A 56,172-nucleotide genomic window follows, 5' to 3' on the forward strand; every position below is an offset into this window, starting at 1 on the left:
AACCTCCACACTGGCGGTTGGAGCCCAATGCTTCTTCGATACCACGGCCTGATCCCTTCAATCTGTGAAGCTCGGTCAGACCGTGACACACAAATTGAGGATGACCCCATTTAAGGGCTACGCGACACCCGGTTATTGCGGCCGCACTCTGCATCAAACCAAGAGGAAAGTTCACCTTGGAACAGGCGAGAAAAGTCGAAGTTCTCAAGGAAGGCTCGCCTGCCTTCACAACAATGCGGCGCCTCGCCTTGCGTTTCAATGGCATCTTGCGTGGTCGAAAAGCAGACCCGCTGCCCGCCTGGATCGACGATGCGATCGAAACGGACCTTGCGCCCATCGTGCGGTTCGCCCGAACCTTGAACAGAGACATTGATGCGGTCAGGAATGCGATCGAAATGGAGTGGAGCAATGGTCAAGCCGAAGGCCAGATCAACCGATTGAAGACCTTGAAGCGCGCGATGTATGGGCGAGCCGGACCGAACTCGCTCAGGGCCCGAATGCTTCCTCTAAACCACACAAATTGAGAATGACCCCGTTTAAGGGCTACGCGACAGCAGCGCAAAGAGCGCATTTCAGCTCTGTGCGAATAACTCAGTATGGAATGATCTCGTCCGAATCAACGTTAAGGTCATCTGGACTGAAGTCGTCCTCGACAGTATCGTCAGAGGACAACGGCGCCTTCACTGTTCCGGCAAGAACATACAGTCGGGCCTAGGTCTCGCTTTCATGAAAGCGGGTCTCTTGCCTCTGTTTCATGAAGAGGCGGAATAGCTCGATGTAGTCGGCTTCCGGCTGTTCCCGTGCAAGATATCCGTCAAGCAGTTCGACAAGCTGATGCCTGTCCTCGACGCTGAGGCTTTCCCGCTGTGGCAAGGCTTTGCGCCCATCCGGTTTTTGCATGAGCGCATAGAGGGCGGTGTCGCGCCAGTTCGGGCCGAAAAGGCTCTCCTCGCCCTGCTGTTCGTATTGTCGTATGTGCTCGGAAATGAGGTGCAGTTCTTTGAGGTCGTCAATGCTGATGGCCATCGTGCTTACCTCGTGAACTGTTTCGTGATGCCAAGCGGCTGATGGAAGGGGTTTGTGTCGAAGCGCCCAGCAAATTCGGGGTCGCTTAGGTAATCAAGGCGCAAAATCTCGGCTGGCATTTCGCCAGCCCGGGCAAGGATCATCCGGTTCGGATTTTGTCCAAGAAGACGGCCCTCCCAGCCGGTCAGTTGATGAATTGATGCCTCAGAGGACGCATTGGCCGCCCCAAACATCGATAGTGCGCCGGCATTGTCGAGTAGTTCCAGCGCTCGCTCGCCATGAATGGAGCGGATCTGGCCGATACTTTGCCAGAAGGTCCAGGTGCGAAGTCCATAACCGCGCAGCAGCGAGGATGCGACGAGCAATTCTTCCATTGGGCCTACCTGAGCCGCTTCATCGACCAGAAAGAGATCGTCGACCTCTGGCCGCCGTTCACGGCGCATTACGGCACCGATGAGTGTCTTGAGCCAGAGACGCAGCAAGACGCCGTGGCTTTTCGTGAGGTGCGGAGGGACCGTCATGTAGATTGTATAGGACCCGCCCTGCACGATCTCGGAGAGCGGCAAAGTGGATTGTGCAAGGGTGCTCACGGCACCAGGCGATGCTAGGAAGCCGAGCGCATTCTGGATGGTCGAGAGGATTGACCCGCGCGTCTTGTCTGGTGCGGAGAGAAACTCGTTCGCGCCATCCGAAATCAGCCCGCCAAAAAGTCCGCAGTGCAGCATCATGGCCAAGACATCATGCCGACGGTCATCACGCCCGCACCAGATGCGCCGCAGCATGTCCAGCCGCCGCATAGGTTGCGGCAAGTGGGTGGCTATGAAGAGAAGCGTAGAGGTCAGAATTAGCTGTGCACGGTCCTCCCAGAATGGATCGGTCAGGCGTTCGCGAGGCGTCATCTGCCGCGCAAGGCTCATCGCATCCTCGACGCGATATGGGTTTCCGGCGTTCAGGCTATCGAGCGGGTTGAGCCCGTCGGTCGCGCGGTTTGAAAAAGGGGCAAGGACCACGACCTTCTGGCCAAGTTCACGACGATAACGCGCTGTGACCGCAGCAAGCTCGCCCTTCGGGTCGGTTACGATCATTGACCCCGGCCAGCTCAAGAGGGCAGGAATGACCTGACCTCGGCCCTTGCCTGCACCGGTGCCTGCGATGGTTACAAGTCCTGCATCGGTTGCGTCTGCGATGAGATCGCCGAAGGTCGAGGTTGTTTGAGCCGTATGAAAACCGATCGGCGCCATGGCCGGAAGTGAGCGCCCGAGGGGCAGTCCGTGGCGACGATGTATGATGCGTTGAGGCGAGATGGAGAGGGTTGCCATGCTGACTTCCTTGGTTTGACAAGGAAGAAGCGCGGGCTTTCGCCTTATTGTGACTGTGCCTTGTCCGGAGTGTCGGGGGGCGCTGTCGTTTTTTTCATCGGAGCTTGCGAGTTTTCGCCATCATCCCGCTTGTTTTGTAGCTCAGCAGGCGCGGGCGGGGCAGCCTACGCCCCGAGTTCGGCATGCGCACGCATCAGAAAATCGTCACCCACGACAGCATAGGCGTTCGGAGCATTCCCCGGATTGCCGCTATTTGTCTTCTTGCGATCCAGCAGCTTCTTGTCGAACAGCTTCTTGGTCAGCTTTGCGACCGTAACCAGCGCAACATCTTCGCCAAGTCTCCTTCGGAGGTCTTCGTTGGTGAAGTCTTCATGACGCATCTCATTCGCAATGGTCTTGAGGATCCGGAGCTTTGCATCAGGCTTTGGACCACGCTTCGGCCTGTCGGGGTTCGACACGGCGCCGCGCCGCTGGAACTGCATCGTGACTGCATCATAGGACAGGAAAAGATTGCCTTTCGCTTCTGCCGCGCGCTGCTTTTCGGTGCGCAAGACCAAGGCGCGTTCGGCAGCCCTGCCGATCTTGCTAACCGACAGAACCGTATCCGGATCCCCGATAAGCCGCGAATGGCCGCGCATGCCGCCGCGCTTGGTGCTGTGATGGATGATCAGGATGGAAAGCGGCCGGGTTGCTTTGAACTTGTCAATCAAAAGCCGGCAGTTCTGCATGATCGCACCGGCCGACTTTGCGTCATTTTCATCGAAGGCGGGATGCGTCGCCGACAAAGTGTCGATGACAAGCAAAAGAGGCTCCTTCGACTGCTCCGATGGTTTTTTTGCAGGCAGAGGTTCGCTTCCGTCTGCCCCCGCAGTCTCTGATTTGATCGCAGCCTGAAGCTTGCCGAAGAACGCCATCGTCCTTGCCGCATCCATGAGCGTATTTGCGGTCGCGATTTGATCGAGAAGCTTGAAGGGCGCATTAGTCCTGTCACCCGAGGTCTTGAGCCAGCCTTTGATGCGGGTCCGAATGGAAACGCCACCCTCGCCGATCCAGTAGACGACATGGGCTTTTCGAAGGGGCTTCAGGTCAAAGGATCCGGACCAGCCTCGCAGGTCGCCCTGTGGAGTCTTTTCATAAGCCGCAAGAGACAGGGCCATCGACAAGCTGAGGAACGTTTTGCCGATGCCAGCTGGCCCGTAAAGGATTGCGAGGCCCTGGCTCTGCAAAAGGCCGCCGATCAGCCAGTCCACCTCTGCAGTGTGCTTCTCGATATCCTGCAGATTTTCAAGCCATTTCTCTGGGTTCATGCTGATGAAGATTGGCTCAAGATCGGTCTGCTTTGCTATACTGATACGATTATGTCGAATGAATGTGATACAGTATCATAAATATCACATCGGTCCGCGTCAAGTATCCACCATCCATAATTCTACAAATTCACAGTAAAACAGGGTGTGTCGATACCAAATGCTTTGGGTGTCTGTGATATTGTTGACGATCCGTCGACAGTCCCCCGACGTTGCTTTTTCGCATGAAATACAACGACTTGCGCTTCTACCCCCTCGATCTGCGATCCAAAAGATTTCGCTATATACAATATAAGTAAGAAGACGCCCGTCACAGAGTGACGCGCTTTCAGGGACAGGAAGCACGCTTTCTGTCTGGCCCTCTTTTGGAGAGGACCAGACAGAAACCGCGCTCCCCATTGAGGCGATCTGGGTCCGCTCCTTCTCAAAAACAGAAAGGACGCCCGATGGCTCATTCCGCCAATCGCACCCGCACATGCTACGCCGACCTGCACAAAACCGCGCTTTACGTCGCTCGACGCGCCCTTGCCTCCAGCGCATACCAATCCTTGGCCGAAGACTTCGCCCAAGACGCCATCGCCCTGTGTATCAAACGCGCGAAAACCTGCCCGGAAACTGGCGCGCTGCAGGTCATCACGGCCAAGGGCACGGTCTACCCAGCGCGGGAGTTTGTCTGCCTGCGGGTAAAGCGCGACATTCAGAGCTTCTTCAATCCAGCTCTGCGCGCCACACGCACGCCCGCGGAAGTCGATGTCGAACAGATCACCTGCAAGACCGACCCTGTCGAGGCGATCGCCATCAACGACGCCGTGCGCCAACTCTCCAAGGCCGATCAAAGCCTGATTGCCGCCAAATGCGCGGGATCGCTCGAGGGGGCAGACGCGAAGACGCGCAAGGCGCTTCAGCGCGCCCTTACCCGGCTCAAAAGCCAACTGGAACGCTGATCCCGAAAACCTGCTGGCCCGGCTGTCACAACCGATACCGGGCCAACGCTCTCCCACAAAATCCATCCATAAAAGGACTCGTTACAATGCAGTTCACTACTGAAACGATCGCCGCCGCCGTCCGCCAGAACCGTATTGCTCTGACCGACCTGGTTGGTCTCAGAATCGATATTGAAAGGGGTGATGATATCTGCGTCCTCGAGGTGGTCGCCATTCAGCCCGCAGGTATCACTCTGGTCGGCGCAAGCGGAAGACCGACAACATACAGCACGCCTTTTCACGAGGTCGTCGTCCTGCGGAACGCATCTTGGACGGTTCCAGATCCCCTGAACCAAGCCATCTGCGGCATCGCTCGGGCTGAGTGCGAAGCCTATGTGGTTGCGCTGAAAGAACAGGCCTCCCTTTCCGAACTTCGCAAGATGTCGGTCAACTTCTACCGCACCAAAAATTTGCCAGATTGGGTTCACTTCACGCGCCTTCTGGAAAGCAGCCCGGCCTATATGGCCGCCCATGAGCCAGGATCGCGTCGGTTCGTGCGCGAAGTCTTACGGGGCAATCGGCCGCTGGACAGTTCTGCAATCAATTGGCTGCGTGACCTGCTGCGGCGTTGCTATCGCCTTGTTTACGCCGACCCGTGCAGCCCACGCGGCTAAACTCACCAAAAAGACTCCGGGGTGGTGTCACAAGCCACCCCGGAACCTCGTTCCCTTCCAGATTTTGTCAAACCATCAATACAACCGCCGCACAGGTGCATGCCGGCGCCACGCAGCGTTGGGAAAACGTATCGCAACAAGGACCGCTGAAGATGAAACTTTTGGCCAAAAAACAGCATGAGCAGCTTCTCGAAAATGGACTGGCACAGGCAGCAGCACGCCCCCGCCATCTGGATTTGAAGCCAGTGGTAAGGTTTTTCGATCCCAATGGCCCCGCTGTGTGGCTGGCCACCGAGATTCTTCCAGAGTTTCCAGACCTGGCCTTCGGGCTTGCCGATCTGGGGCTCGGATGCCCAGAGGTTGGCAGCTTTTCCTTGGCTGAGCTCGCAGCCTATCGCGGCCCGTTTATGCTCGGGATTGAGCGGGACAGGCATTGGTCGGCAAAGTTGCCCCTGTCAGGCTATGCGGAATTGGCAAGCCGGGCCGGTCGAATAGTCGAGCCGTGATAGACGTATAGGCTCTTGCCCACCAACCGGTTGGAGAGTCAGGATATCGCTCACACCTTTGACCTCGCCCCCTGTTTGGGGGCCGTCTTTCATCAGGAGATTTGTGCGATGACAAAAGTAGAGCCGTCCGAAGGCAGCACATCAGGCGAGGACGAAACTATGGTTGCGCGATCAACGATGTCGGCAGAGGAGTTTCTGTGGCTGCTGGAACAGTCGGATGTCAGCATCAGCCCGTCTGGACCAGTGCGATCATCAGCTGATGACGAAAGCTCCGCGGGCTCGATTTGCCGACAAGATGGCAATGACAAAAGCTGTAACTGAGTAGTAGGGGCATGTCTTGGGGTCCCTATTGCCGCCGACTATGCGCCCGACGACCTGCACTCGGTCACGATCGGTCAATTGAGTTCTAGCAGGTCAAAGAGCCAAGGATGGGTGACAGTATCCTTGGGTCTATTTTACAGATTTGACCAAATTGTCGATTGGCATTGGAAAAGTTCAGACCCTCTGTCACAGATCATCAGTGCCACGCGCTTTCTCTCTGTAACCTCGCAGAAAGGACCCGCGATGACCGACCAAACCCCCGCCCCGCAGCTGACCGTTCAACTTGTCGAAGGCCGCAAGAGCTTGACACTCGCGTTGGTCTTGACCTTTTTCTTTGGGCCATTTGGCCTGCTCTATGTCTCAGCGCTCTGGGGGCTTTTGATGATCGTGCTGGGCGCGATCGTCGGCGTCATCTCCCTCGGACTGGGGCTGATCCTGATCTGGCCGCTGTCTATCATGCTCGCCGGTATCCTGGTGTTCGTTGGAAACGGCGCCCTGAAGCGCAAAATGGAGAAGGCGGGCCAGTAGGCCCGCTAGCTTCGCAGCATCAGCACAGGGAAATCGCATGTCAAAAAAGTCCGAAATCCAAGCAACCCTTTCCGCAATCCGTGCCCAGGTTGGAAACCAAAAGACTGGAGCCACGACACCACAGGCGCGCGCCATTGCGAACTGTGAAACGGCCCTCGCCAACATCGCGAAATACGAAGCGGAAGCTGAAAAGCGTGCCGCAAGCAGGCCGATCGAGATTACCTTCATTGATCGTGAACGGCTCAAGATTGCTGCAGAGAAAGCCCCGACACAGGAGGCGCGCGATGCAGCCCGCCGAATGCTGGATCGCAACCCCCCTCGTATGACCGAAAGCGAAAAGAAGAAGTTCAAGCTTTGATGCAAACCTGAACCATTACCGCCGGAAATCTTCTGCACCTGCGGTCATCAGACACCAAAACCAAGAGGCCCAAAATGCAAAGACGTTCTCTGCTCCTTTCCCTTCCTGCAATGTTTCTGAGCGCTGGTGCAGCCTTTGCGCAAACAGATGCTCTCGCCAACGCATTTGCAGCACTCTCTGCTCAAGGTCGACGCGCCGTCCAAGAGCAGCTTGCCTTTGGCGGGTTTTACGGCGGCAGCGTGGATGGTGCATACGGTCCGCGCACCCGCTCAGCGCTGATCAATGCCGCCGCCTTTATCCGCGAGAACAGCTACGGTCGGGCGCAGTTCAAGCTCTCAGATCAAGCTGATGCGCAGCGATACTTGACCGCGCTCACCCGCGGAGACCTTGCAAAATATCTCTGGGGAGAGGGAGACGAAAGCGAAGGGGGCTGACCCCCAATGCAGTCGCCTCCTAAGCTTTGAATGAGGTTATCATCCCTGCTTCCGCGGCCGACCACCTCTCGCACCATTGGCGCGCGCCGCAGCAGCCTTGGCGGGCGACGAGACTTGCCCCGCCCGCCGGGCCATATAGGCCTTCGTGCCGAACAGCCCCGCAAGAAGGCCCGGCACGGACAGGTCGACATCGAGGGCATCCCAGTGCAGGCCGTAGCCTGCGCCCAAGATTTCAACCGCAGCCAACTCGTCATCGGTCGCAGATTCTAGTCCCTGCGCCATGCGGGGAGGAAAGGCGAACGTGCAGCCATTCGTCAGATCGACGATGACGCGGCCGCTGTTCTGATCATAGCGAGCAGATGTTGCTCGCGGCTCAGAGAGACGCAAGGCCCGGCCACGCTCAAGGGCAGCATTGATTTCAGCATCAGTCAGGTCAGCCATGGATTTCCCTCCATTTGGCAAGGAACTCTTCCTGCTGGTCACGAACCATTTGCATAGCCCGCCGCAGATCGTTCGCCTTCATACCCTCAGCCCAGACAAGAGAAGGAGCTCCGCTAGGGCTAATCAGATCGATCTTGGCCTGGCCATCCCCGAACACATGCACGTGGGCCGGCTCATGGTCGTCCGTGAAGATAATGACGCGCAGCCCATTGGCTCTGTATATCGTGACCATACCCTTACATTAACCCAACATGATGGGTTATTCAAGGTGCGTTGAAAAACTGTAAGCTGGAAGAAGTGTCGGGACAAAAACGACCGATATGGGTGAAAAACTCGACCTACCATATGTTGGGTCGGCTACTTTGCAGCCGATTTAACCCGCTGAATAGGTTTATTTTTCAGTTTATTCGACGAGGGGGTTGCGAAAGCCGCCTCGGCCTCACGCTGGGGCCAGTTTTGCTAAACGTTTTAGGTTCTGCGCAGTGGCGGCGAGATGGAATTCGTTACTAGCGCCTCGCAGCCCCCTTAGACGCGCTTGCTCACCTCGACAAAGTCGTCGAATGTCACTGGCAGAGGCATCAAGGTCCTCCGTTCCTCTGCCCAGACATCGGCGATGGCCCGGGAAGCGTGCCATGGGCGGTCTCGCGCCACAGTTCGAAGCAGCGCTCTTCCAGCCAGGCGTTCATCGCGGCGAGATCAGGGAAGCTTGGCATGCCCTGCAACATCTGGTGACGGGTGTCGCGGACATTCTTCTCGACCTGTCCCTTCTCCCAGCCGGCCGCTGGATTGCAGAACTCCGGCTCGAAGACATAGTGGTTCGCCATGGCGAGGAAGCGGATATTGACCTGTCGTTCTTTGCCGCGGCCGACACGATCCACTGCCGTGCGCATGCTATCGTAGATCCCGCGCTCCGGCGCGCCACCGAAGACCCGGAACGCGTGCCAGTGCGCATCAAACAACATCTCATGGGTCTGCAAGGAATAGGCGCGCAAGAGAAAGGCCCGACTGTGCGACAGCTTGATGTGGGCGACCTGAAGCTTCGCGCGCTCACCGCCGACAACTGCGAAGTCTTCGCTCCAGTCGAATTGGAACGCTTCGCCAGCGCGGAAGGCCAGCGGAACGAACGTCCCACGACCCGTCGTTTGGTGGTCGCGCTGCCCATCTGCTCGCCATTCTCGCGTAAAGGCCGCCACACGGTTGTAGGAACCGGTATATCCAAGAACGACAAGATCGGCGTGCATCCTCGTTAGCGTCTGCCGCTCTTTGCGTGGCCTCCCGGCATTGGTCTTCAGCCAGACCGCAAGCTTCTCGGCGAAGGGATCAAGCTTGCTCGGTCGCTCCGGCGTCGCGAACTGTGGCTCAACCATATCGCCCTTCAGATACTTCTTGATGGTATTGCGCGACAGCCCGGTGCGGCGCGCAATCTCCCGGATCGGTAAGCCCTGTCGCAGGCGCAGCTTCCGGATGACGTTCAGCAGTCCCATGTCAATCACTCCGTTGACCCCCTCGCGCTTCGCTCGGGGGAGGGTCACATGGGTCAAATCTCAACGGAAATCTTGAGCCGAACCGGGTCAGCTCTCAGTGGAAATCAACAGATATAGAACAACAACAGTGGACTGAACATCGCCTATTCATCCCTGTCCTCAAGGACGGAGCTTTTATGCAGTTTTGGTAAATCAATTTGATTTTTCCTGAATTTGAAACCTTTTGCACACAATCTTGACATATGTGATTGTTGTAAATTACATCAAGACAATTGATGACAAGGAGACTTCCAATGGACATGATTACCTATAGCAAGATGAGTAGCATGGAAAATCATCTTCGTGCCATTGCGAGAAGTTCTCGTGAGATGGCTGCAGTGGATGCTAGCATTCTCAAGGTGGGTGCGAGTGTAGATAAGCTATCGGAAAATGTCCTAACCTTAAATGAAAATGTCGTCACGGGATTTGAGGGCGTTGCTCATGGTCTAAAAGGTGTTGCGAAACGCATAAACAGTGGCTTTCTTGCCATTGATTTAACACAGCAAGAGTGCTTGCAGGAACTCAAGAAGCTGAACCTCATTAGTGAGACGACTAACAACAATCTCATTGCAGGTTTCAATCAAGTCATCAAAAGGCTCGACAGCATCACGACGTCGATTGCCGATATAGATGATAAAATTTCCAATCCAGAGCGAACAAAAGCACTTGAAGCGGCAAAGATTGCAGCAGAGTATGCAAAATTGGGACGCGTGAAAGATGCCCTCGCAATTGTCGATAAGGCTATTTTAAATGAAGGCGGAATTCCACAACATCATGTCCCGCAACTGCGCATCATGAAAGGCACACTTCTTTTGGGTCTGTTCGACGGTCTGACAGATAAAGTCGCGGACCTTGACCGTGCCGTAGTAGAATTCAAAGAAGCCTATGATTTTGGATCAACAGTAAAGCCTTATGTCCGACGGCAAATAGCAGAATATGCAGGTATCGCGCACTTCGCAAAAGAAGAATATCATTTGGCATTAAACTGGTTCAAAGCACCCGATATCCGGGGGTTTCCAGAAGGTCAATTCCAGACTTTGCGCTGCCATATCAAACTTGGCGAAATTGAAACGGCTACAGACATTGCCTTCAACATTCTTGAGCGAGATTACCAAGCAATCGTTGCTATGAGTGCAGACCCTGTCTGCAATGAGAGGGCTGACATTGCTTTAGCTGCTACCAATAAAATACGCACCTCTCGCGTTGGAGCACTTTATGGGCTTTTGGATGCAGTTTATGCGAATGGTATTGGTATCGACGAAATATTAGAGAAAACTAAATCCCATGAAGGTGCAATAGACGGCTGGATTCAAGCCGTCTCAATGAAGAGGTCTTTCGTTAACAACTATTTCACGAAAGAGGACGAAGATTTTCTGAAAGATGGAGAAGTCCCGCAAGGATGGATGCCGATGCTCCCTTATCTCTATGAAGAGATGAAAAAAGAGTTCGCTGAAAACGATATGATCCAGAAGACGTCGCATTTCTATTATCCGGAATTCGAGGGGTCAAAAGAAACCCAAGCGAAAATGAAGAAAGCTTTCCCGCCGTCAAGTATTGATTCCAAGTATATAGAAGTGTTTCCTAAGAACGCAGCTGAGCTACTTACTATCTTCCTCGGTAATCTTATGGATAGTAAAACGCATGTCGCAAACAACATGCGCCATGACCCAGAGCAGCATCAAAATCCTGATGCAACGGTTAAGGCATTGATCCGCAGCTATTATGATCGCCGATTGGCTATCAATTTCGCCAAGGAATACCTGAATGCCATCTCCGAGATTTTCTATGGTGCAAAAATATCTATGCTTACGTATAACCCTTGCGACCTAAAACCAGCACTTAAAGTTTCGACATCCTTCGGTGCTGGAGATAGTGAAAAATTTAAGCTAATGGCAGAAAAGTTGGTGGAGGCTGGTCAGCCCACCACACTGCAACGCATGTTCAAAAAAGCTGAGCCATTTGGAATGAAGTCCACACAAGCTTGGTACATTGTCCAGCCTCATAGAGACAAGGCACAGGCGAAAATTGCAGCGATCCACAGGACCATGAGAGACACCGTGCAACAAATGATCGCCAATCTTTACTCTAAATGCGACGCAAAAGCCCTTAAGGATGCTTATTTGCAGATTCAAGAAAAAGAGCGGCAGCATAGCCAGCTTGGAAAAATGATCCAGAATGCCATAGATACAGCAAAGCCATTTCTAACAGACGATTACTCATATTTTAAGCCGTGAACTTAGGGTCCAGACTCATTGATCGTCAAAGCCAGAACATGACGGTAGCGGCGAGGGCGACTGCAGAGAGGAAGGTCTTTGCGCATCGGTCGTAACGGGTTGCGATGCGGCGCCAGTCTTCCAATCGGCCGAACATGATCTCGATCCGGTTGCGGCGCCGGTAACGTTGCTTGTCGTAGCGGACTGTCTTGCCGCACGACTTCCGACCGGGGATGCAGGGGCGTATCCCCTTGTCTTTTAACGCATCTCGGAACCAGGCGGCGTCATATCCCCGGTCCGCGACCATCCATTCGGCGGCGGGCAGACTGCCCAGCAGGGCTGCGGCGCCGGTGTAGTCGCTGACTTGGCCTGCGGTCATGAAGAACTTCAGCGGACGACCCTTGGCGTCCGTGACGGCGTGCAGCTTGGTGTTCAATTCACCCTTGTTCCGCCAGATCAGGCGTCCGCGCTGGTCGTCGGGCCCCCTTTTTCGCCCGCAGGCTCGAAGCCGTGCGGTGCGCCTTGAGATATGTCGCGTCGATCATGACAACCTTCTCCTCGCCGCCTTCGGAGGCCAGACCCTCCATCATCCGCACGAAGACCCCCATGTCGCCCCACCGCTTCCATCGGTTATAGAGCGTCTTCGGCGGGCCATACTCCCGAGGCGCATCGCACCACCTCAAGCCATTGCGATTGATGAAGATTATGCCGTTCAAAACCCGCCGATCATCGACGCGCGGTTTGCCGTGGCTCTTCGGGAAGAACGGTTTCAGCCGCTCCATCTGCTCGTCCGTCAGCCAGTATAGACTGCTCATCATCACCCCCCGTCAGTTCGGGGACTTGAATCATGCAGGCCGAGCGGCCTCAAGCAGATCAATGGGTCCTGACCCTAGTCGTGATCGTCCCTGTCAGCAAAGCTGAGCGCCTTCATAAGCCGCAACATGGCTGGTACAAAGCCTGGAATGGCGGGCTCGCCCTCACCATTCATGAAATGTGCTTCTACCATTTCCATTGCTTCAGGCCCAAGATCGGGGTGAATATCGAGGAAAATGCAGCCTGGCCCGCCTTCAATCCAAACGGTATTTTCGTCAAAGCCTGCACAAAGGCTCCAACCGATCTGCCTCGAATCCAGCCAGTCTGTGATCTCAGAAACATCGGTGTAGTTATCCCCGAAGCCACCGGCCTCGTCGACGAGCACAAGATAATACACGTCCCGACCGAGGCGCCGGGCAATGCCGTCGATGGTTTCAAGCGCTTCGGCCATCTGGCTCTCCCTCAATGTTGCGGTAAATGATGTTGGCGAGGGGGCGTTGCGACGGCTCGCACTTCTCATACATTCAGTAGGCATTGAACAGGTCTGGTCGGCTTTCGATCAGTTCTGCCATATGGTCAAAGCGGTGGGATCCACCCTCGAAGGCGACGATTGGCAGACGTCCCTTGATAAAATCAAGCGTTGCCTGCGCGTCCAGAATTTCATCACCCATATCGAGAACTATGGTGCCCCGTCCGTCCAAGCGAAAGCTGAGCGCGTCATAAGCCATGACGCAATCTTCCATCAGCTCATACGGGACTCCGACGTGGTTGACCCCACGACCAACGTAAGCTTGCAGAGTGGTGCTCGGTGTGATCGAGGGGTTAATCGCAATAAATGGACGGTCAAACTCAGCACCTAGCCAAGCGGCAAAGAAGCCGCCCAGGCTTGTTCCGACGACAAGCGCCTCAGGATGACGCTTCAACTGTGCTGCAAACCTCTCGAAGACCAGATGCGGATGCAGGGTGTAGTCGACTGTGATGCCGTCAACCGGGCGCATCTTGGAAAGGGCACGGATCTTGTTCTTGCTGGGGTCGAAGTGTGAACCCCAACCGTGGCAATACAAAATGCTGATACCTTCATTTTCACCTAAAGTCCTTGACTGACCGTTCATTCCTGCGCTCCTGTCTGCTGAACCTATCCTTTTAGAGACATGCGTCAAATTCGGACAGATCGCAGACCTCCAGCCTTCGCAATGGCTTGCGTGGAGCGCCATCCTCGGGGTATCGGCAGTGAACGCCTTTTTTGTGAGAATGATATGATGCAACCAGAATATCTCGAACTGCCAGAGGCCACGGATCCCACCTGTAGTTTCAGGGTCGCCGTGACGCTGCAAGGCGGCGCCATGATATGCAAGCGTGACATTTGCCTGCCAAGCTTTCTCAAGCTGATGAGCGGTCAGCAGTATGAGATGACGTTTGACGAGCATCCCTATGCAATCACGCGATTCGACGTTGATATAATCAAGCGCTTGGTCAAAATCTTTGCTAGGCCAATGCTTTAATTTTCCAGCCCCACATATCAGCAATCCATCGAGTTATCTTGCCGTTTATCGGTCTGCTTCCGCAGAGACCTTCATGTCGCTGACGCCCCTACATGGTGTGCGACTATTTCTAGACTGCCCACAGGTTAAATCTGATCCGCTACTTGGTATTGCCAGTTCCGAGGGGTCATTGCAGTCGGCGTATGGAAGACTTTGGTTCAGAGCTGCAAACCTCTGTCCATTTCTGACGTATGGCTGAGGCATCTCTGTCGAAACGATGGAGATGGACAATGACCCACGAACAACACCTCGCTCTTGATCTGATCGCCCGGCTGGCCGACCGTTTCGGTCCGGCAAGCCGCATCGCCAAGGAATTGCCCAGCTGGCTGGAATACCTGACCGAAGTGAACTGCCCCGAGCGGCCCCGTACCCGGCCAGGCATCCAGTGGTGGAACAAGGTCCGGGCCATCGCTCGCGACCTCGTGCCGAGCGCAGATGGCGGCGAGGGCGAGATCGTGCAGCGCAACGCAGCCCTCTTAGGGGATCACTTCCGGTTATCCCCGGTCGAGACATCCATGCTGACCTTTGTTGCCCTCTACAAGCTGTTCGATGGGTTCGAACATGTCATCGATGGGGCGCTGAAAACCGAGGAGGTCACCGTCCCGCTGCTTTTGTCGTGGTTCTGCGCGGCTCCTGAGTCTGAAATCCGGGCCGCGATGCGCGCCTCAGGCCGACTAACAGGATCGGGGCTGGTGCAGCGCAGCCGCGGCGGGCGCCACAACCGGATGCCGTTCGACCTGTCGGACCGCTTGATCCTCGCGCTGCTTGCCGACGTGCATAGCATCAGTGACCTGATCGCGCTGATGTTCCCGCCTGCGGCAGCGCCCCAGGCTGAATGGCAGGATTTCGAGGGACTGGGACGGGATGCAGACCTGATGCGTGACCTGCTGTCCCGCGCACTCGCCGAGCGCACACCGGGCGTGCACATTCTGCTCTACGGCCCTCCCGGCACAGGAAAGACCGAATTCGCCAAGGTTCTGGCGCGCGAGATTGGCGCGGACCTGCGCGCGGTGGGGGAAACCGATGATGACGGGGGGGAACCGTCACGTCGGGAACGGCTCGCTGAACTGTCCATGGCGTCCCGCATGCTGGGTCAACGATCGGACACCGTTCTGCTGTTCGACGAGATGGAAGACCTATTTGGGGCGGGGGGCTTCCCCTTCATTCGCGAGGCGCCGTCGAAGGTTCATTTCAACCGGGTCCTGGAGACGAACCCGATCCCGGTGATCTGGACCACGAATTCAGTCAATGCCTGTGATCCCGCCTTTCTTCGGCGGATAAGCTATTCGGCGCTAATGCGGCCTCCATCGGGTCGGGTCAGGGCGCGAATCTGGCAACGGCTTGAAGAACGCCATGGGACAGGCATTCCGGATGCGGCCCTGCCGGCGATGGCGGAAAGGCACGATCAGGCCCCGGCGCTGGTGTCTGACGCGATGCGGATGGCACTGCTTTGCAATGGAGGGGTGGCGGTAGTCTCGCAGGTGCTTGATGCGGCCGCCCGTCTGGCAAAGGGCGGGGCGGACATTGCGCCGCGTCACCATGCCGAGGTACCCTGGCAACCGAACCTAACGCGCGCCGATGCCGATCTGGGCCGGATCGAGGCGCGCCTGGGGGCCCCAAGCGCACCACGGCGGATCAGCTTCTGCCTCGAAGGTCCAGCAGGGACCGGCAAAAGCGCATGGGCACGGCATCTAGCTCGGGTCATTGGCATGCCCGTGATCGAAAAGCGCACGTCGGACCTGATCTCGAAGTGGCTTGGCGAGAGCGAGGAGAACATTGCGAGGGCCTTTTCCGAGGCGCGCGCCGAGGGTGCCATGCTCATCTTCGACGAGGCGGACAGCTTGCTGGCCGACCGCCGCGGCGCTGAGCGCAGCTGGGAAGTGAGCCAGGTCAACGAAATGCTGACCTGGATGGAAAGCCACCCGCTGCCCTTCGTCTGCACAACCAACTTCGTCGAAAAGCTGGACCCCGCGACACATCGCCGGTTCACCTTCCGCATCCGGTTCGACTTTCTTTCAGTCGATCAACTTCCACTGGCCTGGGCTGCACATTTTCCGTGTTCGCCTCCGGCCGAGTTGCGGGCGCTCGATCGACTCGCTCCCGGGGATTTCGCAAACGTCGCCCGCAGGATGCGAGCACTGGGCAATTCGGACCCACAGGCTATCCTGTGCGAGCTGACCCGTGAAGATGCGGCTAAGATGGGGGCGGCGCGGCCGATCGGCTTTGGCCGTTGACGCCATAGCCTCACACCGCAAAGGTGGCTCTGCTTTGCCAGGAGGACCCATGCGCTACGCCCGCCAAGAAGATCTGCAAAAGCTGGCACTTACCATGCAAGGTTCAGCTGAAGGGGTTTCCCTCAGCGATATCGAACGGGAATTCAGCGTATCGCGCCGCACGGCAGAACGTATGCGTGATGCCGTGCGCAACGCATACCCCCAGATAGAGGAGATATCAGGAGAGAGCGGACGAAAATACTGGCGTTTTCCGCCCGGCTCATTGGGCCGCATGGTCGAGCCGACGCTCGATGAGCTGACCGCGGGGCACCGCGCAGCCGCAATCGCACGGCGCGAGGGGGATGAGGTGACGGCAGACACGCTGGAGCGCCTGCTGACAAAGGTACAGGCCATGTTCCGCGAGGATCGCCGCCGGAAGATCGCCGCTGACCTTGAAGCGCAACTGACGGCCGATGGAGTTGCCTTTCGACCTGGACCGCGCGAAAGAATCCCCTCTGAGATTCTCTCTGCACTTCGGGAGGCAATTCTTGCAGGGGTCATGATCTCGGCCGACCACCGCGCTCGTGGCAGCGCAAAACTCTCACGAAATACCCGGCTCGGCCCGATTGCGGTGTTATTTGGTCAGGGGCGCCAATATCTATTGGCCTGGAGTGAATACCAGGACGATCTGCGTCTGTTTGCACTGGCTGGTTTCGAACAGATTTCTTTGGAGCCTGATGTCTATGAGCGCCCCAAAGAGTTCGATCTGCAGGAGTGGTTGTCAGAAAGCTTCGGCGTCTGGCGCGAAGAACCGCAGGACGTGGTCTGGCGCTTTCTGCCTGAGGTCGCCGATGAAGCTGCTGGATATGTGTTCCATCCGAAACAGAAGACCGAGCGTCTGGAAGACGGATCGCTGATGGTCCGTTTCCGCGCTGGAGGCCGTCAGGAAATGGAATGGTATTTGGTGAGGTGGGGCGATCAGGTTGAGGCGCAGTTCTTGGCAGCTTCTGGTGACCCAGTTTCTGATACGACCGAAACTGACGCACCCCAAGAGTAACTTCAGCTCGAATCGACAAAGAAAGTACAGCGCTTGCTTCGTGACAGCACATCCCACCCCCTTCGCATCGACAGCCTGCCTATTGGGAACGGTCATCTCGGTCTGACCCTTTGTCCTGGCAAGAAAGGCGACAGTGTCTTTGGCGAGGGATGGGACCGCAATCTGGATGTTGATCTGGACGTGATAAGGGCCTGGGGAGCGAAAGCGGTCCTGACCTTGATCGAGGACTCTGAGTTCGATCTGCTTTCTGTCACGGATCTTGGTGATGCGGTAAGGGCACGCGGGATGGATTGGCATCACATCCCGATCCCCGATCTGGGTGTGCCAACGCCACAGGCCATGGCGCGCTGGCGCGAGTTGTCGCCCCACCTTCATCGGATCCTGGAAAATGGCGGCCGGGTGCTGGTCCATTGCCGGGGTGGACTGGGGCGTGCGGGAACGATTGCCGCCCTTCTACTGGTTGAGCGCGGACATCCAGCGGGCAAGGCCATGACCCTCGTCCGCGCCGCACGGCCCGGGGCCATCGAGACGCAAGTTCAGGAACGCCTTGTGACCGATTACGCCCGACATGACGGGCTGCCGCTGATCCGACTCCATGCGAGTCTTCTGGGTGGGGCCATCGGGGACAGTCTGGGAGCCGAGATCGAGTTCCTGTCGCTCGCTGAAATCCGTCGTCGTTTCCCGGACGGAATTTCGGAACTGCCACCGCACATGGGGCTGCACGGCGCCATCACAGACGACACCCAGATGACGCTGTTCACGGTCGAGGGGATCCTGCGCGCGCGGGTTCGCGGCGCTCTGAAGGGTATCTGCCACCCGCCGTCCGTCATCCATCACGCGCTGTTGCGCTGGTACAGAACTCAAGGTGGCAATCCGAAGGTTCAGACCGACGATGTGGGGCTTATCAACGACCCCCGCCTTCGGATCCGCCGCGCGCCTGGCAATACCTGCCTATCTTCCCTCGCGGCGAGCGCCAATCTTGGGGACCTCGCCCGCAACAACAGCAAAGGTTGCGGGACCATCATGCGGGTGGCCCCCATCGGCTTGATGTTCCCGCGCGACCAGGTGCGCGCGATGGCCATCGAGACATCCGCCCTGACGCATGGCCACCGCACTGGCCAGCTTGCGGCGGCCGCTTGGGCAGAAATGCTTGCCGATGTCGCGGGGGGTGCTGATCTGGAGAAGACCGCAGCCCAGACGGCAGAGACCTATGCGCGACTGACGGGGGGCGAAGAGACCGCACAGGCAATTCAAGCTGCGCTTCGTGCGCCTCGGGACGGGGCTGGGGAAACAGTCGAATCCTTGGGTGGTGGCTGGATCGCCGAACAGGCCCTGTCGATCGCGCTCTATGCCTGCCTTGCGGGAAACTCCTTCGAAGAGGCCCTCCTGATTGCAGCCACCCACGGTGGGGACAGCGATTCAACGGCGGCGACTGCCGGCAATATGCTGGGTCTGCTTGATCCCGCTGCTGTGCTTCGACACCGTTGGGCGGAAATCGTCGAAGGTGCGGACATCATCTCGCAAGTGGTTCGGGATTACAGGCAGCTTTCATCCGATATCAGTGCCGCAGAGGAACTCTTCGAAGTCTATCCGGGAGGGTAATCATAAGGTCAAACATCCGGAAGCGAGCTTGTTGAACGCGCAGAAGAGAGCGGGAATAGTCGTATAAACCATTGAGTCAGAATGGCATCCCGTTACACTCGACATTTCATGCAGCGAGATCGAAACTCATGTTCTACCCTTTTCTCGTCGTCGATCCTCGCTCGGGCCTGCAGTACCGGCTGACCGATACCGGCCTTGCTGAGCTTTCCCTTGCTCCCAAAGCACCGGAATGGGCGCCGGGGCGGGCGATTCTGGAGAACCCCGATCCGGTCTGGCGGGATAGCCTTGCCAATGCGCCGGTCGAGACGATCTCGGCCGTCAGTGCGGCGCTGGAGGGTCTAGTGTTGGCCACGGCCGATCTGCGCGCCCCGGCGACCGGGCCGATGGAGGACAGTCGCGCTCGGCGGCATCTGGACGCACTTGTCGAACTCTGGCGAAAACTGGGTGACGCCTTACCCGAAGGGCTGGCCCCGGTGCGCCATGTGCTGGAGCTGCCGCATGGGCGGTTTCTTGACCCGCTGCCGGTGGTTCAGGGATCGCTCGATCCGCATGCGCCAGCCGCAATGAAGGCCCTTTACGCACGGCTTCAGCAGGAATTCGGGGCTGTAGAGGCCCCCGCCAAGGGGCGCGCGGCGCGTGAAGGGTCGAGGCTGCACGCCCTGCAGGGCGGGGTGGCCGAGGCAGCAATCGAGGCCGGGCCAAAGGATGACAGCCTCGCCTTCTATGGTCTGCGCGATTTGGCGGCCTGCGCTGATTTTGCCGCCGCCCGTGCGCGGGCCCTGATCGAAAGCGGTATTTCGGCGCGCGAGATTGCTGTGCTGGCCTCGGGTGACCCATGCCAGATTGCCCGCGCCTTCGCCGAGCAGGGCGTGCCGATTTCCGGGCTTCCCTCCAGCCTGCCCGAGCGCGACATCATTGGTGAGACAGCCCTTCAGCTGGCACTGGCCAAGCGAACACCCACACCTGCTATGGTCCTGGCCAGCCTCACCTTGTCACCATTGATGCCATGGTCCGCACAGACCGGGCGCGACCTCGCGGAAAACCTGATCGGCGGTGACTTTCGCGGCGATGTCCTGTCGCCCACCCCTGCGCACAAGGACCTCTGGACTGACATTCGCGCCTCGGCTGGCAGCCTTGCGCAACTGCGTTTCCTGATCGACCGTATCTGCGAGCGCATTGCGAACGGGAACGAGGTCCGCGCCCGTCTGTCGATCCCGCCCGGCGAGGGTAACCCGGACTGGGAAGCGATCCTGCGCGGTATCCAGATTGCTCCCCCGTTAGTTGCCGATCCAGAGCGCAACCTTGAAGGTGTCAGCCTGTGGTCTGCACTGGAAAGCCCGTGGCGGCCCTGCCGGCACCTGATCGTGACGGATTTCACCGATGGTCTGTATCCGACGCGTCCGCGCGCCAATCCCATGTTTCTGGACAGCGAAATCATCACGATCCGAGCCACAACAGGGCTGCACCTTCGCGGCCGGGCTGAGGGTTTGGCGCAAGGCCTGTCTCTTTTCGATCAACAGCTTCAGGCGGTTACCGACACCGTGACCTTTCTGATCCCGTGGCGCGATCTGGCCGGGGCACGGCAACAACCCTCGGCCGGGCTTTCCCTGGTCGCGCGGGCGATATCGGGTGTCGAGGATGCGCAGGATCTGATCCTGGACCTGTCGCGATTGCCGCCCGGCGATTGGCCTGTGGCGCACCACCGCCTTCCGCCCCTACCGGAACCGGACGATCTGCCCGAGGCCCTGTCTTTCCCCGGCATCGACCTGCTGGCCCTGCGGCGCAAGGATGATGGAACTACCAAACCTCAGTCGCCGTCTCGGCTGGAAACGCTTCTGGTCAGCCCACTGGCCTGGCTTCTGGAGGAGGTTGGCGCAGGCGGCATGTCCTGGTCCGCAGAGGAACTCGATGTCATGGCCAAGGGCAACATCGCCCATGACGTGTTCGAGCATGTGTTCCTCAAGGATCAGCCTGTGCCAGAAGCTGCGGCACTGACTGTCGCGGTTGCCGAAGCCTCCGATCGCGCGCTCACCCGCCACGCAGGGTTTCTGCGCAGCGCATCGTGGGAAATGGAGCGCAGCGGCCTCGAACGCGAGATTCTTCAGGCAGCGCTGCGCTGGCGCGAACATCTGCTGGCGCTTGGCGCAAAGATCATCGGCAACGAGATCTGGCTGGCCGGTGAGGCGCATGGCATCAATCTTCACGGCAAGGCCGATGCGATCCTTGAATTGCCAGACGGTGCGCTGCTTGTCGTCGATCACAAGAAAAGTGGCACATCGGGCCGCCGCAGGCGCATGGAGGCTGGGTGGGATCTGCAGGCAGGGCTTTATCGTGACATGCTCGCCCGTCCCATTCGGCGCGAGGGCGATGGGATGGACCCTCTGATCGGCCGCAAGGTGGGGATTGCCTATCACCTGATGAATGACGGCGGGCTCTTGACGTCCGGCCTTGTGCCTGCAGACGGATCGCCCGCCCGCGACATGGGCGATGCCGTCAATGATGCGGCTGTTGCCATGCTTGCTGAACGGCTGGCCCAGCTTGGCGCCGGACGGGTGGTGCTGAACACCTCGGCCGACGAGGGGTTTTTCAAGAAGGAGGCGGGGTTCACACCTTATGCGCTGACGGATGGCTCGACCCTGGTTACCGCGTTCATTCGCCAGATCGAGGAGGCATGACCATGAACGCAGCAGACTTGGACCGAGGACTGGTCATCGTGCCCGCCGGCGCGGGCGCAGGGAAAACCCATCGAATCAAGACCCAGCTTTCCGACTGGGTGAAGCGCAAGATCGTAAGGCCCGAACGGATTCTTGCCGTGACATTTACCGAAGCCGCCGCAGGCGAATTGCGCGAACGTATCCGGGCGGGTCTTCTGGCGGACGGGCTGGTGGCCGAGGCCATGGCCGTTGAGCGCGCCTATGTCTCCACCATCCATGGTTTGGGACTGCGGCTGTTGACGGAACATGCGCTGGCGGCGGGTGCCTCGCTGCAACCGCGTCATCTTGGCGATGCCGAGCGGGACCTGCTGATCCGGCAAGCGCTGGCGCATGCCAAGGCGCTTGACCCGATCAAGGCCGAACCTGAGCGGTTCGGGTATCAGCCGAACTGGCAAAAGGGCGAAACGGTCGAGGATTCCCTGCGCGGCCGCGTTCTGTCGATGATCGACCTGTTGCGGGGGCTGGGGGACAAAGGCCGTGATCCAGGCCTGATCGCACCCGCGTTGACGCGGCTCGATTCGATCTATGGCGAGGTGCTCGCGGATCCCGCCGCCGCCTGGGATGCCTTGGCAAAGGCAGTCTCCACCATGCTTGCCGCCTTTCCCGAAGGCGGCATGGCGGGCATCACCGCCAAGGGCCCCCGCGAGACGCTGGAAAAGAACCTTGCCCTCTTTCGTCGCGTTGATCGCGATCCAACCCTGCTGGACCGGGATTGGAGCCTCTGGCAGTCCCTGCGCAGCCTCTTCACCTCGAACCGGAGTTCAAAAACACCCGACGGCTATGATGACCTTGCACTTGAGATCATGCAGGCTGCGGAAGCGCTGCCTTCTCACCCCGGTCCCTTGGCCGATGCCAAGCTGCACTTTCGCTGCCTGATCGCCTGTGCCCAGGAAGTGATGGAGGCTTATGAGACGCGCAAGAAAGCACTCGGGCTGATTGACTATGCCGACATGATTGCGGGCGCAGAACGGCTACTGCGCACCGATCCAACGGTGCGCCAAGCTGTGCTGAATGAGATCGACTGCGTCATCATCGACGAATTTCAGGACACCAATCCGGTGCAGTTCGCGCTGCTGTGGCAGTTGGGTGCCCGCGCGCCTCGGGCGCTTCTCGTGGGCGATGTGAAGCAGTCGATCATGGGGTTTCAGGGCGCTGATCCCCGCCTGTCGCAAGCGCTGGCAGCGGCCAACCCCAAGGCGACGCAACCCCTGGATCGCAACTGGCGGTCAACGCCGGCGGTGATGGACTTCGTCAATGCCATGGGCGCCGGGCTGTTTGGCGCGGGCTACAATCCGCTGGCCCCGACCCGCGACCCGGTGCCTGGTCCGGCGCTGGAAGTGCTGAACATCGTCAAGGGGCGCGGGGTGAAGAACTTCTCGAAGCCTCAGGAACACATCGCCGAGCGCATCGCCCGCATCCTTGACGCAGGCGAACCAATCACCGACCGGCACACCAAGGCCACAAGGGCCGTCCGCCCCTCTGATATCGCGCTTCTGGTTTACCGGCACACGACAGCCGCCCGCTATGCCGAGGAATTGCGCGCGCGCGGCGTTCCTGTCCGCATCGCCGAAGATGGCTGGGCGACGAGTCCGGTTGTTCAAGCGGCGCGTGCGGCGCTCAGTTATGCCGCGAACCCTGCCGATACCAATTCCGCGTTGGTCCTGCGTACCCTCGGCCCGGATCCGATCAGCCTGCAAGCCGCGATGAGCGCGCAGATCCAGGGGAGTCTGGCGGATGACCCGGTCCTCATGCGGCTGGCGGCCCTGTCGGACTGCCTTGCGCGCGTGCCGATTTCCAAGGCAGTTGACCTTGTGATCAATGCCTCCGGACTGCGGCTTTGGGCTGACCGTCAGCCAGATGCGGCTCAGGCCCGCGCAGACCTTCTGCGGTTTGAAGCCGAAGCGATCGACTTCGAATCCGCGCATCGCGACCTCAAGGCCGCCGCGGGGTTCCATGGCGAAAGCGCCAAGGTTTTCCTGGGCTGGCTCGATGCCCGCGCGGCTGAGCGCGAGTTCGACCGCCGCCCCGACCCTGCTGCCAACAGTGCCGAAGCGGTAGAGATCGTTACCTGGCACGCCTGCAAGGGTCGTGAGTGGCCGATCACGGTGGTGGCAGAGTTTGATCACGGGATCGAAGAATGGCCCGGCAGCACCGCGACCCAGTTCACTGCACTGGACAAGATCGACAATATGGAAGCCGTTCTGGCCTCGGCCGCGCTGATCCATACCCCAGGATTTGCTGCGCCCGAACCCGAGCGGCGGTTCATCGAGGATCGGCGCGCAGATTTCGAGGCCAATGCGAAGAACCTGCTGTATGTCGCCCTGACACGGGCGCGCGACCGGCTGGTGCTGGAGTGGCCGGGTTTCCTCAAGGAGCGGGACGAGGAAGCCCCGGAAGCCAAGTGCCTGTTCCATGTTTTCGCAGATGCCTGCGCGCCGCAGATCGGTGGTAATACATTGCGCATCGGCGGGATCGAGTGCCCGGCCATCATCAGGCAGTTGCCCGAACACGCAGGCTTCACCGAGTATTCGGCGACTGAGATCACCGATCTCCCACGGCTCGGCGGCGCGACGCCCTTAGCGGCTGGGACCTTGACACCCTGGCGGTTGCAACCATCGCAATCGACAACCGCGCTGCCCGCCCCTAGCAGCCAGGGTATCGCCTTGGGCGCACCATGGCCCCACACGGTCAGCGACGCGGCGCGTGGCACAGCGATCCACCTTGCCTTGCGGACTTGCCTGACGCGACCTGATCTAACTGAATCCCTGCCCAAGGCTACCGGGTTGGACGATGCGACTCTGGAACTGATCGCGGAGCGAGCAGCTGCGTTGAAAGGCTGGCTTGTGGCCGATGGCTACACTGATCTGCTTTGTGAAATCCCCCTTTTGGGACGTACTAAAGAGGGTGCTGAAATTCCCGGCATGATCGACCTGCTGGCCGTTGGGCGGAAGGGATGCCTGTTGATCGACCACAAGACCGGCGGTCCGGGTGAGGGTTTCGGACTCTACTGGCCGCAGCTTTCAGCCTATGCCGCCTTGGTCCGAGACGTACTCCCGACGTACGAATTGAATGGTGTGGCAGTACTTTGGGTTGATCATGGACGGTTGGATTTCCTGGACCTGGCCTCTGTTCATGCCCGCGCACATCAGGAAAATATTTCTTGACGCCCTGGGGAATACTCGCGCCTGACACTATCCTTTCGCAGCGCAGGCAGCAGAACCTAGGCCTCGCCAGCGCCGTGCGGCACTACAACGATCGTTCAGTTCCAGGCTTGGGTGGCATGTGGTTTCCGATGCCGCTTCTCTGGTCGGTTTTGGCGGTGTCCATTGCCGAAGAGTTGGGTGTGTCGGCCTTGCCAGTCGGCAACGCCGTCGAGGCTTTGATGATGCGAAAAGCAATCGAACAGGGCCTTGCGGACCGTCGTGTGCGCGGTCTACGCAAGATGCAAGGGCTGAAGGACTGGAGTTTCAAGAACCTCAAGCGACGCAGCACCTATGTAATTCAACCCATGCGCATGGCCATGGTGCAACCGCTGGTCGCGCTAGGGTTCGTGCGGGGCAGTCGCTTTGGTGCTTTCACCATCCACACCGCAGGCGCGCAGATGCTGAACCTGCCGGTGATGGCAAACTACCGTCGTGTTCTGGCAGCATGGGCACATGGAGGATCCCCTCATGGTTTGAACAAGGTAATCGAAGACCTGTCACCGAATGCTGCCGTCCCACCCGCCGTGCGGAAGCTGATCTTGGCCCAGCTTGTCGGAGGTGACGATCCGTCCACGTTGCGTCGGCGTGCTCTTGTGGCACTCAAGACCGGGCCCAGTGCAGCTCAGCTCGATGCTGTCGAACCGCTCAGCGGGATAACTGCCGACCATTGGACGGACCTGCGCGCGGGGGCGGCTTTCATGGATTTACGCAGTGCCGCACTGGCGGTGTTATATCGCTTGGAAGAACGTCTGCTTCAGATTCGCGATGCCAATGAGGCTGCTTGGCTGCCCTTCGGAGAGGCCAACAAAACCGTGGGCGAGCCCCTCGCGGCGCTTCGCCAATGCGCCCGCCGCCTGGGTGCCAGAATTGACGCAGCAGATGAGCTAAGCAGCCGGAAACTCCTGTCAGAGGTCCGGGATTTTTCCGACCAACAGCTTCTTCAAAAGCTGGCCGAGCGCGATGGAACGGTGATCAGGTGGCGGGACGGTCGTATCGGTCTGGGACCAGCAGCCGGAGAGATGCCAAGCATCGATGCAAGCGAACCCGTCAAGGATGCCGAGTTCGCACCCCAATTATTCCGACTTTACAATCTTCATTGCCTTGTCACCGAACTGAACGGCGATGTGAACCCAGGATGTCGGGACACAGCAGCTGAAGAACGAGCATGACGAACACAACGCTTATCACCCTCTTCATGCCGCCCAAGGATTGTTTCGGGGATTTCGGTTTCCTCTGCGGATTTACGGCAACGCCCAAGGTGATGGGGCAGATCCGGCGCAGCTTCACGGGAGAAATGGCCCGCCCCGTACTGGCCACGTTCATTCACCCGACAATCAACGCAATTTCGGACATATCGGGTCTAGCCTGGATGTGGATGCGACTGCAGGATCGAGGTTACAACCTCTTGCACGCCAAGGTTGCTTTGCTGGGATTTCGTAAACGCGATGAAGACGGATATACCATCAGGCTCGCGGTCAGCACGGGAAACTGGACGCAAGACCCGTTGACGGACAGTATCGACCTGTTCTGGTCAATTGATCTTCAGACCGATGATCCGCAAGATCAGGATATCGCAGATATTCGTGCGGCCTGGAACATGTTCGAATGGCTGCGTGAACGCGGGGATTGCGCTCTGATCGAACGGGAATATGACGGTGCACTGCCCTATGCGCGGCTTGAGGGCGAGATCAAGCGCCTTCCGGCCTCTACCTTGCCGCCGCGTTTCATCGACAGCCGGTCTGAGGCTTTGCTCCCACAGGTTGTCGATCGACTTGGATTGGGAAAAAAGGCAGATCGCCTAATCCTTGGGTCCGGATATTTTGAAGCAGAAGGCGATGGTAGCGCGGGGCTGCTTGAGAGGTTTCGCGAGAGGCTGGTCGAAGAAAAGCTCTTGAAGAAATCGGCGACTTTGGACCTGTTCTTGAACCCATTGTCCTGTCAAGGTTTGGCCATGCGCGGCCCTGCCCTGACCGCGGCCGGTTGGAATCTCCGGCGCCCGATTTCCGCTATGCATGGCGAGGACGGGCGACTTCACGCTAAGTTTGTATTGCTCGGCGCAGGGCACGACGAGGCCGTTGGGCGCGTCTATCTAGGGTCGGGAAATCTCAGCCGGAACGGATTTGAAAAGGCCGCCAGTGCGGGTGGCAATCTTGAAGCGGGCGTTGTCGTCGATCTTCCCAAAGGCTTGAAATGGCGCAGCCAAAAGAACAGCAAGCATGGTTTTGCGACCCTGTTGCCAATCCAGTTCAACGAGACCGTCGAGCCTTCGAAGCTACAGTCTGGCAGCGGGTTTGTGCTCCCCGAAGAGCCTGAAACACTGCCGCCAGCGTCTTGGTTGAACTGGAAGGATGATACGCTTTGTGCGCCAGGCGGGATTGTTCTGGATGTCATAGGTCCGGACGGTGCATCGTGCCCCACGCCCTGCATCTGGCCTGCACCTGCTCCAGCCGTTATCACGCTGACACATGGTGGCTGGCGCGTTCCCGTGATCGCGGAGGGCGTGCTTGTTGTGCCACGGCCATCCGAGTTGACAGTGGAAGACGTCTTGGCCGGCCTGCAGGCGTTCCCAGAACCCTTGGACGCAGATCAGCCCGATGACGGACCCGAAGGCGGTGAGCCAATGGTGGAAGCCTCGGATACCCCGGATTTGCCACCCGCAACCTATGCTATTCGCCAGATGATGAGCCTTCTGGTGCGGCTTGGCGAGACCCAGGCAAGACTTGACCCGCGAGATTGGCAGCGTTGGTGCCGAGAACTGCGTCACACCTTGCGCGCGATCTCCAAGCAGGAGCAGCCGATGATTGGCTTTTTTCGCGATGCGAAGGCAAATCCCTTACCGGCACTAATGGACCCGCGGATGTGCCCAGACGACATCGACCTGACCCTGCTGGAACAATCGTTGAAGGCTGTAGCTCGGGAATGGAAGATCGATGACCTTCCGTCGCTTTGGGCTGACGAGGGCATCTGACATGGATTGGATGAAGGCCGCTGATTATCTTGAGCAGCTCGCGTCTCAACAGACGGATGAACCGCTCGATGCTGGACAGCGCGCATCTGTTGCGCAACTTGCTGCGCGGATCAGATCCGGTCAGCGGGCCGCTTTGCTGGCCGACGAAGTCGGGATGGGCAAAACCCGAATAGCGGTTGCACTCATTTCATCAGTTCGCAAGGCAGGCGGCAGAGCTGCGATTGTCCTTCCGGCTGGGTTGGGCGTACAGTGGCAGAAGGAACTGAGGCTATTTCACCCTGATGACCAGACCCTGCTGCCACTGCGCAGCTATGACGGGTTTATCGCAGGTTTCCTCACCGAGGAAGATGCCGAAGGAAATGAAAAACACAAACGCAAGCACAAGGACTGGCTAAGGAACCGTAGGCAACAACGCGAATTACCTCAAAAGGGGTGGGACGACGAAGAGGTCTTGATGATCTCTCATACTTTTGCAGCGATGCGCTTCCCGAATCCAAGCGACGGTCCGGCAGGTGGATGGCGGCGTGAGTTGCTTCCGAATGTTGCGCGATTGCTGGCCGGGCAACGGCGCAATTTCATGCGCAACAGCTTTCACCGTGGTGAGGTCAGCCAGGTCCATGCCACCCGCCGCGCCGCCCGCACGATTGCCAACACTATCATTGAACACGGCTTGTGTCGGAGCGTGCTCGATGATTTGGTCGGCGACCACCGATGGCTTGCGGCCGATGAATACAAGCGCAAGATCCTTCCACTCATAGGGTACGGGCTGGGTCGGTTCGACCTGATCGTCGTTGATGAAGCCCACAAGGCCCGTGGGGAGGATTCCAGCCTTTCGCGCATTCTCGGGCCAGTCAGTTGGGAGTCCGATGATCCATTCCGCCTCGGGATGACGGCCACGCCTGTTGAACTGGATTCTGCTCAATGGATTGACACACTGGGCCGGATCAGCGGTCAGGACGACGGCGAAGACATCACGCCGCTTGCCGAACTTGCCGCATGGATCAGCGGTTATGTCGATATCGTCAAACGCATCCAGGTCGAAGAACTTGACGAGCCATTGACTGACAGCTTCGAGAACGCTGCAACCAGATTTCAAAAGGCATTGCGTCCCTATGTTCTAAGAAGGGATAAGCGCCACGACCCGCAGATTCGCGCATTTCAGGAAGCGCATGGTGATTATCGTGTTGTTGAGGACCTGAAAGTGTCACCGACAACGGAGGGGTTCACGCGCGACTGGCTGCGTCGGTTCTGTGCAGCTGAAGCGCTTTCCATCTTGCCCCAAGATGATCATCGCGTGAAGCGTGCACGTCTTTCGGTGGCCCAAGCGTACGGTTTTGGCCTCGCACTCGAATCCGAAACCGCGGAACAGCTGCAGCAGATAGATGAGTTAGAAGGCCCGCAGTCATTCTGGTTCGATGCCTTCCGTGGCCAGCCTGCGGATATCTACACCCATCCTGCGATATTGGCCGCAGTTCGACTGATCGAGTCTTATGCCAAACTAAACGAAAAGGTCCTTGTTTTCGGGCGTTTCATAGCTCCGATGAATGCGTTGACCCGGCTACTGGATGCGCGCGAAATGCTCCGGCGGCTCAGAGACGGACGGCACTGGCCAGCCTCAAAAATTCGGGACGAGAGCGAACCCGCCGTTCTAGCCGCCATGAAAGACCCTGATCTCCGTATGACCACAGGCGGTATCACTGCAATCAACCAGATACTTACCGAGCGATATCGGAAATGGTCCAGTGCGCGCCGAACAGAGCTCGCAAGGCTGCATCGTGAAATCGAAGGCTTGGCACCGATGGATGATACCGCTGCGCTGTTGGTTGGCTATTTGCGCCAAGATGACGATGGCGAGGAACTGCAAGGTGAGATCGGGGCACTACTGGAGGCGCTTGGCGACAGGCGTAAGAGTGCTGACGCACCGTGGTCCGGCGACGAAATGCTGTCGCTGTTCAAATGGTTGCTGGATGAACTATCAACCGATGAAGAGCAAGAAAACGAAAGTTTATTGCAGTCTCGGCTGGCGTCGTATCTTCAGGACTTTTCTGGGCGAGAGGGCAATTTTGCCCGGATGATGTCTGGCGCGACCCAACCTCAAACTCGCCGCTTGCTGCAGTCTGCATTCAACCGCGCCTCTACCTGGCCAATGGTACTTCTCGCTCAATCCCGCGTTGGGCGAGAGGGGTTAAACCTGCATGAAGCCTGCCGCACAGTGGTTATACTGCATGCAGAATGGAACCCGGGAATTGTCGAACAACAGATCGGTCGCGTGGACCGCAAGGGCAGCCGCTGGCTGAAAGACCTAGAAGAATGGTATGGGCACGCCAACGGCGATCCACCACGTATTTGCATTCATCCTGTCGTTGTCAGCGGAACCTATGATGATCACAACTGGCAGGTCTTAAAGGCACGCTGGATGGAGCTGCGCGCACAACTGCACGGGGAAGTGTTGCCGCATCAGGGAACCCATGTGCCAGTTTCGGCAGAACTCAAAGCTTTTCGGAATCGTATAATTGCAGCTACGCCAACGTTTGCGCCATGGGAGTTTCTTGAAGGTCCATAACCCAGCCCTGCAATCACCGCGATCCACATCGTGCGCAGTTTTTCTGTGTTGCCTGACGGAGTCATTCGTTATGAGGATAGCCCCTCAATTCGCCACGCGCCACATCCGGTAACGGCCCTGTCCTGTTACCTCGCTGATCAGACCATAAGCCTCCATCCACGCAAGGTTGCGTTGGACGGCAGCGCGGCTGGCGCCGGTCTGGGCCTCGGCCATCGGCGCAGAGACGAGCGGCCATTCGGTCAGCACCGCGCGCAAGGCTGGGGGCGTTCTGCCCGAGAGCGGGGTCATCGCGGCCACTGCCCGCGCCGACCATGCCTCGATATCGTCAAGCTGCCGCATCGCGGTCAGGCACGCGGCCTCCATCCCCTCGAGCCAGCGTGCCAGACGTTCGAACGGTGAACCACCGGCGCGTAACCCCCCTGCCCCGCCCATGGCCAGAGGCGCGAAAACTGCTCCTCTCCCCTCGCTGGCAGCGATCCGCGCCGCCGCGACTGCCGCTTCCATCCGGTCACGGTGCTGCCCCAGACCCGCCAAGCTCCAGAGGTGAAAGCCCATAGCGGCGCGAGTGATCGGGTGCAGGTCTGTGGCCTGCCCCATCAGATCCAGCCAACCGCTCGCGCGATCCATGAACGGCTCGCTCTCATCACTGAGGTTCCCGGGGTCGCGACGGTCGAGGAAGGCGGCCAAGTCCTGCTCCGGTCCCGGCCCACCCGTCAGCCGTCGAACCGCCCATCCGACTCGCGCCAGCGCCGCCGTGTCGTCCTGGACACCGGACAGGCGCAGCGAGATCCAGAGAGCCAGCCGATCCTGGCTAATGCGGTCACCGGTGTGCCAGCTCAGATCTGCGGCCTCCATCAGTGCCAGCCTGTGCCGCCATCCTTCCGGTCCGCGCTTCAGGCGGTCGTCCAGCGCGCCGACGCGACCGGCCACACGGGCAAGACGGGCTGGCTGGCCTCCCTCTGCCTTTCGCCAATCGTCGAGGACCTCGGTTTCACGCGGTTCGGCCCGTGGTCCCGGCGGCAGGTAGTCCGGCTCGTCGTCCATCGGGCCGGGCAGGAACCACTGTCGCTTTTCCTTCACGATTTCACTGCATGGTTATGACGAGTTTTCACGATGGTAGCGCCGGAATCGGCGCAATTTTCTGCTTTGCGATTTCAATTTCAATTCGGACTTCAATAGGTTTCGAAGGGCACGGTGGCATGACAGCGCTCAGCAAAGATCGGCCATTGGAACGGGCAGCTTACCGCGCTTCTGACGAGGTCTGGTCAAAGGCCGTTCGGATCGCTCGCGAACTTGACCGGGTTCTCGACGGCGACTTGCCAATGCGGGAGTCTGTCAGCCGGGCAGCGACAGAACTGCGCCTTTCGGCCCGGCAGGTCTACAATCACCTCGCCCGGTATCGCGGGGAGCGTCGTGTCTCGTCGCTTCTGCCTCGGACGAACAGGGCGCGGCGTGCGAGGATATCGACCGGCGTTGAAGCCATCATTTCCGAGACGTTGCGGGAGATGTGGCTGCAGCCGGAGCAACCCGATCTCGCGCCAATCGTCGACGAGATCCGCGCGCGCTGTGCCGGCCAAGGCTTCAAGCCCCCGGCCTATGTCACCGTGGCCAAGCGGATTCCGCTCATCTTCACTCCCGAGGAGATCGCGCGGCGGCGGCTTTCCGGTGGCAAGCACCTGCACCGCCTGAAACCGCGTCCGGGTTACATCCGCGCCAACCACGCCCTTGAGGTGGTCCAGATCGATCACACGCCGGCCGATATCCAGTTCGTCGAAGTGATCGACGACCACGGCGTTTTCGTGGGACGGCCCTATCTGACCATCGCCGCCGATGTGGCGACCAGTGCGATCATCGGCTTTTGCCTGACCTTGGAACGACCATCCCGGCTCTCGGTCGCTCTGTGCCTTGTACACGCGATGTGCCGCAAGGATGACTGGCTGGCCGAACGCGGGATAGCGCATCCCTGGGAAATGTACGGCCGACCGAAGCAGATCGTTGTCGACTCAGCCAAGGAATTCCAGAGCAGTACCTTTACGAAAGGATGCGCCGACTTCGGGATAGCCGTCCGTACCCGGAACAAGGGCACGGTTCATCGGGGTGGCATTGTCGAACGGCTCCTGGGCAAGGTGAACACGGTGCTTCGCTCCCTTCCCGGCAAGACCGGGCGGTCGATCGCGGACCGCGGCGATTACTCGTCCGATGAAAGGGCAAGTCTGACCTTCGCGGCCCTTGAACGCTGCATCGCCCTGGCAATCATCGATCACAACCAGAGCCAGAACGCGCGCAAGCTGACCGTTCCGGCCATCGAATGGGTTCGGCGGCGTCCACCGACAGACCGGCCGATCGATGATCCTGACCATGTCCTGCTCAACTTCCTGCCTCGCAAGACGCGCCGCATCTCGCCGCAAGGCGTCAGCCTGTTCGCCATCGACTACTTCGAACACTGGCTCGGGCCTCTCGTGGCCCGGCGCGACAGGTTGGAACCCCTCGATCTGTGCTATGACCCCCGGGACATCAGCCGGATCTACATCGCCGATCCCGACACGCGTGTCTGGCGTCCGGTCGGACGACGGGACGGGATGACCATGTCGATCACCCTCTGGCAACATGAGGCGGACCGGGCGCGCCAGCGCCAGAGCCAGCAACGCCCCGTGCAGGACAAGACCATCCTGCGCCGGGAGATCGCTGCAACGGTCGCGGGGGCACAATCCAAGAAGGCGCACCTGCGGGAGATAACCCGGGCCCGACACGCGGCAGACGCGCCGAAAGCGTATCACAGTGCCGGGCACGCTTCAGAGGCGGCTCATCCTGGACCGGAGCCTGACCGGCCCCGCCGCGTCTTTCCCATCGAGACCTGGTGACATGGCCGACCATCTTCTGCCGACAAGCTCGGCGCTTCTGAAGGCGGATGCGGCCGCCCGCATCGCGCATATCCGGGCACCTCGCTGGATCGGCCATCCTGGTGCCGCAGCGGCGCACGATGCGATGCAACAGTTGCTCGAGCGACCCTCATCCCTGCGCCCGCGCGGATTGCTGCTCGCCGGCCCCTATCACAACGGCAAGACCATGATCGCCGAACGCTTCGCCGTCGAACATCTCCGCCGTGTTGACCGGCAAAGGGTCTGGGTCATCCAGACCAGGGAGGGGGCTGGCCTGTCGCATTTCTACGCCAGCATCCTGTCCGGGCTGCGCGCCCCGCAGGCTGCCGGCTGGCGCAGCCTGTCCCGCGCCAGCGAACAGGTCGATCATCTTCTCGACAGCCTGAAGCCGCGCCTGCTCATCTTCGACGAATTCCACAGTGCGCTGCGCGGACGCCGACAGGATGTGAAGGCAATCTTCTCGTTCCTGCGGCGGATCGCACGCGTGCATGACATCTCGCCAGTGCTTGTCGGCGAAATCGCCGTCTACGATGCACTGCACGACACCGAAGAAATGGGCTCGCGGTTCGATACGGTCCCGGTGCCGCGATGGGGTTTTGACGAAGACTTCGCCACGCTTCTCGACAGTCTGGAGGCCAGCATGCCGCTTGCCCACGCCTCAAACCTCTCACGACCTCCCCTTGCCAGAATGATCCATGATCTGTCGGAAGGGCTGATCGGAGAGGTGGTCGACATCGTCACCCGGGGGGCGGTGGCAGCTGTTGAGAACGGTGAGGAAAGGATCACGTCCAGCACCATCATGGCCCTCGGCTATGTGCCGCTGTCACGGCGGCGGAACTCTAACCTGCGCCATGCGATGACATGACCAGCACTGCGCCGAGGATCACGGTTTCACCCGCCCATCGCTATGGACTGGCGACGGGACGTCGCTGGCCGGTGGACGTCAAACCGGCACCCGGCGAGCTTTTGTCAAGCTGGCTGCACCGACTTGCGCATGCCAATGGCGCGCCGCCGCGTTACTTCGGAGCGGTGCTCGGCGCCGCCGGTGGGGCATGGTCGGCACAACTTGACCGGCATCTGCCGGATGCTGTTCGTCGCTTGCTGCTCGACCATACGTCGATCTGCCCCGAAGAGATCGACGGTCTTTGTCTGGCCAACAGTCCACTTTCGATCCTGCGCTTGCGGCTGCGGACCCGGCCGCAAGATGCAGGGACATCGACGGCGCAGTCCTCTTGGCAGCAGTTCTGTACCACCTGCCTGCGGGAAGACGCGGTGCCCTATTTCCGGCGCAGCTGGACCTTGGCAACCCGCGTGTCCTGCTTTCGCCATGGCTGCCGATTGCGTGACCGCTGCCCGTCTTGTGGTCAGGGCCTTGCGCCGTTCAAGCGGGATCGCCTTGTACCACAGCAGTACTGCGCCTTCTGCGACGCTCACCTCGCGAAACCAACAGGCCCGGCAAGCCTGGGCGCCCGGCGCCTCGAGCGCCTGATTGACGATCTGCTGCGCCTTGATTCCGCTGGGCGCGCGCGGGACGACCGGCAGTCTCTCGCCGCGCGGCTTATGAAACACCCAGTGCCCGTTGGCCCGGCGACATCAACGATCCCGTTTTTGTCGCATCGGGTTCGCTACGATTTCTTCCGGCGGCTGTCAGAGCGGCAGATCGAGGTAAGAGACCCCACAGAACGTGGCCCGCTAACCCTCTGGGTCGGGCTGACCCGCGCCGCCGAAAACCACATCGGGCTGGTCAGGATACTTACGGATCGGCTTAGCAAAACTGCCGGGCTGGGGCCGGCCTCCTCCTCCAGAGAGCCTGATCTGGCCGCCTTGCTGCGGGCCGCGACCCGGCTTCACGAAGACCGCGGCACTCCTGTCGCAACTCGCGCGGCCTCTTACACGTCAGGGGCTTCCAAAGATCCCGCCAAGCCGGCATCAGCAAGTTGCTCAGGATCGGGCAGGTCGCGCAAGGACTCCATCCCAAAGGCAGCCAAGAAAGCCTCGGTCGTGACGAAGGTATAAGGCGCGCCGCGGCGGGGTTCGCGGGGGCCGGTGCCGATGAGGTCGCGCTCGGCCAGCCGCCCGATGAGGTCGCGGCTGATCTCTTTGCCGAAGATGTCCTTCAACCCGTCGCGGCTGATCGGCTGGTGAAACGCAATCGCCGCCAGCACGGCGAGGTCGAACTCTGACAGGTTCAGCGCATGCCCGCCCACATCCGCCGCGGCGCGGATCGCGGGCGCATAGGCGGGCCTGGTGCGCAGCATCCACCCGGCACCCACCTGCGCCACCTCATAAGGGCGGCCCTCCAGATCGACCGCCAGATCCTCGATCAACAGATAGACCGAGACCCCCTGCCCCACGACACGCGCCAGATGATCCCGCGCCACCGGTGCGCTACTGGCAAACAAAACCGCTTCGATCCGGCGCAGCCATTCCCGCCAGCGAAGATCAGGCGGCAGGTCAGCCAGGTCCCGGTCAAGCCCTCCCTCTTCCCGCCGTGCCATGCTCAGACCCCGTAAAGGCGGAAGGTGTCGCGCCCGCTCAGTTCCCGCAGCGCACCCAGTTCCACCAGCCGCTCACAAAGCCGCCGCGCGGCACGGTCCGACAGGCTTTCCGGGATCGCCCGGGCGAGCGCCACGGGGGTCAAGACATCCTGCGACAGCATCATTTCCACCGCCCGCGCGGCCCCCTTGGCCCGCAGCTTCGGCACCGCTGCACGCAGACGTGCCGCCGCCCGCGCCAGAGTGCCCGCCAAGGGCAGAGCCTGGCCGACCCCCCTTACAGCGGAACGGTGGCAGGCAAGGCGCAGGTCGTCGCCTCGCAGGCGCAGGTCGCGCGCCGTCATCACCGGGCCCAGAAGCGGCAGCAGATGATCTCGCCCCAAGGCCAGCGACAGCACCGCATCCGCCAGGATCAGGGCAGCGATCTCGCCCCGTGGGTTGTCTTCCAGCACGGCTTCGATGACCTGCGCCGCTCGGTCCACCGGGGTTGGCCCGGTGGCGTCAAGGCTCAGGGCAATCCGCTCCGGCGCGACACCCTCCAGCGCGCGGCCCAGATTTAAGACCGAGATCGGCCGTGACACTGCTCGCGACCACTGCCGCAAGATGTTTCCCGCAGGGCCGGGATCATCGCCCGCCTTGGTGAGATGCAGCGCATCACGCATCGCACCGGCCCCTTCGCGGCGTCCCGCGATACCCGCTGAAACCTCTGCCGCCGCCAGCGCCAGCCGTTCACGCCAAAGCGCCTGAGGCACATGGTCGGCGGTCGTCGCCAGAGTGATGTGCGCCAATGCGGCCCCAGACCGGAACGCGGCCATCTCAAGCGTTTCCGGCGACGTCGCGGTGATCCAGCCCGGCAGCGGTGTCAGCATCGGCAAGGGTTCTGATGGCTTGATGCGGGATTTTCTCATGCGGTCACGCTATTTCACAACGGCGCTTTTGGCTAGAACATTGCGCCAAAAACGCCGCTGCTTTCTGATCTCAATTATGTCCAATAATCTTGCATTATCGGACACAAGGAGAGTATGCTTAATAACATGGAAGAAACACCCGAGAAATCAGCTTCAGACAGGATAAATGGCCCAGATGCCCAGGACAGGGACGAGCGCGCCGGACCAGTCGACACCACGATTTCCCTGCCCTCCCATGTTGCAGGCTCCGGCACGCTCGACCGGTTGGTGGAAACCGCGCGAGACTATGCGCGTCAGGCGGCGTCGGAGAACACGCTGAAGGCCTATGCCAATGACTGGGCCCACTTCGCCCGCTGGTGCCGGATGCGCGGCGCGGACCCTCTCCCCTCGTCGCCCCAGCTGATCGGGCTCTACATCGCCGATCTGGCAGCGCCGGGCGGCAAGGCCCCGTCGCAGTCGGCCTCCCGACCGCAGCCGGCGTCTCGACCCCTCTCGGTCTCCTCGATAGAGCGACGGCTGTCCGGCCTGACCTGGGGCTATGCGCAGCGCGGAGAACGGCTGGACCGCAAGGACCGCCACATTGCCAGCGTTCTGGCGGGTATCCGGCGCAGGCATTCCCGGCCCCCCGTGCAGAAGGAAGCGATCCTGCCCGAAGATCTGAGCGACATGCTGGCCACCCTGCCCCACGATCTGCGCGGCCTGCGCGACCGGGCGATCCTGCTGATCGGCTTTGCCGGCGGCCTGCGGCGGTCAGAGATCGTGTCTCTGGATCACGGCAAAGACGACACGCCCGATAGCGGCGGATGGGCCGAAATCCTGGACGACGGCGTCCTTCTCACCTTGCGCGGCAAGACCGGGTGGCGTGAGGTGGAGATTGCTCGCGGGTCGTCCGACCAGACCTGCCCGGTGCATGCTCTGAGCCAGTGGCTGCACTACGCCAGGATAGACTTTGGCCCGATCTTCGTTTCGGTCAGCCGCAATGGGCTGAAGGCCACGTCCGAACGCCTATCCGACAAGCATGTCGCCCGGCTGATCAAGGCTTGTGTCCACAACGCCGGCCTGAGACCAGAGCTGCCTGAGGTAGAGCGCATCCGGCTCTTCTCTGGACATTCCCTGCGCGCAGGCCTCGCGTCCAGCGCCGAGGTAGACGAGCGCTACGTCCAGAAGCAGCTCGGACATGCTTCGGCCGAGATGACTCGCCGCTACCAGCGGCGTCGCGACAGGTTCCGGGTGAATCTTACCAAAGCCGCGGGGCTCTGACGGCCTCATGAGTCTTCCATTCATCCGGATTATCCGTATAATCCGGACCACGAACAGGGAGTCTGCTGTGAAAACCATGTCCGCAACCGTTGCCAGCAAGGAATTTGGCCGCTTCATCGACGCAGCGCAACGAGGACCGGTCTTGCTGACAAAGAAGGATCGGCCGGTTGCTGTCACGGTTTCGGTGGCTGACTGGGAAGAGTTGGTTTTTCTGCGGATCGACCGCGGGATTGCGGCCGGACTGGCAAATCTTGAAGCCGGGCGTCTTAGGGAACTGACAGATGCCTCTGCTGAAGAGCGCCTTGCACGGTTCCAGGCACGCATCGCTGACGTATGAAAGTCTTCCTGACGGAAAGCGCCGAGGATTGCCTTTGGGCAATCTGGGATCATGACCGGCACTTGTCCGAAGCGCTCGCGAACAAGTTCCAGCGCGACATTGACCGCTTCATTCGAGAAACCATCAGCGCACAGCCTGAGATTGGCCATGTCTGGCATGCGCCGCGCGCAATACGAAGACTGATCTTTCGCCGCCGGCACAACATCTTCTACACCTTGCGCGATGACGTCGCCTACGTCCTGTTCATCTTTGACGGTAGGATGGACGTCAACCAGCAGATCGCTAAGTCGGGACTTGAGGTGGAGGCGCAGCTCGGGCGATCCGACACCTGAACATGTGACGATGCCGCGGGCATTCGGTCGTTTATTAGTGGTATGTGCAACTGCAAACGACCTGTTTTGATGCCCCTGATCGGCTATGCGCGCGTCTCAACCGAGGATCAGACCCCCCTGCCCCAGTCGCAGGCCCTGAAATCTGCGGGCTGCGCCGAGATCCATGAGGAGCAAGCATCAGGCGGGAACCGCGCGCGGCCAGTGCTGGCCCGCGTGCTCGAGCGGATCGCCAAGGGCGACACGCTGGTGGTGGTGCGCATCGACCGTCTGGCGCGGTCGCTTTCGCATTTGCTGGAAGTGATCGAGCGGCTGGAGGCGAAAGGCGCCTTCTTCCGCTCGATCATGGACCCGATCGACACGTCCTCGCCGCAGGGCAAGTTCACCCTCCAGGTCCTGGGCGCCGCCGCTGAGTTCGAGCGCGCCCTGATCCGCGAACGCACCAAGGCCGGCCTGGCCAGCGCACGGACCGAAGGCCGGGTTGGCGGCAATCCGGGCCTGCGCGCCCGGGATCCGGCGGCGCTGCGCAAGGTGCGGCTGGCGCGACAGGACGGCTACATGGAGCGCCTGAACGAGACGGCGCAGGACTGGGTTCCCCATGTCCGCCGCCTGCGCCCCGACATGGCCTGGGAAGACGTAGTGCGCATCGTCAACGGCCCCCTACCCCGCGAGCGCCAGTGGACGCAGAGCCGACTGCTACGTGCCGTGAACGCCTATGTGCGCGACGGCTTTCTGCTCGAGACTGTGCTCGCCCGCGCCGGCCGCCGCGAGACCGACGACCGCCTGCCCGCCATCGTCGCCGCCATAAAGGGCGCGGACCCCGACATCACGCTTCAGGCGATCTGCACTCGACTGGAAGCGATGCGCGAGCGTACGCCCCGCGGGCGGACCAACTGGCAGCCGTCATCGGTGAAAATGCTCTTGGGGCGGGCCGAGAAACTGGGGCTGCTTTCAACACTCCGGTGATCTGGGCGACCTTTCGAACTGCCAATGCGAGCCGGCTTAAGACGCCATGGACTCCAAGGTCGCCGTTCTGACGCGGCGACCGAAGGTGAAGAGCTTGAACGCTCACTTGCAGTTTCGACTATGGATCACAGGACACGCGCACTCGGTTGAAGCTCGCTAGGGATGTGCATAACTTTCTCCACCATATGTAGATTCTTCTTGATGGACTCACGCGTTCATGTCATTTCGGTTCTGACGACAAAACGCGTCAGATCGGCTTAATGCCGTCAAAATCAGAAAGAGCCCTGGTAGGGGCCTGAGGGCAGTGAATGACTGATCGAGGCATGAAACTCAATCGCGGGGTTGGCACTGCCGACATCGGTGCATTTGCGGACAGCTTGGCCGAGTCTTTGAACCGGCAAATGCGGGCTGCCTTTCAACCGGAGGAACGCAAGTCGCTGCGGCGCTTCAGTTCAACGGAGGTGGCTGAACTGCTTCGTGTCAGCCCGTCGAATCTACGCAACCGCCATAAGGATGGGAGCTTTCCGGAGGTCTTCACTGACGGACGTGGGCATCGCTACTACTCAGCTGAAGAGATCGACACCCTGCGCGACATCCTTGCCCGGACCGGAAAGAATGCTGACGCGTATTTGCCGGGCCGCCGGGACGGCGATCGACTTCAAATCGTCTCGGTCGTCAATTTCAAGGGCGGCAGTTCAAAGACCACAGCCACGATCCATCTTGCCCAGAGGTTCGCCCTTCGAGGATATCGGGTGCTGGCGCTGGACTTTGATCCGCAGGCCAGCCTGACCACCTTTTTCGGCATCCGGCCCGAGCTGGAGTTTGCAGAAAGCGGCACTGTCTACGACGCCCTGCGCTATGAAAACAAAGTGCCGCTCTCATCGGTCATTCAGAAGACCTACTTCCACAACCTAGACATGGTACCCGCTGGATTGCTCCTGTCGGAGTACGAAACCGAGACGGCGAATGCCCTGGCGCGTCGCGTGCAGCCTATCTTTGCCGAAAGGCTGTCGCTGGCGCTCGACGAAGTCGCCGCAGTTTATGATCTGGTGCTGATCGACTGCCCGCCGCAGCTTGGGTTCCTGACCCTGACTGCTCTTGCAGCATCGACAGGACTTTTGGTCACGGTGGTGCCGGGGATGCTCGATATCGCCTCGATGAGCCAGTTCCTAAAACTTGCTTCAGAGACCGTGCAGACCGTCGAAGAGGCGATCGGGCGAAAGGTGGCCTGGGATTTTGTGAAGTTCCTGATCACACGCTACGAACCATCAGATGGTCCGCAGACGCAGATGGCAGGGTATCTGCGTTCGATCCTGGCTGGCCAAGTCATGACGGAACCTATGCTGAAGTCCACGGCGATTTCGGACGCCGGAATGACGCAGCAGACGATATATGAAGTCGATCCGAGCCAGTTGATCCGCAAGACGATCGACCGGGCCATGAGCAGCGTGAACAACGTCGCGGACGAGCTTGAGCAGACGATTCAAATGGCATGGGGTCGACGCTGATGGGCCGAAATATCTTCAACCAACCTCCTGTGGACGTGGCCTCGTCCCCTGCCCCAGCAAAACCGACAAAGCTTGGCGGATCCGTTGGCGGCCTGCGAGAGTCACTTCGAGAGATCACGGCCAACTCCATCCGAGATATTGACCCTGATCAGATCGAGGTCGATGGCTTGCGGGACCGGCTGGCTTTCGAAGACGACGGTATCGACTTGCTAGCCGAAAGCATCCGCAAGCATGGCCAGCAGGTCCCGATTATGGTTCGGCCCTCTGACCAGCCGGATCGCTACCGCGTCGTTTACGGGCGCAGGCGACTTGCCGCGATTAGAAAAGTTGGCGGACCGGTCAAGGCAATCGTCCGGACTTTGGATGACGACGCTTCGCTGATCGCCCAAGGACAAGAGAACAACCTCCGCCTAGATCCGTCATTTATTGAGAAAGCCTTGTTCATCAAGGAGATGCAAGAAGCCGGATATAAGCCCGGCGTCATCCAGGACGCACTTGGATTGACGAGGCAAGGCATCTCTAATCACCGAGTGGTAATCGAACAACTTCCCGACGAGTTGATCAGACTCATCGGCCCGGCGCATGGTACCGGGCGGCGTCAGTGGGGTGATCTTGCAGCTCTCGCCCCAAAGGTCCCCCTTACCGAGGTTGCGCGAGCAGCCCTCGCTGCCCTGCCCCAAGACGCTACCGGCATCGACAGGTTCCAGACTGTGTACAGTGCCTGTCAGCGGGCTGCGAAGAGTTCAACAAGCCTCTCAGCGCAGGGACGCAGTTCCACGGTGAAGGATGAGGGTGGCAAGGTTGTTGCGACCCTCTCCGTCGACGCCAAGTCCATCGGGATTAAAGTCAACCGCAAGGACAATCCAGATTTCGGCCTCTGGCTGGAGGAACGCGCCGAAGCCACGCTTCGTGACCTCTTCCAGAAATGGCTGGAAGAGCGAAGGCAGGAAGACTGATCCCTGCCCCTAAACATGTAACGCGAGCAGAAGGAGAGTAGCGAAGGCCAAAAAAGAAAGAGCCCCCCAAGGTTTCCCTCGGAGAGCCCATCATCGATTTGCACCTATGATGTAGCAATCTCCCACATACCGGTCAAGAGTCGCCGATTCGGTGGACATGATTTTTGTTGCCTTCTGCACGAGAAATCGTGCGCGAGGCCGGGAAAGCTATGGGCCGACGTGGCCGTCGTTCAACAAACATGGCATTCACTCAGGTTTCCACAAGTACCGCCGGCGCCAGACAGCGCGACCGGCATGAGAATTGTACGCCTCCCGACATCTGGGCGGTCTTTCGAGCCTTGCGCGATGCAAGGTGTGTCTTCGGACTGAAGCCGGGGCATATCCAGACCCTGCAGGCCCTCATCAGCTTCCTGCGGCCAGGGCAAGGGGACACTGTGTTCGCATCGAACTTCGAGATCTGCCGAAGAGTCGGCGGTATCGACGAGCGGACCCTTCGTCGTCACATCGACCGTTTCATCGATCTTGGGATGATCGAGCGCCACGACAGCCCAAACCGAAAGCGCTATCGCGTCAGCTCGCGTGATGGTCGGGTCGTCAGCTTTGGCCTTTCGCTTTCACCGCTATTGAAACGCGCCGGTGATTTCCTTGATGCTGCCGCAGAACTCGAAGAGACCCGCCGCGATCAGGTCTTCCTGCGGAAACAAATTCTCGTCGGTCTGGCTCATATCGACACTATCGAACCCGGAAGCGCCGTTTCAGAAAACGCTCGCAGAATGATGCGACGCAAGTTGGCAGTGGACGAATATCGTTGCCTGCTGGATCAGGTCACGAACCATCTTGGTCAAATGTCCACCGTGGTGGACGTTAAAATTACAACAAAACTGCCCGCCAATGACGGTCAAACTGTCCGGCACCTTTCTAAGTCCGAAAAAGAAAAAAAAGAATCTGAAAGAGTCGAGAGCGATCTGCTTCCCTCCGTCCCAACGCTGACCGCGATTTGCCGAGAAGCTACGGCATTCGCTCCAGCGGGGCTCCGAACATGGGACGACATCGAAAGACATGCACAGAACCTCGCGCCGATGATGGGTATTCAACCGGGCACCTTCAACGAAGCCAGCAAGCGAGTGGGTTCTAGGCGCACAGCAACTGCTATCTTCATCCTCCTGCAACTTGGAACTCGGGTTAGAAACTACGCAGCCTATTTCCACAGCATCACGCTTGGAAAGAGGGCCGATAGCTTCAGACCATCAGCCATTCTGGCAACACTTTCGGTTTCGACGTCTGTGCCTGTGTGATGTCCACCGCGGTGGACATTGCTACGAAGACCAGCTGCATCCCTCATTTTGACTACCGCGGCTCCCCCAGTGGCGACTTAATGCGCTGGTCAAAGACAACCATGTCTCACCCAAGTTTGCGCGACACGCGTCAATACGAAGAAAAGTCAGAGAAGTGCAGGTGAAGGGTGACGGTGAATGAGATCGGGAGAGTGGCTTCCGGCGCCCGTCGTGGAGATGGTCTGATGGCAAAAGCTGCTCAGAATGTGACCCTGTCGCCCTCGCGCGATATCGCCTTCGACCGGCTGGTGTTGAGCCAGTCCAACGTCCGGCGCATCAAGTCCGGGATGTCGGTGGAGGAGCTGGCGGAAGATATCGCCCGCCGTGGGCTCCTGCAGAGCCTGAACGTCCGGCCCGTGCTGGATGAGGCAGGCGGTGAGACCGGCAAGTTCGAGATCCCGGCCGGTGGGCGCCGCTTCCAGGCGCTGTCCTTGCTGGTGAAGCAGAAGCGGTTGGCCAAGACCGCGCCGATCCCCTGCATCGTGCGGGACGCCGGGTCCGCGATCCTCGCCGAGGATGACTCGCTGGCCGAGAACATGCAGCGCGTCGCTTTGCACCCGCTCGACCAGTTCCGCGCCTTCGCTGCCTTGCGCGAAAAGGGCCTCGGCGATGAGGCGATCGCGGCTGCCTTCTTCGTGACGCCCCATGTCGTGCGCCAACGGCTGAAGCTGACCTCCGTCGCCCCTGCCCTCCTCGACGTCTATGCCGAAGACGGCATGACGCTGGAGCAGCTCATGGCCTTTACCGTGACGTCGGATACTGCGCGCCAGCTGCAAGTCTGGGAGGCGGTGAAGGGCTCGTGGAACAAGGAACCTTACGCCATCCGGCGCATGCTGACCGAGACCTCGGTCCGCGCGTCGGATCGCCGCGCGGTCTTCGTCGGCATCGAGGCCTATGAAGCGGCGGGCGGGACCGTGGCGCGGGATCTCTTCCAGGGCGACGATGGCGGCTGGCTGGAAGACGTCGCGCTTCTGGAGCGCCTCGTCGGCGAGAAGCTGCAGGCCGTGGCTCAGGCGCTCGTCGCCGAGGGCTGGAAATGGGTCGAGGTTGCGGCAGACTTGCCCTACGGCTTCGGCTATGGGCTGCGTCGTCTGTCCGGCGAAGCTGCGGCGATGTCGGAGGCCGAGGCAGCCGAGCATGCCAAGCTTCTCGCCGAATACCAGGCACTCGACGCCGAGTGGTCCGAAGCCGACGAAATCCCCGCGGACATTGACGCTCGTCTCAGCGAACTGGCCGATGCAATGGAAGCCTTGGAGACCCGGCCCGTGATCTTCGATCCGGTGGAGATCGGGCGGGCAGGGGTCTTCGTCACCTTCGACCGTGAGGGCAAGCTGGTCCTCCATCGTGGCTATGTGCGGCCCGAAGACGAGGCACCGATCGAGACCGGGGTCAACCCAGACGATGGCATCGACCATGGCGCGTCGGACGGGCAGGGCGCAGCAATCAGCGCCTATGGCACGGTGATTACCTCGGCAGGTCAGCCCCTCTCGGCCTTGCCCGACGAGGAAGACGACGGCGCGCTGAAGCCCTTGCCCGAGCGGCTGGTCATGGAACTCACAGCCCACCGCACCCTTGCGCTGCGCGAGGCCCTGGGGCGGTCGCCTGAGGTGGCCCTGACCCTTCTGCTTCTGAAGCTAGTGACCGACACCTTCCGCACGTCGTCGTCCTCGGGATCCTGCCTCGAGGCCTCGGTGCGCCCAGTCTACATGGCCGCGCAGGCGCCGGACCTGAAGGACAGCGCAGTGGCCCAGGCCATCGAGGAGCGTCATGCGGCATGGGAGACCGAGCTCCCTCTGGGCGATGATGCTGGGCTCTGGGACTATCTCACGGCGCTTGATGCCGCGAGCCGTCTCTCGCTCTTGGCCCATTGCCTCTCCCAAGGCGTCAACGCGCTCCATGAGCGGGTGAACCCCTATGGCGCGGGCATCTCGGCCTCCGGTCTCACCCGCCGCATGAAGCATGCCGACATGCTGGCAAAGGCCGTCGATCTCGACATGGTCGAAGCGGGCTGGGAACCCACGGCGGAAAATTATCTCTCCCGCGTGCCCAAGGTCCGGATTGTCGAGGCTGTGCGCGAGGCGAAGGGCGAAGGCGCGGCGCAATTGATCGACCATCTCAAGAAGACCGAGATGGCCACGGAGGCCGAGCGGCTCCTCAAGGGCAGCGGCTGGTTGCCGGAGGTCCTGCGCCGTGCCGATCTGGTTGCGCTGCAGGGTGAGGCAAGCACGGAGGGGCAGGGCGGTGACGTGGGGGATCGTGACGACTTGACCGCAGACCCTGTCGAAACCCTCGAGGACATCGACCTTCCGGCCTTCCTCGTCTCCGATCTGCCGCCCGAGACGGCGCAAATGATCGCCGCCGAGTGATCTGAAGCTTCGGGGGCGGGGAAACCCGCCCGCACTTCACATAAAACCAAACAATATCAATGCAATGAGTGCGTTTCTTCGCATTCAGAGTGAGGAATCATGTCTGCAAACTCCATCATCGACACCGCGCCATTGGGTGCTTTGGTCCGTTACTCCGACGGCAGCCCCAAACCGCCCGCGCGCTTCACCAAGAAGCTCGCTGCCTGGGAGCGGTCGAACGGCATCGGCCGCCTTGTGAAGAAGGAACCGCCGCGCCCCCATCAAACCTGGACCGCGCCCGCCTCCTTCACGCTGCACGAGGGCAACTTCTCTTCCGACGGCATTATCCTTGTCACCATCATGCGCAGCCATTCCGCCGACAGCACATTGGCCTTCGAAGTCGTCGAGGTGCCGCAACCCGGGCAGGTGAAGATCCTGCTCGACTTCGGCGGCACGAGCGAGCTGCTGCACCTCGCGGCCAATAGGGCCGCCGCCGAGCTTTGGATCGCCCGGGAGGGCTATCGCAACGCAAGGCTGGAAGTGGTCGGCGACAGTGACGACGGTGGGGCAGGGGAGGTCGACCTCGCCGCCTGAGCCTTTGCGAAAGAAACCATCAGCCCGCCCGAGGGCGGTGCTCTCCCAACATGACCCTGTCCCCGGCATCGGGGGCAGGGTACCATAGGGTCCATCCCCAAGGTCAATCGCTCTGACCTTCATCCTGGCTGCAAGGCTGGCGGGCTGAGCATCCACAGAATGCGGACAATCTTGGCGGCTCCTGTGGCCAGAGCACCATCCCCCGCTCGCCCGTCCCTTCCTTGGCCCGAGGCCGGTCTTCGAGATCAAGCCACAAGGGCTCGGACTACGGGGTGAACCCGTGCCGCCGGGCGGATTCGGGGCATGCCCGAACGCACCCGGTGATGTCAGACCGTCTCGGGCCTTCGGGGTCCTGTCGCGCGGGGGATGGTCCTCCGCCTCCCAGACAGGAGCCGAAAAGATGTCCCGCAAAGATGCACACGCCTACGCCGCCAGCCTCGCCGCCACGCTGATGGTTGCCATCGTGGTCTTCCAGGCTGGGGATGGCTCCTATGGCGCCGTCCCCGCCGATGAAATCGACGGTGACGAGGTTTTGGTGATTGGAGAGCACGACCCGTGGGGCTAATCCCCACGTCTCTCTCAAAGGCCCGGGCGGCGCGGCTGCGCATCCCGGGCCCTTCGCCTGCCCGTCGTACACGCCGACTGGCACAAGGCACCGACGCAAGGTCGGCATTCCCTTCAGCGCAAGCAAGGAGATCGCGCATGGCCGCGACCTGCTTTCCCTATGGTTTTCCAACCGGCTATTCTCGTCCCGTTGCCGCGCTCGGCGGTCTTTGGCCGCGCTGCGTGAACGCGGAGCCTGGCACCTTTGGCCATGAATGCGGGCGGCCTGCGGTTTTCGTCGGCACGAAACCGTCGACGGGTTTCGAGGCCTGCTTCTGTGCCGAATGCAAAGCACACGGACATGAGGCCCGGGCCTACCGTGATTGGAGGGGCATCGATCCGGCAGGGCAGGGGCCTGCATGACCCCCGCCAAGGCGGCAGCGCGTCGCCACGGCTTTCTCAGCCGAGCAGCTCTTCCGGGTCCCTGCCCGCATCGACATGGGCGGCGAACCAGCCCGGCTTGCGTCCCCGCCCGGACCAGGTGAGGGTCGGGTTCTCGGGGTGCCGGTAGATCTTCGTCGATGGTGCCCGCTTGCGCTTCGGCTCCTCCAGGGCCGTCAGTTCGGCCAAGGTGAAGCCGAGGTCCTTGGCGAGCATCTCGACCTTTTCGCGGGCCTCCGCCTTTTGCCGGGCTTCGAATGTGGAAATCGCCTTGGCCACGGACTTCTGCAATTCCCGCAGATCGGCGAGCGACAGGACCGCGAGGTTGAAATCAGGCATCGGGTGCTCCGGTTGATCCAATGCAGCAGCCGTAATCGTGCAAGGACCGCGCGGCAAGAGACGAGCGGGGCAGGGGGGGCTGGTTGGGCTTGGTGATCCCACTCTCCCTTTCCGGGATGGTTCCCCCTGGGCCTGATATTGCCGGATGAGATCGATCTGAACGTGTCTGCTTGGGTTTCTCCCCCTGTGATCCGGCTGAGGCACCTCCCCTTCGACGGACAATCCCCTAAGCCTGTTCGGTTTCCTGCCCGCAACCCCAACTCCTGCCCGGGCCGTGTTGCCCCGTGCCAGGGCTGCCCGCGCCACCCCGGGCCCTCGGGGGTTTCCGCCTGGTCCATGGCCCAGCCGTGCGGACGTCTCCCGACAGGCTTCTGACGGGTCTTGTCGAAGGGATGGCCCCTTCAGCGAAATCCAGGAGAACCACCATGCAGAACATCGTCATCCTCGCCGGCAACATCGGTCAGGCCCCGGAGGCCCGCACCACCCAGGGCGGCACGAAGATCACCCACTTCACCCTCGCCACCTCACGCCCGCGCCTCTCTGAAGGCCGCGCGGTCCGGGACGAGCACGGCTACCGCGTGATGGACACCGAATGGCACCGCATCACCTGCTTCAACGGCCTCGGCAAGTCGGTCGCCGAGAACTGCGAGAAGGGCATGAAGCTCTTGGTCCAAGGCCGCATCCACTACACGAAGTGGACCGATGCGGCGGGCGTCGACCGCTACGGCTGCGAGATCATCGCCGAAAAGATCGACTTCCTCAGCCGCCCCAAGGCGGCCGAGGGCGATGCGCCCGAACTGGTCGATCGCGACGACGAGGTCGGCTTCTGAGCCGACCCACTACCTGGCCCGGCGGGGATGCCCGCCGGGCCAGAATAGCTGCCGCTGATGCCAAGATGCGAGTTACGGCTGCCCCTCGTGCCAATCTCGTATGGATCGGCACAGATTGCTCATAGCCTGACCGGTGAGCAATCCGCTGGTCAGGAACGGGACGCTCTCGGAAAACCTCGGTTCCGCCTCACCATCTGCGGTGAAGTGAAAAATGCCGGTCTCCTCGGCTTCGTTCTTTGCAAAGGACCATGTTCCAAGAAATTCACCGTCGCGGGTCACGACGTCGCCGTTTTCGGCGCCGCCCTCTGCCCCCATCAGGTTGATCGGATATCTGAGTTCCACGGTTTGCAATGCCTCATTGCGGTCGGTTTCTTTGTCCGACACCAACCTGGCGGGCCGAACGATCGTGTAGGAGGAGGTTGGCAGTGATGCCCGAAGCTGCCGCTGGCTATTCGACCTCACCCGTGGTCGCAAGTCGCTCCTTCGTTGCCAGTTGATCTGCGATCTCGGGCAATTCAACTCGGCGCGTCTGCGGAATCACGGGACCGGCGCCCCGGATATGCGGCATACGAAACACCTTTTCAGGTCTCGCCATGTGTTTCATGTAATGGCCCGCTACCCAGTGCGCGCGCCTCTTACCTGAGGGGTCATCAGTATCCCGCTCTACATGCGTTGCCTTCAGCTGGATCTTGCCAGCGGACCCCAGCCGAACACGGGTAACAAGCGTGTCGGGAAGCGGCTTCCCTGCCTTTTCGGCGCGCCGCCGCTCAGGTCGACTGAACGCTTGAACCTCCTCGGTTTCGATCATGCCCTTATATTTCAGCATCGAACACATCGTGGCCACGACCGCCACGAAGTGGCTGCAGACTTCGCTTTCGCCTTTAAGGGCGGCCTCACCTTCTGGATGCTTCGGTCCCAACAGTGCCGCTTCATAGGTAGGGGTAAAGATCAATTCGCCTTTCAGGCCCGAGGATTTCAAAACCAGGAGACTTGGGACGATCCCGTTGGCGGTAACGATCATGCGTTGCGTGTACATACAGTTATCCACCACCGTCGTCAGGGCAACATAGGAGCCTTCACCGGTTGGGTCTGGGCACTCGACAAGGAGTGCCGGAAACGGGAATTGGGCCTCTCGGTAGATTTCCTCGCGGCCAGCAGGCTTCGTGCCATAGGCGAGGTCGGTCAGCATTTGGACCGTTTCCTGGTCGACCCGATAGTGGTGCGCATAGGACAAGACATGCAGCTGCCGATCGCGAAACTCCAGCATGCGATCCATCAGTTCCGGGGAAATCCCGCCCCTGAAGGGGCCGTTCGTATCCAGGAAGCTCTGCGGGTAGCTTTCGAAGAACTTGGTCAATGTGTCGATCATGAATTCGCCTTCGTGAAGCCGCCCGATTTCTTCGAACTGGGGATTTATGCGAGAGGGTGCAAGCCCCGGCCATACTTCAAGCGTCTGCCGGTTTTTCGCCCAGACGGAGACCGTCAGTCCCAATTTGCAGCAGGAATCGAGAGTCCGAGTTGGGCTGGTTTTCCGGTGACGGGTTGAGGGTCTGGGAGAGTGGCTTCCGGCACCTGTCGCGGAGTGTGACTTATGGGCGTTCAGGAAGTTCTTGAACCGGTGCAGACGCGCAAGACCGGTGGCTACAAGGTGGATGTGAGCCGGGGCGAGCGGAACGGGCGCGTCTCGTCGGAATGGTTCAACCGGCCAGATGACGAGAGGTATTTGTCGCTCGACGACCTCTGGGCCTCGGTGAAGGGGCGGTCGGAGCGGAGCCGGTCGCGCATCGTCGAGACGCCCGAGATCCGGGTCGAGGCGTCCCGCGACAATGCGGAGCGGATGCAACTTATCCTGCCTCGAGCGCAGGAACCGGTCGCGCCGACGCATTGGGCCTTCGGCCAGCTCGCCAGCATCGTGGGCGCACCGGCCTCCTACCTGCGGCAACTGCCCGCGCCTCTCGCAGCAATCAATTTGCAGTACGGCCTTTCCTCCCATCGCGCCGAGCAGGTGAAGACCTTCGAGACCGAGGATGGCCGCACAGAACTGCGCGCGGTGACCGGTCCGGATTACGGCCGTATCCATGACCACGAACTCGTTGAGGCGGTCCAGCGGATCGCGGGCAACGGCACCGGCGACACGCGGTGGAAAGTGCCGGGCACGCTCGACTGGTCGACCGGGGTCTACAACCCCGATGTCGAAATCAGCCGCGATACGACGACGCTCTATGCCTCGGATCGCGATGTCTTCCTGTTCCTGGTCGATGATCACAACCCGATCGAAGCGGGGCGTCTGGCCGATGGCTCGCCCGACCTTTACTTCCGGGGATTTTACTGCTGGAATTCGGAAGTTGGCGCGAAAACCCTTGGCATCGCAAGCTTTTACTTGCGCGCGGTTTGTCAGAACCGGAACCTCTGGGGCGTCGAAGACTTCCAGGAAATCACCATCCGCCATTCGAAATATGCCGCTTCGCGCTTTGCCCATGAGGCCGCCCCGGCGCTGACCCGCTTCGCCAATTCTTCGGCGCAGGGCTTTGTGAACGGCATCAAGGCGGCGCGGCAGCAGATCGTGGCGCGGACCGATGACGAGCGGGGTGAGTTCCTGAGAAAGCATGGCTTCTCCAAGGCCGAGACCAGCAAGATCATCGAAAAGGTGTTCCTTGAGGAACATCGGCCGCCCGAGAGCATCTTTGACTTTGTTCAGGGGATCACCCGGCTTGCGCGGGATAAGACCCAGCAGGACGCCCGCCTCGACATGGAAGGCCGGGCCAAGAAGCTCCTCGACCGCGTCGGCTGAGCCCGGCCTTCGTCGCGCCTCCACGATCCCGCGCCTTCGGCGGGGCAGGGGGCGCGCTGTTCCATCTGCCCTCTCCCTTCCCGGCAATCTCCTCGCCGCCTGCGCATCGCAGACCGGCGACGAACTGCCCTTCATTTTCCGGAATCGATCCCATGACCCCGCAAGAAGAAACCGTGATCCTCGAGGCTCGCGAAATCCTTGGCCGCTATCTGAACCACAACCCGGTCCTGACCTCCTGGGCTGCCGTCTGCGACTACTGTGCCGTCACGGTGAGGGGACCAGAGGAGCGGTTCCACGTCCTCTATCTAGACCGCAAGAACCGGCTGATTTCCGACGAGCGGATGTCAGTTGGCACGGTCGATCATGTCCCGGTCTATCCGCGCGAAGTGATCAAGCGCGCGCTGATCCTCGGCGCCAGTGCACTGATCCTAATCCACAATCATCCGTCCGGCGATCCGACCCCGTCCGAGGCCGACCTTTCGATGACCAAGGAAATCCAGAAGGGTTGCCGCTTCCTTGGCCTGACGCTGCACGACCACATCATCGTTGGCGCGGGATACGAGGTCTCGCTGCGCGGCCTCGGCAAGATGTGACCGCACAGTTGCCGCCATTCAGGAACTTGCCGCCGCCCTTTCGAGGAAGAGGGCGGCGGTTTTGTCTTTGGCGGTTGAAGCGGGAGGAGAGGCCCCCGCGCCGCCGGAGGTTTCCCCCATGTTCGATCATGTTGCCCCGCTGCTTCCCGCAGGTGCGCTTGCCGCTCTTCCCCCGCCGCTGGCCACAGCGGCTTTCGATCCCAGCCTGTCCTTCGCGCTGACGACGCCAAACCTGCATCCGGCGGCGGCATTGTCAGGTACCGCGCCGCCTGTCGTGCTGGCACGGTTCTCGACGCTCGCGGAAGCTATGGAGGGCGCGATCAGCGCCGCAGATGCCTTGGTTCCCGAGGACGGCACGCAGATCCTTGCCGTTCTCGACCGCGAGGATCGGTTGGTTCTGGCCGGTCTCGCCGCCTCGGGCTGCGTCGCCTGGTGCCACCCGGTTAAGGACGCCGGTGAGGCGCGCTCGGTGGTCACCGAGGCGAGTGCGCTGCGCGCCCAATCCCTGCGAGCAAGCGACTGGCGCGAGGCCGACTTGGCCGCCCGCCTGCGACAGCGCGCCGACCTCCTCGAGGCGCGGCTGGTCGATCCCCTCTGGCGCGCCTTCGCCGCCCGCGCCCTGCAGATCGCCGCGTGAACACCGAGAGACAGAGGAGGGCGGGGGGTGTGGCGAGCCGATCGGGGCGAGAGAAAGCACCCGGTCCGGTTTCATCCCGTTCCCCTCTTCCCGGAGATCCCCATGACCCAGATTGAACCCACCCTTGCGGCCCCTTTGCCTCCTTCGACCGTCGATTTCGCGGCGATCTTCGCCGCGCAAGCAGAACGCGCCGCCCGGAGCGACGCGCTGCGTCCCGCCAATCGCGACCGGCTTTTCGACGGGCTTGCCGCCGCCGGTATCACCCATGTCACCGTGACCTTCGACGGTGAGGGTGACAGCGGCCAGATCGAAAGCATCGCGGCCTGGAACGGCGATCTCGCCGTCGAATTCCCCGCCATGGAAATCGGCTACGCCGCGCTGACCTGGGACAATCCCGAGATCGAGATGCGCCAGCTTTCCCTCGAAGATGTCGTCGAGCAACTGGCCTATGACTTCCTGAGCGACACCCACGGCGGTTGGGAAAACAACGACGGCGCCTTTGGCGAGTTCTGCTTCGACGCCGCAGCCCGTTCCATCCACCTCGAGTTCAACGAACGCTTCACGTCGTCCGAACTCTACACCCATGATTTCTGAGGAGGATGCGATGGCCCATCCTTACCACCACGCCCTGTCCTCGGTGAAAAAATGGGGCGGCACGGTCGACGACTACCAGCCTATTCATGCTTGGTACGATAGCTCGAAAGCCCATTCTGCTGACTTCCGTCACCGCGCGATGTTCCACCACTCTGCCGGAATTTGGCTCTCGGAGACAATCTTCGGTCCGACGATCACGCTGTCCACCGGGCGCATCATCCCGACCCGCTGGGTCGGCGAGCAGCATGTCCGCGAAGATCTCGGCTTCATCCCGAGCTTCACTGACTGGGCCAAGGCAATCCGACCCGAGCCTTGGATGGGCCGGGCCGAGAAGATCGAGTCTCTGGTCGATCCGAATCTGGCTCCGCCCATTGTGGAGGTCCGCTGACATGTGCCCCGCCTATCAGGACCTTGGCCTGCCGCCCGAGGTATCGAACCTGACGGTTCTGCGCACGGCGATCCGCCGACTGCATCCCGACACGCTCGCCGTCCGCAGTTGGCGCGCGGCGCGCAAGCGCTACTACCGCGACCTGCTCAGCGCCCACCAGGCTGCTCGGGATCAGGCGCTCTCGCCGCAGCAGGGCTGATCCGCACTGCACCCGCCAATCTCACAGTTTCCATCGCGCCCGGCCACGCAGGCCGGGCGCCCCAATATCTGGAGGGCCCAATGGCCGATTATTTCACGCACTTCTCCTGCCTCCTCGATGTCGGCACGCCCGAAAGGGCTGCCGCCGCGATGGCGATCTTGCAGCGCTGCCGCGCAGAGGACGAGGAGGCAGATGATCCCCAGTATCGCGGCTTCGAACTTTCGCCGCACGACGAAGGGAAGTCTGGCGAACTCTGGTTCCGCGATGACGAGAGTGGCGATCCCGACGGCGTGGTTGCCTTCGTCCTGCGCCTTGCCGAAGATCTCGACCTTCAGGGTCTCTGGGGGTTCGACTTCGCTAACACAGCCTCACGTCCCATTCTCGGGTCGTTCGGGGGCGGAGCAACAGTGATCGACCTCGGCGCGCGCAAGGTCATCGGCTGGGTCGGTACTCAGACCTGGCTGGACAAAGTGCTGAACGGGGACGACCCCGATGCCTGAGACCATTTGCACCACGGTCTATCAGTTCCCGGAACTCTCCGACGCAGCCAAAGAGAAGGCCCGCATCTGGTATCGCGAAGCCGCCGTCACCGACGATTGGTGGGACGCGGTCTATGACGATTTCGAGCGCATCTGTGACATCCTCGGGGTCGACCTCAAGACCCGTCCCGTCCGGCTGATGGGCGGAGGCACCCGGGCGAGGCCCTGCTTATGGTTCTCGGGGTTTTCCTCGCAAGGGGACGGTGCCTGCTACGAGGCCACAGTCCGGCATGCCAAGGGCTCCGCCCGGGAAATCCGCACCTACGCCCCGCAGGATCAGGCCCTTCACAGCATCACCGACCGCCTGCAGGAGGCGCAGCGGCGCAATTTCTATCAGCTCAGTGCCAATGTGACCCATCGTGGCCGCTACTATCACGAATACTGCATGACCATCGACGTGACGCGCGACAGCCCGACCGGTCAGGCGCCGGCCGAGGGCAGTGAAGAGATCGTCGTGGAGGCGCTGCGCGATCTTGCCCGCTGGCTCTATCGGCAGCTGGAGGCCGAATACGACCATCTGACCTCGGACGAGGCCGTCGATGAAGGGATCATCATCAACGAGTACACGTTCACCGATGGAGGGCGGCGGTTCGGGTGAGGGTGCGACTTTCGAAGAACTTTTCTGACCGCACGCTTGAAACGTACGTCTATGTGGCGTACATAGTTGGAAGACTTTTCAGGAGGCGACCATGCTCGGTTTCCACGACACCACGCGCGCGATCGATGAGCGCAACGAGGCCCGGATGAATTTCCGGACCAAGCCGCGCATCAAAAATGCGATCCAGCAGGCGGCGGCGCTGTCCGGCGTCGACGATTCCGTCTTCACGATGAATGCCGCCTATCAGGCCGCGCTAGCAACGATCGCAGCGCATGACCGGACGGTGCTTCAGCCGGTCGATCATGAGGCGTTCTTTGCGGCGCTTGATGCGCCGGCGGCGCCGACCGAGGCCCTGCGCGCAGCCTTCCGTCGGCACCGCGAGACGGTTGTGTCGAAGTAAATGGCCGCTTCGCAACCGGTCGCCTATACCATCGAGCCGTTCGATCCTTCGAGGCATGATCGGGCGGCTTTTTCTTGCGGTGTCGAGCAAGTCGACAACTATTTCCAGAAGACTGCGAACAAGCTCGCCAAGGCGGATAATGTCCGCCTCTACGTGATGGTTGACCCCGACGGCACGGTCATCGGCTTCTATGCCCTGAATGCGCACGCGGTTCAGTTTACGGATCTTCCTGCGACGTTTGCGCGGACCCGGCCTTCGCATGGCAACATTCCCGCCGCTTACATCTCGATGATCGGGCGGGATCGGAAGTTCAGCGGCGGCGGGTTTGGCGGCGATCTGCTTGTCGATGCCCTCCGGAGAATTGCCGTTGCGGCCGACGCCATTGGCGTCGCGGTGGTCATGCTCGATGTGCTCGACTGCGGAGATCCCGACCGCGTCTCGCGTCGCAAGGCGCTCTACGAGAGCTACGGGTTCCAGTCCTTGGTTTCGAACCCGCTGAGAATGTTCATGCCTGTCAGCACCGTTCGCAGGCTCATCGCCGACGAGGACGACGTGCAAACGAAAGAAGCGGCTCTGACCGAGCTGGCGCGGCTCGGACAGGCATTTGACCGCAGTTGAAATTCTGAAGAGCCAATCTGCCAACCTATAGGTTGGCAACTATGCTCTGTTTGCCAACCTACGACATGGCAAAACTCTGAATGATCGCAAGGGCATCACCAGCCGGTGCTGTGCTCACCGGTTCCCGTCGATCCACTTCGACATGAGCCCCTTGTCGCGGAAGCAATCTTCCGGGACGGCGCGGCGCTTGATGCGGGCGAGGCGTTCGGCAAAGGCCACCTGCTTGGAGGACGGCAGGCGGTCGAAATCGGAAAGCGGCTTCATCCTGGCTTGCGCGTCGATCCAAGCGCTGAGCGAGCGGCGATCCTGCTGGACTTCCCAAGGCAGGAGCGTCTGGTTTTTCAGGGCAAGCGACCGCGCATAGGCGATCTGCTTCTGAGTGGCGGGGAGGGCAAAGGCGGTGTCTTCCATGGGGAATCTTCCTTCTCGGCTTGGTTCTCACATATAGAACAAATAAGGAACAAATGCAAGGAGGGGCGGCTTGACGCCCTTGCCGATCTGCGC

General features: G+C 60.5%; 53 protein-coding genes and 3 pseudogenes. 40 read left to right on the forward strand and 16 right to left on the reverse strand.

The features are described from left to right. Positions 1 to 128: 128 nt before the first annotated feature. Positions 129 to 524 (forward strand): annotated as a pseudogene (locus tag GV832_RS15460) (transposase); the annotation flags it as partial. A gap of 187 nt (positions 525 to 711) precedes the next feature. Here GV832_RS15460 and GV832_RS15465 read toward each other — a convergent pair. From GV832_RS15465 to GV832_RS15475, 3 genes are all read right to left on the reverse strand, one after another. Further along, positions 712 to 1,026 (reverse strand): hypothetical protein, encoded by a 315-nt coding sequence (locus GV832_RS15465; RefSeq protein WP_168775797.1) that lies wholly within the window; start codon positions 1,024 to 1,026, stop codon positions 712 to 714. Between the two features lie 5 nt (positions 1,027 to 1,031). Further along, positions 1,032 to 2,267 carry a type IV secretory system conjugative DNA transfer family protein gene (locus tag GV832_RS15470; RefSeq protein WP_168775798.1) on the reverse strand — a complete coding sequence of 412 codons (1,236 nt, stop codon included), beginning with the start codon at positions 2,265 to 2,267 and terminating at the stop codon, positions 1,032 to 1,034. A 242-nt stretch (positions 2,268 to 2,509) separates the two neighbouring features. Continuing rightward, positions 2,510 to 3,652, reverse strand: a complete 1,143-nt coding sequence (locus GV832_RS15475) for an AAA family ATPase (RefSeq protein WP_168775799.1) — start codon at positions 3,650 to 3,652, stop codon at positions 2,510 to 2,512. 446 nt (positions 3,653 to 4,098) lie between these two features. Between GV832_RS15475 and GV832_RS15480 the strand changes: the two genes are divergently transcribed. The 6 genes from GV832_RS15480 to GV832_RS15505 all read left to right on the forward strand — a co-directional run bounded on the left by GV832_RS15480 (position 4,099) and on the right by GV832_RS15505 (position 7,396). Then, the gene (locus tag GV832_RS15480; RefSeq protein ID WP_168775800.1) at positions 4,099 to 4,596 is read left to right on the forward strand and encodes a hypothetical protein; all 498 of its coding nucleotides are present in this window, start codon (positions 4,099 to 4,101) and stop codon (positions 4,594 to 4,596) included. Positions 4,597 to 4,682: 86 nt separating this feature from the next. Beyond that, on the forward strand, positions 4,683 to 5,249 hold the full coding sequence (locus tag GV832_RS15485) for a hypothetical protein (RefSeq protein ID WP_168775801.1): 567 nt from the start codon (positions 4,683 to 4,685) through the stop codon (positions 5,247 to 5,249). Between the two features lie 152 nt (positions 5,250 to 5,401). Then, positions 5,402 to 5,755, forward strand: coding sequence for a DUF2958 domain-containing protein (locus tag GV832_RS15490; RefSeq protein WP_168775802.1), 354 nt, complete (start codon positions 5,402 to 5,404; stop codon positions 5,753 to 5,755). 564 nt (positions 5,756 to 6,319) lie between these two features. After that, on the forward strand, positions 6,320 to 6,604 hold the full coding sequence (locus tag GV832_RS15495) for a hypothetical protein (protein ID WP_168775803.1): 285 nt from the start codon (positions 6,320 to 6,322) through the stop codon (positions 6,602 to 6,604). Between the two features lie 37 nt (positions 6,605 to 6,641). Further along, positions 6,642 to 6,962, forward strand: a complete 321-nt coding sequence (locus tag GV832_RS15500; RefSeq protein ID WP_168775804.1) for a hypothetical protein — start codon at positions 6,642 to 6,644, stop codon at positions 6,960 to 6,962. A gap of 74 nt (positions 6,963 to 7,036) precedes the next feature. Continuing rightward, positions 7,037 to 7,396: a peptidoglycan-binding domain-containing protein gene (locus tag GV832_RS15505; protein WP_168775805.1), complete on the forward strand. Its 360-nt coding sequence runs from the start codon at positions 7,037 to 7,039 to the stop codon at positions 7,394 to 7,396. A gap of 39 nt (positions 7,397 to 7,435) precedes the next feature. On the opposite strand, the gene GV832_RS15510 is transcribed toward GV832_RS15505, so the two are convergent. From GV832_RS15510 to istA, 3 genes and pseudogenes are all read right to left on the reverse strand, one after another. After that, positions 7,436 to 7,837, reverse strand: coding sequence for a DUF2442 domain-containing protein (locus GV832_RS15510; protein WP_168775806.1), 402 nt, complete (start codon positions 7,835 to 7,837; stop codon positions 7,436 to 7,438). Beyond that, the gene (locus tag GV832_RS15515; RefSeq protein ID WP_168775807.1) at positions 7,830 to 8,069 is read right to left on the reverse strand and encodes a DUF4160 domain-containing protein; all 240 of its coding nucleotides are present in this window, start codon (positions 8,067 to 8,069) and stop codon (positions 7,830 to 7,832) included. The genes GV832_RS15510 and GV832_RS15515 overlap by 8 nt, the downstream gene beginning before the upstream one ends. A 296-nt stretch (positions 8,070 to 8,365) precedes the next feature. Then, positions 8,366 to 9,321 (reverse strand): annotated as a pseudogene (gene istA, locus GV832_RS15520) (IS21 family transposase); the annotation flags it as partial. Between the two features lie 293 nt (positions 9,322 to 9,614). On the opposite strand from istA, the gene GV832_RS15525 reads away from it, so the two are divergent. Next, positions 9,615 to 11,594 carry a hypothetical protein gene (locus GV832_RS15525; RefSeq protein WP_168775808.1) on the forward strand — a complete coding sequence of 660 codons (1,980 nt, stop codon included), beginning with the start codon at positions 9,615 to 9,617 and terminating at the stop codon, positions 11,592 to 11,594. Positions 11,595 to 11,619: 25 nt separating this feature from the next. Here the strand turns inward: GV832_RS15525 and GV832_RS15530 are convergent. From GV832_RS15530 to GV832_RS15540, 3 genes are all read right to left on the reverse strand, one after another. Further along, positions 11,620 to 12,388 (reverse strand): IS5 family transposase gene (locus GV832_RS15530; protein WP_265332521.1). Its coding sequence is split into 2 segments (ribosomal slippage): positions 11,620 to 12,052 and positions 12,051 to 12,388, totalling 771 coding nucleotides; the frame shifts between segments, so codons are not numbered across the junction. Between the two features lie 74 nt (positions 12,389 to 12,462). Beyond that, positions 12,463 to 12,837 carry a hypothetical protein gene (locus tag GV832_RS15535; protein ID WP_168775809.1) on the reverse strand — a complete coding sequence of 125 codons (375 nt, stop codon included), beginning with the start codon at positions 12,835 to 12,837 and terminating at the stop codon, positions 12,463 to 12,465. A gap of 73 nt (positions 12,838 to 12,910) precedes the next feature. Then, a complete protein-coding gene (locus GV832_RS15540; protein WP_168775810.1) occupies positions 12,911 to 13,813 on the reverse strand; it encodes a YqiA/YcfP family alpha/beta fold hydrolase in 903 nt (300 codons plus the stop codon). A gap of 344 nt (positions 13,814 to 14,157) precedes the next feature. On the opposite strand from GV832_RS15540, the gene GV832_RS15545 reads away from it, so the two are divergent. The 8 genes from GV832_RS15545 to GV832_RS15580 all read left to right on the forward strand — a co-directional run bounded on the left by GV832_RS15545 (position 14,158) and on the right by GV832_RS15580 (position 30,247). Continuing rightward, on the forward strand, positions 14,158 to 16,161 hold the full coding sequence (locus GV832_RS15545) for an AAA family ATPase (RefSeq protein WP_168775811.1): 2,004 nt from the start codon (positions 14,158 to 14,160) through the stop codon (positions 16,159 to 16,161). A 49-nt stretch (positions 16,162 to 16,210) separates the two neighbouring features. Then, positions 16,211 to 17,197: a helix-turn-helix transcriptional regulator gene (locus tag GV832_RS15550; protein ID WP_168775812.1), complete on the forward strand. Its 987-nt coding sequence runs from the start codon at positions 16,211 to 16,213 to the stop codon at positions 17,195 to 17,197. Between the two features lie 33 nt (positions 17,198 to 17,230). Continuing rightward, positions 17,231 to 18,799: an ADP-ribosylglycohydrolase family protein gene (locus tag GV832_RS15555; RefSeq protein WP_168775813.1), complete on the forward strand. Its 1,569-nt coding sequence runs from the start codon at positions 17,231 to 17,233 to the stop codon at positions 18,797 to 18,799. 128 nt (positions 18,800 to 18,927) lie between these two features. Then, positions 18,928 to 21,474: a PD-(D/E)XK nuclease family protein gene (locus GV832_RS15560; protein WP_168775814.1), complete on the forward strand. Its 2,547-nt coding sequence runs from the start codon at positions 18,928 to 18,930 to the stop codon at positions 21,472 to 21,474. A 2-nt stretch (positions 21,475 to 21,476) separates the two neighbouring features. Beyond that, positions 21,477 to 24,677: a UvrD-helicase domain-containing protein gene (locus GV832_RS15565; RefSeq protein WP_227754462.1), complete on the forward strand. Its 3,201-nt coding sequence runs from the start codon at positions 21,477 to 21,479 to the stop codon at positions 24,675 to 24,677. A 74-nt stretch (positions 24,678 to 24,751) separates the two neighbouring features. Further along, a complete protein-coding gene (locus GV832_RS15570) occupies positions 24,752 to 25,885 on the forward strand; it encodes a hypothetical protein (RefSeq protein ID WP_354001972.1) in 1,134 nt (377 codons plus the stop codon). Continuing rightward, complete coding sequence (locus GV832_RS15575; protein ID WP_168775816.1) at positions 25,882 to 27,684, forward strand: phospholipase D-like domain-containing protein; 1,803 nt, start codon at positions 25,882 to 25,884, stop codon at positions 27,682 to 27,684. Before GV832_RS15570 ends, GV832_RS15575 begins: the two co-directional genes overlap by 4 nt. A gap of 1 nt (position 27,685) precedes the next feature. Next, positions 27,686 to 30,247 (forward strand): DEAD/DEAH box helicase family protein, encoded by a 2,562-nt coding sequence (locus tag GV832_RS15580; protein ID WP_168775817.1) that lies wholly within the window; start codon positions 27,686 to 27,688, stop codon positions 30,245 to 30,247. Between the two features lie 84 nt (positions 30,248 to 30,331). On the opposite strand, the gene GV832_RS15585 is transcribed toward GV832_RS15580, so the two are convergent. Further along, the gene (locus GV832_RS15585; protein WP_227754468.1) at positions 30,332 to 31,291 is read right to left on the reverse strand and encodes a hypothetical protein; all 960 of its coding nucleotides are present in this window, start codon (positions 31,289 to 31,291) and stop codon (positions 30,332 to 30,334) included. Between the two features lie 155 nt (positions 31,292 to 31,446). Between GV832_RS15585 and GV832_RS15590 the strand changes: the two genes are divergently transcribed. The 3 genes and pseudogenes from GV832_RS15590 to GV832_RS22550 form a co-directional block, all read left to right on the forward strand. Beyond that, positions 31,447 to 33,108, forward strand: a complete 1,662-nt coding sequence (locus tag GV832_RS15590; protein WP_227754463.1) for a transposase family protein — start codon at positions 31,447 to 31,449, stop codon at positions 33,106 to 33,108. Between the two features lies 1 nt (position 33,109). After that, a complete protein-coding gene (locus GV832_RS15595) occupies positions 33,110 to 33,991 on the forward strand; it encodes a TniB family NTP-binding protein (protein WP_168775818.1) in 882 nt (293 codons plus the stop codon). Further along, a pseudogene (locus tag GV832_RS22550) lies at positions 33,988 to 34,407 on the forward strand (TniQ family protein); the annotation flags it as partial. The gene GV832_RS15595 and the pseudogene GV832_RS22550, both read left to right, overlap by 4 nt. A 608-nt stretch (positions 34,408 to 35,015) precedes the next feature. Here GV832_RS22550 and scpB read toward each other — a convergent pair. Then, positions 35,016 to 35,624, reverse strand: a complete 609-nt coding sequence (scpB, locus tag GV832_RS15600) for an SMC-Scp complex subunit ScpB (RefSeq protein ID WP_168775819.1) — start codon at positions 35,622 to 35,624, stop codon at positions 35,016 to 35,018. Positions 35,625 to 35,626: 2 nt separating this feature from the next. After that, entirely contained in the window at positions 35,627 to 36,529 is a 903-nt protein-coding gene (locus GV832_RS15605) for a DUF1403 family protein (RefSeq protein WP_168775820.1), read from the reverse strand. Positions 36,530 to 36,655: 126 nt separating this feature from the next. Here GV832_RS15605 and GV832_RS15610 point away from each other — a divergent pair, with 126 nt between their 5' ends. The 10 genes from GV832_RS15610 to GV832_RS15655 all read left to right on the forward strand — a co-directional run bounded on the left by GV832_RS15610 (position 36,656) and on the right by GV832_RS15655 (position 46,723). Then, positions 36,656 to 37,789, forward strand: a complete 1,134-nt coding sequence (locus GV832_RS15610; RefSeq protein WP_435531768.1) for a tyrosine-type recombinase/integrase — start codon at positions 36,656 to 36,658, stop codon at positions 37,787 to 37,789. A 76-nt stretch (positions 37,790 to 37,865) separates the two neighbouring features. Continuing rightward, a complete protein-coding gene (locus tag GV832_RS15615) occupies positions 37,866 to 38,126 on the forward strand; it encodes a type II toxin-antitoxin system prevent-host-death family antitoxin (RefSeq protein ID WP_227754469.1) in 261 nt (86 codons plus the stop codon). Beyond that, the gene (locus tag GV832_RS15620; RefSeq protein ID WP_168775823.1) at positions 38,123 to 38,458 is read left to right on the forward strand and encodes a type II toxin-antitoxin system RelE/ParE family toxin; all 336 of its coding nucleotides are present in this window, start codon (positions 38,123 to 38,125) and stop codon (positions 38,456 to 38,458) included. The genes GV832_RS15615 and GV832_RS15620 overlap by 4 nt, the downstream gene beginning before the upstream one ends. 69 nt (positions 38,459 to 38,527) lie before the next feature. Then, a complete protein-coding gene (locus GV832_RS15625) occupies positions 38,528 to 39,421 on the forward strand; it encodes a recombinase family protein (protein WP_112312836.1) in 894 nt (297 codons plus the stop codon). A 323-nt stretch (positions 39,422 to 39,744) separates the two neighbouring features. Continuing rightward, positions 39,745 to 40,929, forward strand: a complete 1,185-nt coding sequence (gene repA / locus GV832_RS15630; RefSeq protein WP_227754464.1) for a plasmid partitioning protein RepA — start codon at positions 39,745 to 39,747, stop codon at positions 40,927 to 40,929. Continuing rightward, positions 40,914 to 41,885 (forward strand): plasmid partitioning protein RepB, encoded by a 972-nt coding sequence (gene repB / locus GV832_RS15635; protein ID WP_112312840.1) that lies wholly within the window; start codon positions 40,914 to 40,916, stop codon positions 41,883 to 41,885. The genes repA and repB overlap by 16 nt, the downstream gene beginning before the upstream one ends. A gap of 239 nt (positions 41,886 to 42,124) precedes the next feature. Then, a complete protein-coding gene (gene repC / locus GV832_RS15640) occupies positions 42,125 to 43,180 on the forward strand; it encodes a plasmid replication protein RepC (RefSeq protein ID WP_112312841.1) in 1,056 nt (351 codons plus the stop codon). Positions 43,181 to 43,404: 224 nt separating this feature from the next. Then, positions 43,405 to 45,585, forward strand: coding sequence for a ParB/RepB/Spo0J family partition protein (locus GV832_RS15645; protein ID WP_112312842.1), 2,181 nt, complete (start codon positions 43,405 to 43,407; stop codon positions 45,583 to 45,585). Positions 45,586 to 45,684: 99 nt separating this feature from the next. Next, on the forward strand, positions 45,685 to 46,158 hold the full coding sequence (locus GV832_RS15650) for a UCP036055 family protein (RefSeq protein WP_168775824.1): 474 nt from the start codon (positions 45,685 to 45,687) through the stop codon (positions 46,156 to 46,158). A 400-nt stretch (positions 46,159 to 46,558) separates the two neighbouring features. Next, positions 46,559 to 46,723, forward strand: coding sequence for a hypothetical protein (locus tag GV832_RS15655; protein WP_168775825.1), 165 nt, complete (start codon positions 46,559 to 46,561; stop codon positions 46,721 to 46,723). A gap of 437 nt (positions 46,724 to 47,160) precedes the next feature. Here GV832_RS15655 and GV832_RS15660 read toward each other — a convergent pair whose 3' ends face one another. Continuing rightward, positions 47,161 to 47,481 (reverse strand): H-NS histone family protein, encoded by a 321-nt coding sequence (locus GV832_RS15660; RefSeq protein ID WP_168775826.1) that lies wholly within the window; start codon positions 47,479 to 47,481, stop codon positions 47,161 to 47,163. Positions 47,482 to 47,906: 425 nt separating this feature from the next. Here GV832_RS15660 and GV832_RS15665 point away from each other — a divergent pair, with 425 nt between their 5' ends. Further along, positions 47,907 to 48,311 carry a single-stranded DNA-binding protein gene (locus GV832_RS15665; protein WP_168775827.1) on the forward strand — a complete coding sequence of 135 codons (405 nt, stop codon included), beginning with the start codon at positions 47,907 to 47,909 and terminating at the stop codon, positions 48,309 to 48,311. Between the two features lie 72 nt (positions 48,312 to 48,383). On the opposite strand, the gene GV832_RS15670 is transcribed toward GV832_RS15665, so the two are convergent. Together GV832_RS15670 and GV832_RS15675 are read right to left on the reverse strand one after the other, a co-directional pair. Beyond that, the gene (locus GV832_RS15670; protein ID WP_168775828.1) at positions 48,384 to 48,695 is read right to left on the reverse strand and encodes a hypothetical protein; all 312 of its coding nucleotides are present in this window, start codon (positions 48,693 to 48,695) and stop codon (positions 48,384 to 48,386) included. 64 nt (positions 48,696 to 48,759) lie between these two features. Then, on the reverse strand, positions 48,760 to 49,680 hold the full coding sequence (locus GV832_RS15675; RefSeq protein ID WP_168775829.1) for a hypothetical protein: 921 nt from the start codon (positions 49,678 to 49,680) through the stop codon (positions 48,760 to 48,762). Positions 49,681 to 49,902: 222 nt separating this feature from the next. Between GV832_RS15675 and GV832_RS15680 the strand changes: the two genes are divergently transcribed. The 10 genes from GV832_RS15680 (at position 49,903) to GV832_RS15725 (ending at position 55,668) form a co-directional block, all read left to right on the forward strand. Beyond that, on the forward strand, positions 49,903 to 51,102 hold the full coding sequence (locus GV832_RS15680) for a DUF932 domain-containing protein (RefSeq protein WP_168775830.1): 1,200 nt from the start codon (positions 49,903 to 49,905) through the stop codon (positions 51,100 to 51,102). Between the two features lie 152 nt (positions 51,103 to 51,254). Next, positions 51,255 to 51,695: a JAB domain-containing protein gene (locus GV832_RS15685; RefSeq protein ID WP_168775831.1), complete on the forward strand. Its 441-nt coding sequence runs from the start codon at positions 51,255 to 51,257 to the stop codon at positions 51,693 to 51,695. 118 nt (positions 51,696 to 51,813) lie between these two features. Further along, positions 51,814 to 52,332, forward strand: a complete 519-nt coding sequence (locus GV832_RS15690) for a DNA repair protein RadC (RefSeq protein ID WP_168775832.1) — start codon at positions 51,814 to 51,816, stop codon at positions 52,330 to 52,332. A gap of 102 nt (positions 52,333 to 52,434) precedes the next feature. Continuing rightward, positions 52,435 to 52,926 (forward strand): DUF6878 family protein, encoded by a 492-nt coding sequence (locus GV832_RS15695; protein WP_168775833.1) that lies wholly within the window; start codon positions 52,435 to 52,437, stop codon positions 52,924 to 52,926. Positions 52,927 to 52,936: 10 nt separating this feature from the next. Further along, positions 52,937 to 53,314, forward strand: a complete 378-nt coding sequence (locus GV832_RS15700; RefSeq protein WP_168775834.1) for a DUF6915 family protein — start codon at positions 52,937 to 52,939, stop codon at positions 53,312 to 53,314. A 1-nt stretch (position 53,315) separates the two neighbouring features. Beyond that, positions 53,316 to 53,513, forward strand: a complete 198-nt coding sequence (locus GV832_RS15705; protein WP_168775835.1) for a hypothetical protein — start codon at positions 53,316 to 53,318, stop codon at positions 53,511 to 53,513. An 80-nt stretch (positions 53,514 to 53,593) separates the two neighbouring features. Continuing rightward, the gene (locus GV832_RS15710; RefSeq protein ID WP_168775836.1) at positions 53,594 to 54,013 is read left to right on the forward strand and encodes a hypothetical protein; all 420 of its coding nucleotides are present in this window, start codon (positions 53,594 to 53,596) and stop codon (positions 54,011 to 54,013) included. After that, entirely contained in the window at positions 54,006 to 54,650 is a 645-nt protein-coding gene (locus GV832_RS15715; RefSeq protein WP_168775837.1) for a DUF8835 domain-containing pootine, read from the forward strand. The genes GV832_RS15710 and GV832_RS15715 overlap by 8 nt, the downstream gene beginning before the upstream one ends. A gap of 91 nt (positions 54,651 to 54,741) precedes the next feature. Then, positions 54,742 to 55,050, forward strand: coding sequence for a type II toxin-antitoxin system TacA family antitoxin (locus GV832_RS15720; RefSeq protein ID WP_168775838.1), 309 nt, complete (start codon positions 54,742 to 54,744; stop codon positions 55,048 to 55,050). Further along, the gene (locus tag GV832_RS15725; RefSeq protein WP_168775839.1) at positions 55,051 to 55,668 is read left to right on the forward strand and encodes a GNAT family N-acetyltransferase; all 618 of its coding nucleotides are present in this window, start codon (positions 55,051 to 55,053) and stop codon (positions 55,666 to 55,668) included. A gap of 114 nt (positions 55,669 to 55,782) precedes the next feature. Here GV832_RS15725 and GV832_RS15730 read toward each other — a convergent pair whose 3' ends face one another. Further along, on the reverse strand, positions 55,783 to 56,079 hold the full coding sequence (locus GV832_RS15730; protein WP_168775840.1) for a hypothetical protein: 297 nt from the start codon (positions 56,077 to 56,079) through the stop codon (positions 55,783 to 55,785). Positions 56,080 to 56,172: the final 93 nt, after the last annotated feature.

It is taken from the genome of Stagnihabitans tardus (genome assembly GCF_009925085.1).
Taxonomy (GTDB): Bacteria; Pseudomonadota; Alphaproteobacteria; order Rhodobacterales; family Rhodobacteraceae; genus Stagnihabitans; species Stagnihabitans tardus.

What these genes read in the sequence shown, in the direction of transcription:
- GV832_RS15465 (WP_168775797.1), bottom strand. Translation starts at nt 1,026, where the DNA reads ATGGCCATCAGCATTGACGACCTCAAAGAACTGCACCTCATTTCCGAG.
- repC (WP_112312841.1), top strand. Translation starts at nt 42,125, where the DNA reads ATGGCATTCACTCAGGTTTCCACAAGTACCGCCGGCGCCAGACAGCGC.
- GV832_RS15730 (WP_168775840.1), bottom strand. Translation starts at nt 56,079, where the DNA reads ATGGAAGACACCGCCTTTGCCCTCCCCGCCACTCAGAAGCAGATCGCC.
- GV832_RS15615 (WP_227754469.1), top strand. Translation starts at nt 37,866, where the DNA reads ATGTCCGCAACCGTTGCCAGCAAGGAATTTGGCCGCTTCATCGACGCA.
- GV832_RS15710 (WP_168775836.1), top strand. Translation starts at nt 53,594, where the DNA reads ATGGCCGATTATTTCACGCACTTCTCCTGCCTCCTCGATGTCGGCACG.
- GV832_RS15650 (WP_168775824.1), top strand. Translation starts at nt 45,685, where the DNA reads ATGTCTGCAAACTCCATCATCGACACCGCGCCATTGGGTGCTTTGGTC.
- GV832_RS15660 (WP_168775826.1), bottom strand. Translation starts at nt 47,481, where the DNA reads ATGCCTGATTTCAACCTCGCGGTCCTGTCGCTCGCCGATCTGCGGGAA.
- GV832_RS15680 (WP_168775830.1), top strand. Translation starts at nt 49,903, where the DNA reads ATGGGCGTTCAGGAAGTTCTTGAACCGGTGCAGACGCGCAAGACCGGT.
- GV832_RS15575 (WP_168775816.1), top strand. Translation starts at nt 25,882, where the DNA reads ATGACGAACACAACGCTTATCACCCTCTTCATGCCGCCCAAGGATTGT.
- repB (WP_112312840.1), top strand. Translation starts at nt 40,914, where the DNA reads ATGGGGTCGACGCTGATGGGCCGAAATATCTTCAACCAACCTCCTGTG.
- GV832_RS15625 (WP_112312836.1), top strand. Translation starts at nt 38,528, where the DNA reads ATGCCCCTGATCGGCTATGCGCGCGTCTCAACCGAGGATCAGACCCCC.
- GV832_RS15725 (WP_168775839.1), top strand. Translation starts at nt 55,051, where the DNA reads ATGGCCGCTTCGCAACCGGTCGCCTATACCATCGAGCCGTTCGATCCT.
- GV832_RS15495 (WP_168775803.1), top strand. Translation starts at nt 6,320, where the DNA reads ATGACCGACCAAACCCCCGCCCCGCAGCTGACCGTTCAACTTGTCGAA.
- GV832_RS15525 (WP_168775808.1), top strand. Translation starts at nt 9,615, where the DNA reads ATGGACATGATTACCTATAGCAAGATGAGTAGCATGGAAAATCATCTT.
- GV832_RS15470 (WP_168775798.1), bottom strand. Translation starts at nt 2,267, where the DNA reads ATGGCGCCGATCGGTTTTCATACGGCTCAAACAACCTCGACCTTCGGC.
- GV832_RS15685 (WP_168775831.1), top strand. Translation starts at nt 51,255, where the DNA reads ATGACCCCGCAAGAAGAAACCGTGATCCTCGAGGCTCGCGAAATCCTT.
- GV832_RS15560 (WP_168775814.1), top strand. Translation starts at nt 18,928, where the DNA reads ATGTTCTACCCTTTTCTCGTCGTCGATCCTCGCTCGGGCCTGCAGTAC.
- GV832_RS15500 (WP_168775804.1), top strand. Translation starts at nt 6,642, where the DNA reads ATGTCAAAAAAGTCCGAAATCCAAGCAACCCTTTCCGCAATCCGTGCC.
- GV832_RS15585 (WP_227754468.1), bottom strand. Translation starts at nt 31,291, where the DNA reads ATGGACGACGAGCCGGACTACCTGCCGCCGGGACCACGGGCCGAACCG.
- GV832_RS15475 (WP_168775799.1), bottom strand. Translation starts at nt 3,652, where the DNA reads ATGAACCCAGAGAAATGGCTTGAAAATCTGCAGGATATCGAGAAGCAC.
- GV832_RS15545 (WP_168775811.1), top strand. Translation starts at nt 14,158, where the DNA reads ATGACCCACGAACAACACCTCGCTCTTGATCTGATCGCCCGGCTGGCC.
- GV832_RS15645 (WP_112312842.1), top strand. Translation starts at nt 43,405, where the DNA reads ATGGCAAAAGCTGCTCAGAATGTGACCCTGTCGCCCTCGCGCGATATC.
- GV832_RS15665 (WP_168775827.1), top strand. Translation starts at nt 47,907, where the DNA reads ATGCAGAACATCGTCATCCTCGCCGGCAACATCGGTCAGGCCCCGGAG.
- GV832_RS15655 (WP_168775825.1), top strand. Translation starts at nt 46,559, where the DNA reads ATGTCCCGCAAAGATGCACACGCCTACGCCGCCAGCCTCGCCGCCACG.
- scpB (WP_168775819.1), bottom strand. Translation starts at nt 35,624, where the DNA reads ATGGCACGGCGGGAAGAGGGAGGGCTTGACCGGGACCTGGCTGACCTG.
- GV832_RS15595 (WP_168775818.1), top strand. Translation starts at nt 33,110, where the DNA reads ATGGCCGACCATCTTCTGCCGACAAGCTCGGCGCTTCTGAAGGCGGAT.
- GV832_RS15510 (WP_168775806.1), bottom strand. Translation starts at nt 7,837, where the DNA reads ATGGCTGACCTGACTGATGCTGAAATCAATGCTGCCCTTGAGCGTGGC.
- GV832_RS15715 (WP_168775837.1), top strand. Translation starts at nt 54,006, where the DNA reads ATGCCTGAGACCATTTGCACCACGGTCTATCAGTTCCCGGAACTCTCC.
- GV832_RS15480 (WP_168775800.1), top strand. Translation starts at nt 4,099, where the DNA reads ATGGCTCATTCCGCCAATCGCACCCGCACATGCTACGCCGACCTGCAC.
- GV832_RS15485 (WP_168775801.1), top strand. Translation starts at nt 4,683, where the DNA reads ATGCAGTTCACTACTGAAACGATCGCCGCCGCCGTCCGCCAGAACCGT.
- GV832_RS15620 (WP_168775823.1), top strand. Translation starts at nt 38,123, where the DNA reads ATGAAAGTCTTCCTGACGGAAAGCGCCGAGGATTGCCTTTGGGCAATC.
- GV832_RS15610 (WP_435531768.1), top strand. Translation starts at nt 36,656, where the DNA reads ATGGAAGAAACACCCGAGAAATCAGCTTCAGACAGGATAAATGGCCCA.
- GV832_RS15605 (WP_168775820.1), bottom strand. Translation starts at nt 36,529, where the DNA reads ATGAGAAAATCCCGCATCAAGCCATCAGAACCCTTGCCGATGCTGACA.
- GV832_RS15720 (WP_168775838.1), top strand. Translation starts at nt 54,742, where the DNA reads ATGCTCGGTTTCCACGACACCACGCGCGCGATCGATGAGCGCAACGAG.
- GV832_RS15705 (WP_168775835.1), top strand. Translation starts at nt 53,316, where the DNA reads ATGTGCCCCGCCTATCAGGACCTTGGCCTGCCGCCCGAGGTATCGAAC.
- GV832_RS15540 (WP_168775810.1), bottom strand. Translation starts at nt 13,813, where the DNA reads ATGCTCGTCAAACGTCATCTCATACTGCTGACCGCTCATCAGCTTGAG.
- GV832_RS15550 (WP_168775812.1), top strand. Translation starts at nt 16,211, where the DNA reads ATGCGCTACGCCCGCCAAGAAGATCTGCAAAAGCTGGCACTTACCATG.
- GV832_RS15580 (WP_168775817.1), top strand. Translation starts at nt 27,686, where the DNA reads ATGGATTGGATGAAGGCCGCTGATTATCTTGAGCAGCTCGCGTCTCAA.
- repA (WP_227754464.1), top strand. Translation starts at nt 39,745, where the DNA reads ATGAAACTCAATCGCGGGGTTGGCACTGCCGACATCGGTGCATTTGCG.
- GV832_RS15690 (WP_168775832.1), top strand. Translation starts at nt 51,814, where the DNA reads ATGTTCGATCATGTTGCCCCGCTGCTTCCCGCAGGTGCGCTTGCCGCT.
- GV832_RS15565 (WP_227754462.1), top strand. Translation starts at nt 21,477, where the DNA reads ATGAACGCAGCAGACTTGGACCGAGGACTGGTCATCGTGCCCGCCGGC.
- GV832_RS15700 (WP_168775834.1), top strand. Translation starts at nt 52,937, where the DNA reads ATGGCCCATCCTTACCACCACGCCCTGTCCTCGGTGAAAAAATGGGGC.
- GV832_RS15515 (WP_168775807.1), bottom strand. Translation starts at nt 8,069, where the DNA reads ATGGTCACGATATACAGAGCCAATGGGCTGCGCGTCATTATCTTCACG.
- GV832_RS15695 (WP_168775833.1), top strand. Translation starts at nt 52,435, where the DNA reads ATGACCCAGATTGAACCCACCCTTGCGGCCCCTTTGCCTCCTTCGACC.
- GV832_RS15505 (WP_168775805.1), top strand. Translation starts at nt 7,037, where the DNA reads ATGCAAAGACGTTCTCTGCTCCTTTCCCTTCCTGCAATGTTTCTGAGC.
- GV832_RS15535 (WP_168775809.1), bottom strand. Translation starts at nt 12,837, where the DNA reads ATGGCCGAAGCGCTTGAAACCATCGACGGCATTGCCCGGCGCCTCGGT.
- GV832_RS15675 (WP_168775829.1), bottom strand. Translation starts at nt 49,680, where the DNA reads ATGATCGACACATTGACCAAGTTCTTCGAAAGCTACCCGCAGAGCTTC.
- GV832_RS15590 (WP_227754463.1), top strand. Translation starts at nt 31,447, where the DNA reads ATGACAGCGCTCAGCAAAGATCGGCCATTGGAACGGGCAGCTTACCGC.
- GV832_RS15490 (WP_168775802.1), top strand. Translation starts at nt 5,402, where the DNA reads ATGAAACTTTTGGCCAAAAAACAGCATGAGCAGCTTCTCGAAAATGGA.